The organism is Paraburkholderia sp. A3BS-1L (assembly GCF_051125215.1).
In the GTDB taxonomy this organism is placed as follows: domain Bacteria; phylum Pseudomonadota; class Gammaproteobacteria; order Burkholderiales; family Burkholderiaceae; genus Paraburkholderia.
The window spans coordinates 1,090,478-1,146,849 of record NZ_CP120444.1 but is presented as its reverse complement, the minus strand read 5'-3'; the positions used below and the strand labels follow the sequence as shown (position 1 = coordinate 1,146,849).

Below are 56,372 nucleotides of genomic sequence, written 5' to 3'. Positions count from 1 at the left end.
CGCCGGCGACCGTGGTGGGCGCCATGCCGTGCCCGCCGAAGGCGATCGCGTGCCAGACGCCGTCGCCGTCACGGCCGATTTGCGGCATCTTGTGCCGCGCATAGCTCATCAGCCCGCCCCATGCATACTCGACCTTCACGTCCGCCAGTTGCGGATACACGCGTATGAGGTCGCGCCTGAGCAGCCGCGCAATGGCCTCCGGACCGCGATCGAGCACGGAGATGCGGCCGCCCCACAAAATTCGGGCGTCCTTGAGCGGACGGTAGTAGTCGAATGCGAAGCGCGTGTCATAGACCGCATAGGGCGCGTCGATCGCTTCGGGAAGCCGCGCACCGAGCGGCTCGGTGGCGATCACGTAGGTCGCGATCGGCAGGACCGCACGCTCGATCCGCCGCACGACGCCGCGCGCATAGCCACCGCACGCGAAAACCACGTCCTTGGCCGACACCGTGCCTTTCGGTGTGCGCACAACGAACCCTGCACCGACTCGCTCGATCGAGCGTGCCGGCGATTGCTCGAAAATGCGCGCGCCGCCTTGCACCGCTGCATTCGCGACGCCGAGCACATACTTGAGCGGATGAAAATGAAAAGCGTTGGGCTCGAAGAGTCCACCGTGATAGCGCTCGGTCTTCAGCCGCGCACGCAATGCATCCTTCGCCACCGGTTCCCATTCGACGCCGAAATCGCGCTTCATCAGCGAGCGCAATGCGTCCAGCTTCGGCTGATCGTCGAACCAGTTCGCGAGCATGACGCCGCGATCCACGAGATCGCAATCGATGCCGTAACGCGCGATGCGCGCACGAATCAGGTCCACGGCGTCGATCGTGAGGCCGTACAGATGGCGCGCCTTGCCCGGGCCCAGCGTGCCGAGCAGGTCGCCATTGTCGAGACTGTAGCCGCCGAACACGAAGCCGCCGTTGCGGCCCGACGCGCCAAAACCGACACGCTCGCCATCGAGCACGACGATGTCGCGCACACCGCGCTCGACGAGCCCGAGCGCCGTGTTCAGGCCCGCGAGACCGCCGCCGATGATGCAGACCTGTGCATCGAGCTTGCCGCTCAGTTGCGGGTAAGGCTCGCGAGTGACAGTGGATTCGTAGAAGTTTTGCATGCGATTGGACTTCGAAATAACGGAAAAGCGGATGCGAGGCCGCGCCACAACGCAGCACGGCCTCGCATCGGTATAGCAACGCGCCGGCGCAGCGGCGCCAGATCACGCGTCCGGCGCGACCCTCGCGTGGACACGCTCGTAACCCGAATGGCGCTCGCGCGACGCGTTTTCAAGTTGACTCTTCGCGTAGCGCTCGACCCACGGTGCGATATCCATGTCTTCGTAGCGGACAAGGCGGCATTTGCGCACGATCGAGTAGCCGAACCATATCGCGAAGAAGAGCGGCAAGCCGATATAGGTTGCTGCCACCCCGGCCCAGTCGACCTTGTCGGCAAGCAACGCCTGATAGTCCTGACCGACCGTCACGACCGAGCACAGCACGGCGGCAAGGATCGGGCCGAATGGAAAGAGCTTGGCCCGGTAAGGCAGCTGCTCGAGGCGGTAGCCCTGCTTCAGGAAGCCCTTGCGAAACCGGTAGTGGCTGATCGCGATGCCGAGCCACGTGATGAAGCCCGCCATGCCGGACAGATTCAGCAGCCACAGATACATGGTCTGGTCGCCGTAGAGCGACGTGAGAAAGCAGAGCGCGCCCACGGCCGTCGTCGCATACAGCGCATTGAGCGGCACCCCGCCCTTCGAGACCTTTGCAAACAGCTTGGGTGCACGGCCTTCGACCGCAAGATTGTAGAGCATCCGGGTTGACGCATACATGCCGGAATTGCCCGCCGAGAGCACCGCGGTCAGGATGACCGCATTCATCACGCCCGCCGCGAACGCAAGGCCCGCGTGACGGAACACCAGCGTAAACGGACTCACGCCGATATCGGTCACATCGCTTTTCAGGAGGCTCGGATCGGTATAGGGAATGATCATGCCAATCACGAAAATCGCCAGCACGTAGAAAAGCAGAATGCGCCAGAAGATCTGTTTCACCGCGCGCGGAATCGTCTCGCCCGGATTTTCCGCCTCGCCCGCCGCCACGCCGATCATTTCGGTGCCCTGGAACGAGAATCCCGCGATCATCGCTACGCCGAGCATCGAAACCCAGCCGCCGACGAACGGAGCGTCCTTGATCGAGAAGTTTTCGAAGCCGTTGGTGGGGCCGCCCTTCATGATGCCGAAGATCATCAGGACGCCCACGGCGATGAAGCCAATCACCGTCACGACCTTGATCAACGCGAACCAGTATTCGGCCTCGCCGAAACCACGCACCGACAACGCGTTGAGCGCGAAGATCAGCGTGAGAAATAGCGCGCTCCACCAGACGCCCGGCACCTTGGGAAACCAGTAGTGCATCACGAGCTGCGCGGCCACCAGCTCGACGGCAATCGTCACCGCCCAGCTATACCAATAGTTCCAGCCGATCGCGAAGCCGAAGCCTTCGTCGACGAATTTCGCGCCGTACGCCGCGAACGATCCCGACACGGGCATGAAGGCAGCCATCTCGCCCAGGCTCGTCATCAGGAAATAAACCATCAAGCCGATCACCATGTACGCGAGCATCGCGCCCCCGGGACCCGCCTGCGAAATGGATGCGCCCGTGGCAACAAACAGGCCCGTGCCGATGGACCCGCCAATTGCGATCATGCGCAAATGGCGTGCTTGCAGCCCGCGATGAAGCACGGGTTGCTTTGATCGTGAACCGGATGGACTCGAGGAAGGTTTGTCGGGTTGTGAACGCATGACGGGCGCTGTCTCCTTTTTTGTCTCTGACGACAACGCAGGTCTGGTTCTGCTGCCACTTTCTCGCGACATGGACGCACTGAACCGGCCGACTTGCCTGTCGCCATCATCGTGGTGCCGGCCGCGCACGGAACACCCGCAGCCGGGAAAACGCCGGCTGTGGGTGCCACACATCTCGACGCCGGCAAAGTGTATTGATTAACGAGACAGAACGCCAAACGACATTTCCGAACTAATTAATGCATCTTTGTCATCAACTCATGCCGAGCCGATGAGTTCGACGCGCTGATCAGAACCGTGTGCGAATGCCGGCGCCCGCGGTATACCCGCTCGACAGCTTCGAAACATGGTCGTACAGATAGCCGACGGTAAACATCGGTCCGCTTGGAGAACGGGTAATCAAAGCTCAGCGTTGCGGTTTGTCTTGGCTGCGTCGTCTCCGGCCTGATTGCCGAGCGCGTACATCGCATGCGTGCTCAAGCCGCTGAAGTCCGGCGTTGCATACTGAATCGCATTGCTCCATGACGTGCCGCCCGGAATGCCCTGATTGATGCGATAACCCGGGTAAGTGCCCAAAGCGGAATAAAGCTGATTGACGGTGGGTGAAAAGATAAACGAGGCATAGAACGGATTGAATTGCGCGGACTGCAAATACAGCAAGCTGCCTTGCCGCCCGAGCGTCAACGCGCCGTAAGGCGACCCAATGCCCACGTACGCGTTGCGGGAGAACATAGGGTCGCCATTGAACGAGCCCGACTGGCCCGTTTGCGGACGGAAGAAGCCCTCGATGACGAACATGGCCTTGTAGCCGCCGCCCAGGTCCTCCTGGCCGCGAAAGCCCCAGAACGAAGTCCCATCCCAAGCGGCGAGGCCGATCTCGGGCTCGGCTTCAACCTGCCGCCATCGGCGCAACTCGAAAGCCTCTGGGAAATGGACACGAGCAGCATGGAGTCCATTCCGCTGGCTTACTGCACTTCGTATCCGCTGAAATTCGCCGACCGCTCGATGCAGATGCACGGCATCGTGGCCGATACGTTCTTGGAAGCGGGGCTCAGCGTCGAGCCGGCCTTCCGCACCAATTCGATCGAGACCATGAAGCGCTTCGCCGCCGCGAGCGAGGGCATTGCCTTTCTCAGCAAGTTCGACATTGCCGACGAATACCGCCAGGACGTGCTCACGTACCGGCAGATTCGCGACCGCGCCTTCAGCCGCAACGTGCTCTCGCTCGTGCGCCGCGAAAAGCACGGGCGCGGCCTCGCAAGCTTGCTGCTCGCCGAGGAAATCATGAACGTGCTGGGCGCGGTGAGCGGCTGAAAGCGTTGCTGAAATGCCGCCGGTCGATTGAAGCACGGTGGCTAGCGCTTGTGTATCACCGAATCGAGCACGAAACAGGTCGTCATGTTCTGCACGCCGTCCATGGCGCTAATCGTCGCCCAGATTTCGGTGACGCGGTCGTGGCTGGTGGCCTCGATTTGCACGAGCAAATCGACCTCCCCGCTGAGTACCGCGCAATCTCGCACCTCGGAGATTCGCTCGAGCGCCGCGAGCACATTCGCGCCGCGCATCCGGTCTTTTCGATAGACGAGCATCACGGCGCGTACCGGCGCCACGTCATCCGGCAACGCGAGCCGCACCGTATATCCCGCGATAATTTTCAAAGCCTCCAACCGGTCAACGCGGTGTCGAACAGCCTGTCTCGACAGGCCTATTCGGTCGGCGAGTACAGCGAGTGGAATCCGGGCATCTGCGCACAACGCATCGATGATCTTCTGGTCGATGCCGTCAATTTTCATTGCCCGCCCCGATGTCCCCGGCTTTGCGCGCCTCTACCGCATCACGCAGCGCCATGATGTGGCCGGGCCCGATCCCGCAACATCCGCCAACGATCTGCGCGCCGAGCGCAATCCACTGCTCCGCCCATTTCAGATAGCCGGGAGGGTCGAGATCGCCACGCAATTCGTCAAGCTCAGCGTTGGCCTGTGCATCGTCGCGCTGCGGCGGAAACGCGTTGGCGTAGATGCCGATCGGCAAACACGCGCCCGCGCGTTCGAGTAACGAATGGACAGCGGCCACGGCTGCCCCCATCACTTCGGGTTGGCTGCAGTTGAACAGCACTGCGGCCGCCCGCGCCGACAACGCCGCATCGACTGCCTCGTCTAACGTTTGTCCGGACCGCAGCACAGGCTGCGCGCTTTCATCGATTTGATCACGCAACGTGAACGACACCCACAGCGGCTTCGAATGCTCGCCGAGCGCACGCCGCACCGCACCAATCTCGCTGGTCAGGCTTTGGGTCTCAGCAAGCCACAGGTCGACGTAGGGTTCGAGTCCGCGAACCAGTGTCGCGAGGATCGTATCGGCACGTCGAGCGTCGAACAGGTCCGGCCTGTATGAGCCGCCGGTCGGCGGTAGCGACCCGGCTACGCGCACGGGCCGAGAGGCTCGCCCGGCAGACTGTCGTGCGAGTCGCCCGGCGAGCGCCGCGAGCGTGGCGCCATCGCGGCGAAACCGGTCTGCCCCAATATGAAACGGGACGATCGCATAGCTGTTCGCGGTGATGACGTCGGCGCCCGCCGCAATAAATGCGTCATGGGCAAGCCCAACGTAGTGCGGCGCTTCCATCAATGCGAGCGCCGACCATTCCGGCTGCCTGAATGGCGCGCCCATCCGGGCGAGTTCGCGCCCCATACCGCCGTCAAGTATCGTGATACGGTTCACTGTCCAAGTCCCCTTTTCCCCGGCGCTTGCGCCGGCTGGAAGTTCAGATGCGTTCAAGGGCTTGCGCGACGTCCGCCTTCAGGTCGTCGATGTGCTCGATGCCTACCGCGTAGCGAATGAAGTTCATCGGTATATCCGCCGTACGCATCTGCTCCGCGGACATCGTGCCGGCCCACATCGCCGCCGTATGGATCGCGAGCGAATCGACGCCGCCGAGATTGCCCGCGTTCAGTGGCACACGCAGCGCCTCGATAAAGCGTTGCGCGTCGTCGTAGCCTCCCCGCACGCCGAACGCGACTACGCCGCCAAAGCCGCGCATCTGCCGGCGTGCGAGCGCATGTTGCGGATGGCTGGGCAAGCCCGGGTAGAACACGCGTTCGATCTTCGGATGGGCCTCGAGAAATTCGGCGAGCGCCAGTGCGTTCGCGTTGATCCGCTCGATGCGCAAGGGCAATGTGCGCAGGCCACGCAGCAGCAACCACGCGTCCATTGGCGATAGAACCGAACCGAGCGTGATGTGCGTATGCCAGATCTGCTCGGCAAGCACGCGGCTTGTGCAGATTACCCCGCCGGTAAGATCGTGATGTCCGCCCAGATACTTGGTCGCGCTGTGCACAACGATGTCGACGCCGAGCCGGTGGGGCTGCTGGTTGACCGGCGATGCGAACGTGTTGTCAGCGAGCGTGAGAATGCCGCGCGCCCGCGCAATCTCGGTCACCGCGGAGATGTCGGTCACGAGCAGCAACGGATTGACCGGGGACTCGATAACGATCAGCCGCGTGTTCGGACGGATAGCCCGGTCAAACGCCGCAGCATCCGTCTGGTCGACAAACGTCACTTCGACGCCGAATTTGCGCAACATGTCGTCGAGCATCTTGGTTGTGCTCATGTAGTGACGGATCTGACCGATAACGTGGTCGCCCGCCTTCACGACGCTGAGGATCGCCGTCGCAATCGCGCCCATCCCTGAGGCCGTGACAAGCGCGGTCTCGGTGCCCTCGAGTTCGGCCATGACTGCCTTGACGCGCTCGTGAACTGGATTGCCGTAGCGGGTGTAATTGCGCGGATGCTGAGGAATGCTCGACATCTCGGTGAACTCCTCACCCCCCGCCGCCTTGAATACCGCGGAATAGTGGATGGCCGGCGCAACGGTCTTTTCGTCGGTCACGTCGCGGTCAGCCGCGAGCGCCAACGTTTCAAGCTTGTATCCCATGTTTTCCTCGGAATGATCGTTATGCTTTGTCGATTCGTCGCTACGCTAGACGCGCACGTTTGAAAGATGCCGGTTCAAGATGCCTTCCGCCCGCTTCAATACACTCGCCAGAATCGCGGTTATGCCGACGTACACGACGCCAGCGAGCATCAGTGCATCGGTGGTGTAGGTTTCGACCGAGATGCGCCGTGCCACACCGGTGAGATCGAGCACGGTAATCGTGCTCGCGAGCGCGGTCGACTTGAGTTGCAGCACGATCTCGTTGCCGAGCGTCGGCGCGACAATGCCGATCGCCCGTGGCACGACAACGCACCACGTCAACATGAAGCGGCTCATCCCGAACGCAAGCGCCGCTTCCTTCTCGCCGGCCGGGACGCCCGCGATCCCGCCACGAATGTCTTCGGCCATGTACGCGGAAAGATTCAACGTCAGCGCGCACAATGCACAAGAAAACGAGCCTCCAAAAAAGAGCCACAACGGCGAGGCGCGGACAAACGCAAATTGCGCGAGGCCGTAATACATCACGAAGATTTGCACGAGCAGCGGCGTGCCCCGGAACACCGACAGGAAAAGACGGCTGGGCGTGGACAGCCAGCGGCTCTCAGACGTGCGCGCGACCGCAAGCGGCACGGCAAGCACAAACGCAAGTGCGCACGACAGGATCAGTAGCTGAACCGTCACCCACACACCGCGCACGATGTCCGGGCCCGATTGTGTCATCAGGGAAAGAACTTCATTCATGGCTGAACCTGTTCAGGTGCGTTTCGCATAGCCCCGGCCCGCGATGCGTTCGAGCCACGCAAATGCGGGATTGGAGACGGCGAGAAAGCCGAAATAGATAACACCCACCGTCAAGTAAAAGATAAACGGCTGTTTGGTGAACTGCGCCGCGATGTTGGCCTTTCTAAGCATGTCTTCGAGTCCGACGATTGAGACGAGCGACGTGTCCTTGAGGAGGTTCTGCCACATGTTGTTCAGGCTGGGCAAACAGATCCGCCACGCCTGTGGCAACCGCACGAACCACAGCGTTTGCAGCGGCGTCATCCCATACGCGCGCGCCGCCTCGATCTGCCCGGCCGGCACCGCCAGAAAAGCACCCCGAAACATCTCCGACGAATACGCGCCAAAGACCACCGCGAGCGCAAGCACGCCCGCGGAGAACGGGCTTATGACAATCGCGCCGTCGAACTGCGTATTGAGCACATGCGACAACCCGAAGTAGCAGATCAGCAGAATCAGAAACTCAGGGATACCACGCAGGAAGTTGGTGACTGCATAGCTCGCGCTGCGCAGCCAGCGCACGCTCGACAGCTTCGCCGACGCGCCGGCGATGCCAAGCAGCATGCCGAGCCCCAGCGCGGCGACCGCGAGTTCCAGCGTGACGAGCGCGCCCGCCGCAAGCTGGGCGCCGTAATTGAGCAATATGTCCATCGTGGTCGGTTCCGTGAAATACGCGCTGTGTGCGCGCGCCGCTACTCTGCGGCCGCGCGCGCCGGATGCGAGCCTATTGCGGTGCGATGCTGAAAGGGAAATAGCGTTTGTTTACTGTCGAGAATGTCCCGTCGGCCTGTACCTGCGCGATGCCCTTGTCGAACTGGGCCTTCAGCGGCGCGTCACCCTTGCGCACGGCGATAGCCGTGCCATCGCCGAAAATTTCCGCATCGGTTACCGGCTTGCCGACGAAATCGAAGCCCTCTTTTCTACCGGTTTTCGTGAGCCAGTCGTAAGCTACCGTGTTGTCTGCGAGCACCGCGTCAATGCGCCCGGCTTCCAGATCGAGCCAGGCTTCGTCGAGCGTCTGATAGACCTTGGCGTTGACGCCGGACTGAACCGGAGGCAAACGGCGGCGCAGCCAGGATTCGTGCGTCGAGGCGGTCTGCACGCCGATCGTCTTTCCCCTGAGCGTGGCCGGGCTGTCCGTGATACCCGAACCTTGCCTGGCGACGAATTGCACCGGCGCCGTCGTGAAGATACGGGTGAAGTCGACCGACTGCTCGCGCTCCGGAGTCTTCGACATCTGGGCAAGCACCGCGTCGATCTGCTTCGCCTTGAGTGCCGGTATCAGCGCATCGAAATCCATCGTTATCCACTGGCACTTGACCTTCATGTCCTCGCACATCTTCTTGCCGATGTCGATCTCCATGCCCTGCAACTTGCCGGACGCGTCCTTGTATTCAAACGGTGCGTAGTCAGCGAGCGTGCCAACGCGCACCACCTGCTCGGCATGCGCGACGGACCCCAGCAATGCCGCGCCCACGCACAGCGATTGAAGCAGTTTCTTCATGATTTCCCCTCCGGTTGGCGATGGTTTTGCATCAGATGATGCTGGACAGAAACTTCTGGAATCGCGGCGACTTCTGCATTGCGAAGACTTCGTCTGGACTACCATCTTCTTCGATGCGTCCCTGATGGACGAATACGACGCGATTGGCCACTTCGCGCGCAAAGCCCATTTCGTGCGTGACGACCAGCATGGTGCGGCCCTCATCAGCAAGCGAGCGCATGACCTTCAGCACTTCACCGACCAGCTCCGGATCGAGCGCAGACGTTGGCTCGTCGAAGAGCATGACCTCCGGGTCCGTGGCGAGCGCGCGCGCAATCGCGACACGTTGTTGCTGGCCGCCTGACAGCTGGTTAGGGTAGTGCTCGCACTTGCCCGCGAGACCCACGCGTTCGAGCATCGCTATGGCTTTGTCGCGCGCGTCGCGCTTTGGCACACCCAGCACGCGCACCGGCACGAACATCACGTTTTGCAGAACCGTCATGTGTGCCCACAAGTTGAACTGCTGGAAAACCATCGCGAGCTTGCGACGTACACGCATGACCTGCCTGGGATCGGCAGCGGCAAGCGCGCCGCTCTTGCCTGCCGGCTTCAGGGTGAGCGCCTCGCCATTCACGGAGATCCGGCCGCGGTCGGGCGTCTCCAGCAGGTTGATACACCGGAGGAAGGTGCTCTTGCCTGATCCGCTGCTGCCAAGAATCGACACGACCTCGTGGTTTCGGGCGGTCAACGAGATGCCCTTCAACACCTCAACGCCATCAAACGACTTATGAATATCCTCGACAACCAGCACGTCGGCCGCTGGTTTGCATGCAGGCATTGCTGCTGGCATTCCCGACTCCCTCTTTGATACGTTGCACATTGCCCAGGGCGTGCGGCGCCGGCGCGTCGAGCGCCGGCGCCTCGCGTCAACTCGACAGCACGCGGTTGCGCCTGAAGCAGACCACCTTTGGCTGCGTCATTTCCTTCATTGCAAAACGCACGCCCTCGCGTCCCAGCGACCCGTACTTGAAGCCGCCGAACGGCATGCCGTCGAAGCGATAGTCCGAGGAATCGTTGATCATCACGCCGCCCGCCTGCAGCCGCTCGGCCACGCCAAGCGCGATCTCGAGCCGGCTTGTGAACACGCCCGCGTGGAGACTGCTTTCAGTCGCGTTCGCAGCATCTAGCGCCTGCTCCAAGTCGGAGAATTTCGCGATCGATACAACGGGTGCAAACACTTCGTCGGCCCACACGCGGGCATCACACGGGACGTCGACCAGCACAGTGGGCTCGTACATCGCGCCGCAACGTCGATGGCCAGTCAATACCTTTGCGCCGTTGGAGATGGCGTCGTCAACCCAGCGTTCGATCCTGGCCGCCTGATCCTCGGCGATCATCGGGCCCATATCCGTCGCCTCGTCGAGCGGATCGCCGACCACCATCTTGCGGGTCAATTCAACGACGTAACGAACGAAAGGCTCATACGCCGCTTCAGCCACGAAGATGCGCTGGGTGCCGACGCAATTCTGTCCCGCGGCCCAGAACGCACCGGACACACACGACTCGGCGGCGTGCTTCAGGTCGCAGTCGGCCATGACGATCACCGGAGCGTTGCCGCCGAGGTCCATCGCGATTTTCTTGAGGCCAGCCTCACGCGTGATGGCCTCACCGGTCGTCGGGCCACCCGTGAACGTCACCATGCGAATCCGCTTGTCCCGCACCAACGTAGACGCGACCTCCGCGCCACCGTGCACGATCTGTAGCGCATCCCGCGACGCTCCCGCCTCCCACAGAATCTCGACGAGCGCCTGCGCAGACAACGGCGCCAGCAACGACGGTTTCAGGATCACGCTATTTCCGGTAGCGATTGCCGGCCCGAGCTTGTGCGCGACCAGGTTCAGCGGGTCGTTGAACGGCGTAATAGCCAGAATCACGCCAAGCGGCTCCAGCGTGTAATAGCCGCTGCGATCCTCCGATCCCGGCCAGGAGTCGAACGGAATCGTTTCGCCCACCAGCCGCTTCGCTTCTTCACCGGAAAGGCGCAGCGTGTTCGCACAACGTGCGACCTCCTTGCGGGCCTGCCGGAGCGGTTTGCCCGCTTCAAGCGAAATCGTGCGGGCAAGCCCTTCTGCACGCGCTTCGACAAGCGCGGCCGCGCGGGACAAGATCTCGAACCGTTGGCTTCTCGCCAGAGCACCCGCCACGCTCGCGCCCAGCAGCGCGCGCTCCACAATGGCCGGTACCGACTCGACCGGTGACAGACGGACTGTCCCTACGACGGTTCCGTCGTAGGGCGACAGGACGTTGCTCACGCCACGCGGCTCCAGATCCGTGGTCACTGCATCGCGCGCGCTCATGCAATCACCTCTTGCGCGGTTGCGTTGATGTGGTCGCGCAGTTCGATGAGGTCCGACAGGATCGCGAACGCGGTCTCCTCGCGGCCCGCTCCGGGACCGCTGATCGTCACACTGCCGAGCACGTCGGTGTCGAAAGTGATGGCGTTCGTCACACCACTCGCGGCACGCAGCGGATGACCTGCTGGCAGCTTGCGCGGCTCGACGGTTGCAGTCACAGTACCGTCCGGCTGCCGGGCCGCCGAACCGATCAACCGCCAGGACAGGCCTTCAGCCGCCGCGGCACGCACCGCATCCGCGGTCAATTCAACGATGCCGCGACAGCTCACGTCGGCTCGCGTCAAGCCCGCGTTCCACAGCGTGTTCGCGAGGATCACGACCTTCAACTGCACGTCCGAGCCGCTCAGGTCTGCCGCCGGATTCGCCTCCGCATAACCGCGGTGCTGTGCCTCCTTGATCGCCGTATCGAAGCTCGCGCCGGCCTCGACCTCCCCGAGCACGAAGTTCGACGTGCCGTTCAGAATGCCCGTGAAGCCACGCACATCGCAGCCACGAAGCGTCGTCGAGAGCTGGCGCAACACCGGAGTACCGCTCATTACCGTACCTTCGTATTTAAGGCATGCGCCCGACTTGGCGGCGATCCGCGCCAGATCTATTTGCGCGAGTGCGATCGGCCCCTTGTTGGTCGTGATGACGTGCTTGCCGCATTCGAGCGCGGTGCGGCAGTGTGTCAGCGCGGGCTCGCCCGTATTGGGATCGGTGCAGGTTGCCTCGACGACGACATCGACGTGCTCCGACGCAATGGCCTTGAGAACGGCATTGAGATTGACCTCGCGCGACACCAGCGTGCCGGGGTCGCGGCGCAGCGCTTCAGCATCGACGCCGCGCCGCGCAGTTTCGTCGAGCACGTCCAGAGCGATGCCTCGCGGATTCGTTGCAATGCCGAGCCGCAGGTCTGCGATCATCGTCACGGAAAGATCGAGCCCCTCGGCCAACAGCATCGCACGCTTTTTCTTCAGCAAATCGACGAGTCCCTGACTGACTCCGCCGAAGCCGACCAGTGCCAATTTGAGTTCCATTTCTTTCATCTCCTGTCGGTGAAATCAGGAACTAGTTTAGTTATACGAAGTGTTGATCAAATTAGGCGTTTTGGCCTGAATCGAACATGCTCGTTTGCGGTTCGTTATGCGCGACGGCCGGACCGGCCGTCTCTCATGACACGCCGTGATTAGCCCGTGGGTGAGTCCTCGTCGGACTCCCTGTCAACCGGGACAAACAGCCCCACCTTGATCGAACTCAGCACGACATTGGTATTGATACGGCGGATCATGGGATTGCCTTGCATGATCCTCGCGGTCAGTCGGTCGTATGCCTCGACGTCGGACGCCGTAATAATTGCGATCAAATCGACGGCGCCCGTCACGTAGTAAATCTGCTGGACCTCATCCTGCGACTTTGCCCATTCGCGGAACTTCGCAACCGTCTCGTAGTTTTCCCGTTCGATTTCCATCGCCGCGATAAAGGTCATCGGGCGGCCGACAGCCGCTCGATCGACTACCGCGATTTCCGCGGAAATGATCCTTTCGGTACGCATCCGCTTCAGGCGTTTTTGCACAGCGGACGTGGACAAGCCGATACGGTCTGCGATGGCGTCAGCTGTCGCAGAGCAGTCCCGCTGGACGATGTTCAGGATCTTGCGGTCAAAAGCGTCGAGTGCGTCGGTCATAGCGTGGCCTGGCAGGCGAAATGCGTAAAATTCAGAGGTAGAACGGGCGCGTCGACTTGAGTCCGACAAGATGCCGGATGCGATCGAACGCGTTGATGAGCACCGCTCGCCACAGCACCGCCGGCCCGCCAATCCGGACCGGGACGAAATGGATCGTATCCACTCCCCCTGGAATGCGAAATGGGCGTTCAATGCCGTCGTCCGATTCGGTCACGAGTGCGGTGCCGTCGATCGCGGTGAGGCTCATCAGCAGATACGCCGATCCATTCTTGTCGCCCAGCCCGAGCAGCGGCGCCACAATCGTGGGGAGTTGCTCGAGCAGCGGCAACTCGTATGCGCCGGGCCACCACGTGTCGCGCTCGTCCAGCCACGGGCCCACGCCTGGCATCCCCACCATCTCGAGCGTCCGGTCCACCCCGAGATGGGCGTAGGCGCGGCACCGCCCTGTCTCATCGTCCGGTGAGGCGGCGAGCCAGTTGCCTTCGTGCTCCACGCAATTCGTCAAACTGACGTTCGCGGGCTTCAGCGTGCCGAACGCTGCCTCTACCCGCGCAGACGATATTTCCCCAACATCTTTCTGCGCCTCGCTGGGCACGATCTGGCACACCCACTTCGGTCCATCCTGCAACAAGGCAGGCGCATTGCCAAACCGAACCTGTGCGGCTCGCCAGCGGGCGCGTTCTACGATAACGAATGGCGTATCCGGCATACAACTCTCTCAATGCTTGTGCAATCGCGCCGCAACCTTGCCCGCGCGCTTCGCGGTTCTACAGAAGGACCGCGGCTGGGAGAAATCATATCGCCCGGCAGCGTTGAAAAAAATCTCAGTTTCGCTGAATCCATATGAAAACCGGACATAATTTATGCAACGGCGACGAATTTCATCGACATACGGGAGGCCTAAAGCGCTACCAAAATGGTGGTATTGCTAACTCCTTACAGTAGCGGTTTAAATCGGGCTTACCGATTTGGTCCGTTTCGAGAGCCAACGGACTCTCGCTGCCGAACATCCCTTCCTGAGTTACAGCAACGGAATTTCCCCTATGCAAGCCGTAGCACTCGAACAAGCGCTCAAGCGGCACTATGCGCGCAATCAGCGCTGGGGATTCATCTGGGCCATCTGGATGGCCGTGCTATGGGGCGCGTGGTATGTGCCCGGCACAGCGCTCTGGTTCGAGCACCCGTATGTCGACATTCCAGCCAACGCCACCGCATTGCGCCTGACGGCTACCGCTGTCATGACCTGGGTGCACGCAATCGGCGTATTCGTGTGGTTGCTGCTCTGGAATGGCACGCTCGGCAAGATCAGGGATTACGGGCGCACCATGGTCCGTTTCCGGCGCATTTCGAAATGGTATGCACTCGCTTCGCTATGCGGCGGGCCGATGGCCATTTTCGGCTCATACATGGCGATGACTTATGCCGGTCCCGTCTTCGCCGCCATCAGTTCGCTGCTTTTTCCCGTCGTCGGGACCGTGATCGCGGCGCTCTGGTTCAAGGAGCGCATTACGAGGCGAGCCGCGCTCGGCATGAGCATCGTCATTCTCGGCGGTCTGGCCGTGTATGGCCCCGGCCTGTTCGGGCAATTGCAATCGACGCAATCGGATGCATGGCTGGGCTACGCCGGCGGCATCATGTCGGCGCTCGGCTGGGGCGCCGAGGGGGCCGTGGCCGCGCGTGCCATGGACGTGAGCGACCCCGATGTCGGCATTCAGTGCCGGTTCTCGTTCGAGGTTTTCTTCTGGGGCCTGCTGATTCTCCCGGCGCTCACGTTCTTCACCGATATTCCCGTCGCCAGACTGCTGGTCGACACGCTCGCGAACGGCCGCGCGTTGCTGTGGATTTTCCTCGCGGCTTCGACGCATGCCTATTGCTACACGAGCTGGTACAAGGCGACGTCGCTGATCGGGGTGAGCCGCACGGGCGGAATCGGCAATCTCTATGCGATGCTCGCACTCATTTTCATTGCGTGCTTCACCTTGCAATTGCCGGCCTGGTATTTCCTGATCGGTCTGGCGTTGTCGATTACCGGCAGCTTCGTGATGTTCGGCGAATCCGCCGAATCGGTTGCTTCGTTGCGCGATGTGACGAGCGGCAATCAGGCAATGGTCGAAGCGGAGTGATGCACATGAGACTTCATCAAAAGGGCTTCCTGCTCGATCAGATCAGCCGCATGACGCACGCCTGGGACTATGAACTCGTCGAGAAGGCACTGAGCGAGTACGGCGCATCGGGCCGCTACGCAATCAACGCGGTTCGTGTCGCGCTTGACGAACTGGCGGCGGGCGGCCTGCTCCAACGTCTCGAAGAGAAGCTCGACGACGGCACGCATCTGGGTGCCGGCAAGGTGCTGTTCCGCTATCGGCTCACCGATTTCGGCCGTGCGCGCATGCGCGATACAGGTCTATTGACGCAATGAGGGCGCGAGGCGATGAATGAATTTTGGGGTTATGCGCACGCGGATACGTTGGCCGTGGCGATTATCGCCGGCCTCAGTCTGCTGAGTCTCATTTGCGCGCTTCGCTTCGTGAAGCATTATTGAGCGATCCATGCTCAGAAGTCTGAGCCGGCCGTGTGCCCATACATGATGATGGTGATGAAACGAATCGGCAGCTTGATCAGGCGCTCGGGTCCATGCGGCACCGATCCGCGAAACGTGAAGGCGTCGCCCGGCTGCAGCAGGTAGCTGCGATTGCCGTGCCGGTACTCCATCTTGCCCTGCAGCATGTAGATGAACTCCGTGCCCGGATGCTCGAACGTCGGGAAGATCTCGGACTCGTCGTCCATCGTAATGAGGAACGGCTCGAACAGCTTGGCCGGCCCCTGGTCGTACGCCAGCAGGTGATAGGTGTGCCCTTTGGTCGTGCCGCGCCGGACCACCTCCATGCCCTTGCCCGCCTTCACGTGCTGCGCGGTGCCCTCCTGGCCTTCGAAATTACGGAACAGCGTGGACATCGAGATACCCAGCGCGCGCGCGAGGCTCACCATCGACTCGAGGCTCGTGGATACCTGGCCGTTCTCGATCTTCGACACCATGCTGCGTGAGAGCCCGCTCTGTTCGGCGAGCTCGGCAATCGTGAGCCCCTGATTCGTGCGGTTTTCGCGCACGACCTTGCCGATGAAATGTTCGATCGACATCGAGTGATCGGGCGCCTCCCCTGCGGCCGTTGGCGCGTCTGCCTCGGCCCGCTCAACCTGCTCAACCCGCTTCGTCATTTGCCTGTCCCTGTTGGTTTGGCATATCCAGATTGCCTGACGCGCCCGGCGTGTGGCCGTTGTCCGTGGCCTCACCCGCCGCGAGCGCCGTGTCGATCATATCGAGCGCGTTCGGGAATTCGCTCTGCGCGAGCGCCCAGCCCACCTGTGCCATGACACGGAATTCGTGTCCCTCGACGCGCAACGGCCGGCCCACCATCGCGCGCAAGCTTTCGGCGACAAGCTCCATGGCCGCCGTGCTGTTTTCCGCCGCGAGCGCCGCCACCTGAGCCGCGCACTCGCACCAGTCGAGCGCCGGCGTCGAGAAGTCGGTGAGCATGATCGAAAAATCCTGCTTGTCGAGCAATGTCGCGCCATTGAGGTCGCTCTGGATCGCCTGCAGGCGCCGGCCCAGCTGCACCAGCACGCGATCTGCGTACTCCGGGCCGAAACGTCCGGTCACCTCGTCGAAGTTGATCACGTGGATGGCAAACACCGCGCACGGCTGCGCGTTGCGGCGCGCACAAGCGAGGGCGAAATTCAGCCGGTCCATGAACATCGCCGAATTGGTGAGGCCCGTGGAACGGTCGAACACCAGGCGGCGGCGCGCGCTCTCTTCGGCGAGCTGGCGCCGCGTCACCTCGATGATGAAGCCTTCGAGACCGAGCAGCTCGTTGCGCGCGGAGAAAATACCGCGCCCCTGGTCCCATACCCACTTGGTCTGGCCCGCGCGGTCGACAATACGGTAAGTCATCTCATAGGGCTCGCCCACCGCCACGCGCGCCTGAATTTCATTCCAGACGAACTCGCGGTCCTCGGGATGAATGAGCGAAACGAACTTCATGAGCGATTCGTCGAGCAGCTCGTTGGCTTCATAGCCGGTCAGCTCGAAGCAGCCCTCGCTCACGAACTCCATCGACCACAGGCGATTGTTCTGTCCGCGATAGATCATCGCGCGCACGTTGGCGAGCAACATGCGCAGGCTGCGGCGGCTCGCGTGCAGCGCTTCCTCGTTGCGCCGGCTGTTCGACACGTCGAGCGCGAGACCCACCGCGCCGATCAGGTGTCCTTCCTGATCCGCCACCGCCTGGCAGCGAAGTTCGACATGAAACATGGTTTCGTCGGCGCGGATCATGCGCACGACCGTGATGAGCTCGCTGATATGGCCGTCGAGCAGCGTCGTGAGCCGCGCGGTCAGCATCGCGCGGTCTTCGGGATGCACGAAGCCGGCAAGCGGAGGAACATCGCCACCGCCGCCGACGATACGCAGCATGCTGCGCCATGCGGGATTCACGAAGATGAGGTTCTGCTCGCGGTCGATGCGAAAGAGCGCCTGCGGCAGCTGCGCGACCACGTCCTGGCAGTGCTGCTGGATCTGCGCCTCGCTGCGCTGCGACTCGGCGCTCGCGTAAGGCGCGGGAAACTGCAGGAGCGTCAGGCGCGAACCCCGGCCGCGCAGCACGGTGACGGGATGGCGCCGGAACGTGCCGTCACCATACGCGAGGCGCAACGAACCCGAAGTGCGCTCGTCATCGACGCCGGTTTGCGCGAGCAGCTTCGTCAACTCCAGCAGCGACTGCGGATGCACCAGATTGCCGAACGGCATGCCGACGATCTCGTCGACATGATGTTCCCAGCGCGCGTGCTTCAGAAAAGCGCCGTTGACGAACACCAGCGCGTCATTGTCGAGCAGTACCGCGGGCGTGGAGAGATTTTCCGCGAACGCAGTGAGCTCGGGCGCCGCGGAGCTGCGCATGCCGCGCTTGACTGCCCGCTTCGCGCCAAACGTGAAAGCGAGCCCGAGCAGCCCGCTTGCCAGCGCGAGCGCGAAGGCAATGGCGATATAAAGCAGCACGTCGGCGCCCTGGCCCGGACCGAGTCTTGGCAGCACCAGCCCCACGACAAGCACCAGCAGCGTGGTGGAAAACAGATACACTGTCATCATGCATTGGCCTCGCGAATCCGCAATTCGGGCGCCGCAATTGCGTAGCCGTTACGTTGCAAAAGAACGGCGCCCGTCAGTTCCTTCTTCGCTACTTGTCTCCAGATGAATGCCGCCGACCGCGCCTGGTTGCGCCGTTATCCGCTCTACGCGAAGACCTGTGTCGTCCTCGCGTGCCTCGTCGCGCTCATCGCGCTGCTGTTCGTCTGCACGCGCGTCCAGCTCGACAACAAGGCCCTCTACGAACAGGCCGCCGTTTCGCTCGCCGATGCTGCCAGGCTGCGCCGCATCGCAACGAGCATCGCGGCCTCCGCACCCGATGCCGCGCTCAAGCTCAATGCACACGCCACGTCGCTCGTACGCAACGATACTTTGTTGACGCACTGGCGGCAACGGGGCGCGCCCACGCCGCTCATCGCCACGCAATTGCAAACGCTCGCGGGCGAGCACGCAGCCCCGGACATGCTCGATGCCCTGCGTATCGAGATCGACCGCCAGGGCGATGCGCTCGAAGCCGTCATCACGCTGCTCGAAGCCTGCACCGCCGCACTGCTGTTCGCGGGCATCTTCGCGCTGGCATGGGGCGCGCGGCGCGCGCTCGTGCTGCGCCCTGCGCTGCCCCTGCACATGCTCAACCAGGTCGGCCACGAAGTGCCCGCGGGACGCGACGAGATCGATCGCCTGATCACGGTGCTCAACGGGCTGGTCGCGCGACTGCGTAGCGAGCAGGATGAATCGGCCCGGCTCAAGCGTATCGTCGAGGACCATATTGCCTTTGCGGACCAGTCGCTCGATCTGCTGCATTATATCTGCGCCCAGCTCGCCGAAGACGCTCCCACGGGGGGTACGCTCGAAGCGCTGCTGCAACGTCTCGTCGGCATCCTGCGCGTGCAGCGCATCGCGCTCGTGCTCTCCGAGCCTTCGGCGCAGCTGCTTGGCGTCGATACCATCGTGGCGCCCGCCGATCTTGCACCGCACATCGTGCGCGAGCGCGTCGTGAACGAGCTGATGTCGCTTTCCGGCGTGCGCTCGCTGCCGCACAGCCAGTCGGACGAATTGCTGACGATCCTCGCGGCGCCGGTACGCGTGCCATCGGGCACCTATGGCGTGCTGATCTGCGAAAGCGACACCGACACGCGCAGCGAGCAGCGCCATCTGCATCTGCTGGAGACCATCGCGAGCGTGCTTGCGCAGGCCATCTCCAACCTGAGCCGGGACGTGCGCGACCGGCGCATGACGCTGCTGGAAGAGCGCAACGCCATCGCGCGCGAACTCCACGACTCGCTCGCGCAATCGCTCTCGTACATGAAAATCCAGCTCGCGCGGCTGCAGGCCGTGCTGCCCGAGGAGCTGTCGCACAGCGACGTCGGCCAGATCGCGCGGGCGATCCGCGAAGGGATCGACAGCGCCTATCGGCAGTTGCGCGAGTTGCTCACCACGTTCCGCACCTCGGTGCACGCGCGCGGACTCGCGGCGACGCTCGAGGAAGTCGCTGAAGAGCTGTCCTCGCGCAGCGAGGTGCAGATCTCGGTCGACAACCGCATCCGCCGCGTGCGCCTCACGGTCAACGAGGAGCTGCATATCGGGCAGATCGTGCGCGAAGCGCTCACCAACGTCGTGCGCCACGCGCGCGCATCGAGCGCGCTCGTGACGCTCTCGTCGACCGAGCGCGAAGTTACCGTGTCCATCGAAGACGATGGCCGCGGCATCGTCACGGAATCGGGCGGCGAGCACCATTACGGGCTCTCGATCATGCGCGAGCGCTCGCGCAGCCTCGGCGGCAAGCTTGAGATCCGCTCGAACGAGCCGGGCTCGCGCATCGTGGTGACCTTCGTGCCGGCCTCGTTCGCGCAGCAGGCACGCATCGGCACGGGCAGCACCACCCGCTAGCCAGCGCGGCCGGCGGGTTTCAGCCGCCTGCGCGCTCAGCTGCCTGAAACGAAACGCCGCCCGACGTGCTCACGGTGCCACACGACCGCCTCGAGCCGTGAATGCAGGTCGAGCTTGTGCAGCACATGTTTGACATGCACCTTGACCGTGCCGACGCTGATGTCGAGCTTGCGCGCAATCGCCTTGTTGCAGAGCCCCTCGACGAGGTAGTCGAGCACTTCCTGCTCGCGCGCCGAGAGCAGCGTCTCGCTCGCGCGGAACGACTGGCTGCCCGAGAGCGCCTGGACCAGGTTGCCGGTTGCGGCCTCGCTGAGCACGGCGGTGCCTTTCAACACCTTCTGCAAATTCACGCACAGCTCCTCGGGCTCCATGTCCTTGAGCAGATAGCCGTGCGCTCCGGCACGCAGCGCGGCCACCACGTCCCGTTCGTTATCGGAGACGGTGAGCATGACAAGGCGTGCCTTCACACCCTGGTCGCGCAGCAAGGCAATGGTCTCGATGCCGCTCATCTCCGGCATGTTCAGATCGACCAGCATCACGTCCGGTTCAAGCTCCAGCGCCATCGCCACGCCTTCGCGCCCCGAGCCCGCCTCGCCAACGACGCGAAAGGCCGGGTTCATCTCGATGAGCTGCGCCACACCGCGCCGGAATAGCGCGTGGTCGTCGACGAGAAGCACTGTGGTAAGTGATTCCATACCCTTTCCTCCTGCATGACGGCACAAGGCCGAACGCCTCCAGTATGGCGCGCGCCTGCAATACGGCAATCTGCAAGAGGGGATTCCACTTTGGGGGTAGCGTGGAGAAAGGGACGGAGTACGAACTGGAATGAAAAAGGGCTCATGCGGTAGCGCGCATGAGCCCGGGCACACGCAATGTCGACGCTGCTACAAATAAGCGTGCTCGACAGCAGGAATCTCTCCAGGCACCTCGGCGTCGGCCTGCACGCCCATGAACGCCGCCAGCCGCCGCGAGAAGTGATCGCGCACGAACAGCTTCCGGCCGCATCCGCCGCACGGCGTCACGTTGGCTGTCACATCTTCGTTCATCGAGCGGCAGTGAATGCAATACACGCGTCGCCGGAGGCTGCCGCTATGCTCCGCCCTCACCGCCTCGGGCGCGATACCGGCGCGCTCCGCGATCTGCCGCACCGACCCGATGAAAGGCTCGGTGCCGAGCGCATAGAGCCGAATTCCCACCTGCGCACCGCGCAGCGCCTCACCCAGCGCGCCCAGCAACTCGCCCTCTTCATCGAAGCGCCGCGCCACCGCATGCGGCAACACGCAAACACTGCCAGCACCCGCGTGCGCCAGGTCCTCGTCGACGGACCAGACCTCGAGCGGTGCCGTGCCCAGCGTGCTCAAGGCCTTCAGCACGCGGACGCGATCCTCCGCGGTGGCGCCCGCAGTCAGGAGCCAGTGCTGCGTGCCCAGCGGATCGGCTTCGAGCGCCGCGTACACCGGGCGGCTCATGATCGGCGAAGTCATCATCGAAAGCTCCCTCCGTTGGTACGAGTGTCAGTAGACCGCGATCGCATGGGTGATCCAGATCACCGCGATGCCGGCCACAACGGTCACGTAAGGCAGAATCCCGGCGCGCTTGGCGACCTTGCCGTTGCCGAGCAGCTCCATGTCCTCTTTCATCGTGTCCGGGAAATGCCCCTTGTCGGTCACGTAGTGGCGGAACATGAACACCGGCAGGATCAGCGCGGCGAAGACCAGGCCCGACACCAGCGTGCCCGCGCCCCACGTATCCGCACCCATGCCGAGCAGCGCGAGATTGACGAACGAGAACAGCGTGCCCAGCACGATCAGCCAGTTGGGTGCGCGGAACGGCCGTACCCAGTCCTTGCGGTCGAGCCGGTGAATCCACGCGGAATTCAGGTTCAGGAAGTTGAAGATGATGTAGCCGACGTTGGCAATCGCGAGCACGAACACATAATCCGACATCAGCAGCAGGATCAGGTTGAAGCAGAGGTCGGTCCACATGGCGCGCGTGGGCGCGCCATGTTCGTTTACATGCGAGAGGTACTTCGGCAGCCAGCCGTCCACCGAGGCCTGATACAGCGTGCGCGAGGAGCCCGCCATCGAGGTCATGATCGCCAGCACGAGTGCGAGCACCAGCATCACCACGAGCACGCGCTCGACCAGCAAGCCGCCGTGGATCATCGGCGCCATGGCCTTGGCCACGCCCATGCCGCTGTAGATGTCCGGCGAGAGGATGCCGCTGTAGACCGCGGGCGTCACCACGTTGCCAGCGGCGTCCTTGACGTCGGGCGTCACCAGATGGCCGAGGCCGAGCACGCCCTGGAACGAAAGCGGCACCACGGTGAAAACGAAAATGCACAGGAGACCGGAATACAGGATGGCCTTGAAGGTGTCGCGCTTCGGATCGCGGAATTCACGCGTGTAGCAAACGGCCGTCTCGAACCCGTAGGTCGACCACGCCGCCACGAAAAGCCCGCCCGCCATCAGCGTGATGCCCGCCATGTTCCACGTGCCGTCGATGATCTGCCCGCCGGCGTCCTTTGCCAGCGGCACGAGTGGAAACAGGTTGTGCGCGGCCACGTCGCCGGTGAAGAGCGGCACCATGCCGACGAGAATCAGCGGCACCAGCGCCGCCACGCCCAGGATGGTCTGGATGCGCGCCGCGTTCATGATGCCGCGGTGCTGGATCGCGAACGTGATGAGCAGGATCGCCGCGCCCAGTATGAAGGTCGCGTTGATGCGCAGGCTCAGTCCCGAGCGCAGCCAGTCGAGGCTCACGAGCGTGATCTGCCAGGCGTTGATGGCGGAGTCCGCGGGAAAGAGGATCGACAGCACGTAGCCCGCCGCGAGCCCCGAGCCGATCGCAAGCACGGGCGACCACGCGAACCAGTTGCACCAGACCGAAAGCGGCGCGAACAGCTTCGAATAGCGTACCCATGCAATGGCGCCGTAGACCGACGCGCCCCCCGATTTGTGCGGAAAGAGCCCGGCAATCTCCGCATACGAAAACGACTGGATGAAGCCAAGGCCGATCGAGATGATCCAGACAGCCCATGAAAGCTTGCCCACGGTTGCCGCAATCGAGCCGATCGAGAACAGCACCAGCGCGGGCACTCCGCTAGCTACCCAGAATGCGCCGGTCCAACTGATCTTGCGTTGTAACGAACCCTCCGGTTCGACAACGAGTTCTTCGGAAATCGTATTCATATGTCTCTTCCTTTCTCTGATGAGGGACCGCTGGGCGGCGGCCGGAATACGGCTATGTGGAGATGCGACCGCCGCCGCGCCGCGCATCGAAAACCAGCGCCGCTTGAAGCTCGGCGCCGGACACGGCACGCGACACGACCACGAAGGACTCAGGATCCGGCGAAACTCGGCCGGGTGTGGGACTCGTCAAGGGGCGGACTAACGGGCGGGCTCAAGCGCTCGACCTCGGCTTGGGTGCCGGGCGTGGTTGGCGCCCCATCGTCGAACTGCGCGAGCCACTGCCGCGCCGTGTCGCGATAGCGCACGAGCCCCTTGTATTCGGACAACTCCTGCGGCAGCGTGGTCAACACGCGATGCAGGCGCTTGCCCCATTTGGGCACGCGAGCGAGTTCCTCGAGGCTGATCAGATAACAGCGCACGCAGAACAGGATCGCGTTGCTGCGCGGCAGCCTGAACAGCGTCTGAAGCTCCACGCGCAAATGCAGCTTGCCGCCGACGTTCTCGGGCGTGATGCTCGCACGGTCAGGGCCCCACTCGGGGTAATGCTCGGGCGAGGTGTCCAGACGCGGATTGACGGTCATCGTCCAGTTCAGGCGGCGCACCGGCGCACCTGATTGCAGGCGCAACAAGAATTTCAGCGCGCGCTCGAAAATGCCGGCCTGATGCGCGAGCGGCACGGGACCGTGCCACTCCATGAAGCTCATGCCGAGGTCGAAATCGAGCGACCAGTCCGCCTGGGTCGTCACCATGCCGCCGTCCATGAACAGGTTGTCGTCGCGATGATCGAGCAGGACGAAATCGCCCTGCGCCTGGCGCGTGATGTACTCGAGCGGCGGACACGGCAGCGTGTCGGCGTCACCGAACACGAACGACTGCGTGAGCCCGAGCGGACGGTTCGTCCACGTCCACCGCGCCCTGTCTTCCCCATCGCGCTCGAGCTGGAAATACTCGGGGTAATCGCGCGCAAGGCTTTCCATGATGAGTTCGAGCGTGTCCCACTGAGCGGTGTCCATGTGGTCCAGCACCTGGCAGCGCAAGGGGTCGGTTTCGAGCGTGAGCGCGCGGTCGCGGCATTCGGCAACGTAATGCTCGTCGATGTCGAACGCGGCCCGAAACACCGTGCCGGGCTCGCCGCTCGTATGCGGCTCGATGTTCACCGAATACATGTAGCGGTCTTCCGGGAACGGAAACGGAAAACGCAGGATCGCTGCTTCGCTGTTGCGATACGCGTAGGCGTCGCGAAACGACTCGTCGGGCTTGAAGGCGATGGACATGGCGTTGGGCTCTCTCGTTTTCGTCAGATGTTCAGCACGAGACGCGCGCTGCGCGCACGCGACACGCAAGGCAGCACGTTGCAGTTCGTGGCGCGTTCGGCGGCGCTCTGGAAGAAGTCGCGATGCTCCGGCTCGCCTTCCAGCACTTCGAGCGAGCAGGTGCCGCACGCGCCGCCCCGGCACATATAGGGGGCGTCGATGCCCGCCGCTTCCAGGGCTTCGAGCAGGCTCTGGTCGGCGCCTACCGCCACCTCGCGGCCGCTCTTTGCGAGCACCGCGACGAACGGCTCGCCGTGCGATGCACCGCCAAAGCTCTCCTGGTGAAAGTGGCTTTCGGGCCAGCCGCGCGCCCGCGCGACCTGTGCGAGCCCTTCCATCAAACCCACCGGTCCGCACGTATAGAGATGCGTGCCGGGCGGCTGCGCAGCCAACAAGGAACCAAAGCGCGTTTCGACATCCTGCAAGTCGGTGTAGATGGCGACACCGCCCACGATGCGCTCGGCAATCAGCGCCTCGAGCGCTTCGGCGTCCTCCGGGCGGCAGCACAGATGCATCTCCACGCGCGCGCCGCTTGCGGCCAGCTCTGGCAGCATCGAAAGAAACGGCGTGATGCCGATCCCGCCCGCAACGATCACATGCTTCGTCGCGCGCCGCGCGAGCGGAAAGAAGTTCGACGGCATCGAAATTTCAAGCTCGCTGCCTTCCTTCACCTGGGCATGCATGAATGCCGAGCCGCCGCGCGAGGCAGGCACGCGCCGCACCATGATCTGATATGCGTCGCGCGCGCCCGCCGCCCTCGTCAGCGAGTAAGCGTTGCGCCAGGTACGCGCTTCGCCTCGCATGGTCACGACGACATGGCTGCCGGCGGAATACGCCGGCAGGGAGCCGCCTTGCGCGGGCACGAGCGTGAAGCGCCGAATATCGGCCGTAATGCTCTCCACACGTTCGACGCGTACTGGTATCGCCTTGGGTCCGTTTAATCCGTTCATGCCGGTTGATCCCTCATCGTGGCTCCGAATCTGTACGAACAGAATCGACGAGCCAAAAAGGGAGGGCAATGATTCATTGGGGGTAGCCCCCGCGCTACGCCCAGGAGGGTGCATCCGGACGGGCGCCATGTGGCCGAATGTCCGTCAGGCGGGCTTCACAGCCCCATATGCCTATATGCGCGCTTACACGATAAGGCATGTTGCGGCGCATTTGAAAGCTTCGCGCGGCGCATCGAAGTAGCGCGCCTACCCACTCGGAGGTAGCGCCACGGGGCGATTGTGACGCCGATTTTAACGAAGGAGACTGATTGCCATCCAGCGGCCCTGGTCCATGCCTACCGGTCCGGACTCGTCGGCCTTTATTCACGCAAGGTTCAACCTCGGGAAAACGCTATGACAAGGCAATCAATTCTGAATATCCGCCATCGCGAACTGGGCTCGAAGCTGGACGGCGATATGTGGAACGACATGCCGCTGCCCTGGTACTACAACAGCGACCCGAACGACGAAGTGGTCGCGGTGCGCTCGACAGCGGGCCTCTACGATATCAGCGCGCTGAACATCCTGCGCGTGAGCGGCCCCGATGCCGGCGCCGTGATCGACAGCATCTGCGCCATCGACGTCACGAAGATGAAGCCCGGCACCGCGCGTCTGGCGGCGGAAGTCGACGAGCGCGGCGTCGTGTGCGACGACCTGATGGTGATCTACGACGCGCCGAATCAATACCGCATCTCGCACGGCGGCGGCACGACCCAGGAGCATCTGCGCCGCGCCGCGCAGGGCCGCAACGTCGAGTGGCATCAGGACTTCGACGTGCACATGCTGTCGCTGCAAGGCCCGCGCGCCGCGGCCATCCTCCAGCCGCATATCGGCATCGATCTCCCGAAGCTGCCGTATTTCGCGCACGTCGAAACTCAACTGTTCGACCGCAAGATCATCATCTCGCGCGGCGGCTACTCCGGCGAGCAGGGCTTCGAAGTCTCGTGCAGCGCGAGCGACGCCATTGCGCTATGGGACGCCATTCTCGAAGCGGGCAAGCCGCTCGGCATCGTGCCGGCCTCGTGGACCTCGCTCGAGCTTGCGCGCATCGAAGCCGCCCTGCTCTTCTACCCCTTCGACATGCCCGAGGGCGACGTCACCCCGTGGGAGCTGAACCTCGACTGGATGATCGACGTCGAGAAGCCCGGCGACTACATCGGCAAGGCGGCGCTGCTCAACGCGCGCGGCAAGGAGCGCTTCAAGCAGGCCGGCGTGCTCGTGAAGCACGACGGCGCGGTGAGCGCGGGCGCGAAGATCTTCATCGGCAAGGAGCAGGTTGGCGTTGTCACGAGCGCGACGTTCAGCCGGTATCTGATGCAGTCGCTCGCGATGGTGCACCTGAAGCCCTCGCATACGGCGCTCGGCACCAAGGTGGAGATTCACGACGCCGCGGGCACTTTCACCGGCACCGTCACCCGCACGCCGTTCTATGACCCGCAACGCGTGCGCACGCGCGTAGCGGCCTGATTTTCGACTCAAGTCGACGCAAGCAGCCCCACAAGCACACCAAACACATCAGGAGATACGTCCCCATGTCCCGCGATCCCCGCTATGACGTGCTGTTCGAGCCCATCCAGATCGGCCCGAAGACGTTGCGCAACCGCTTCTATCAAGTCCCGCACTGCATTGGCGCGGGCAGCAATCTGCCCGGCTTCCAGGCCGCACACCGCTCGATGAAGGCCGAAGGCGGGTGGGCTGCAATGAACACCGAATATTGCTCGATCCACCCGGAGTCGGACGACACGCACCGTCTCTCGGCACGCATCTGGGACGAAGGCGACGTGCGCAACCTGCGCGCGATGACCGAGGAAGTCCACAAGTACGGCGCGCTCGCGGGCATCGAAATGTGGTACGGCGGCGCGCACGCGCCCTGCATGGAAAGCCGCGCCACGCCGCGCGGTCCCAGCCAGTACGCTTCGGAGTTCGAAACGCTCACGTACTGCAAGGAGATGGATCTCGACGACATCCGCGATGTGCAGCAATACTATGTCAAAGCGGCCCTGCGCGCACGCGATGCCGGTTTCGACATCGTCTATGTGTACGGCGCGCACTCGTATCTGCCGCTGCAGTTCCTCTCGCCCTACTACAACAAGCGCACCGACGGCTACGGCGGCTCGCTCGAAAACCGCGCACGCTTCTGGCTCGAAACGCTCGAGAAAGTGCGCCGCGCCGTGGGCAGCGACTGTGCCATCGCCACGCGCTTTGCCGTGGACTCGCTCTATGGCGCCGGCGGCGTGGAAGTCGAAAAGGACGGCATGAAGTTCGTCGAAATGGCCGATTCGCTGGTCGACCTCTGGGACGTGGACGTGGGCGACATCGCCGAATGGGGCGAAGACGCGGGCCCCTCGCGCTTCTATCTGCAGGGCCACCAGGTCCCGTGGACCAAGTTCATCAAGCAGGTCTCGAAGAAGCCGGTGCTGGGCGTGGGCCGCTTCACCGATCCGGAGAAGATGACCGAGATCGTCACGAAAGGTTATGCGGACATCATCGGCGCGGCACGTCCTTCGATTGCCGACCCGTTCCTGCCGAAGAAAATCGAGGAAGGCCGCGTCGACGACGTGCGCGTGTGCATCGGCTGCAACGTCTGTATCTCGCGCTGGGAAATCGGCGGCCCGCCGATGATCTGCACGCAGAACGCCACGGCCGGCGAAGAGTATCGCCGCGGCTGGCACCCGGAAAAATTCGAAGAGTGCAAGTCGGAAGACTCGGTGCTCGTGGTGGGTGCGGGTCCGTCGGGCTCGGAGTGCGCGCGCGTGCTGATGCAGCGCGGCTACACGGTCCACCTCGTGGATAGCGCCGAGAAGATCGGCGGCCATCTGAACAGCGTGGTCACGCTGCCGGGCCTCGGCGAATGGGGCTATCACCGCGACTATCGCGAAACGCAGATCACCAAGCTCCTCAAGAAGAACAAGCAGAGCCAGCTCGCGCTCGGCGTGAAGCCGCTTACCGCCGACGACGTGCTCGAGTACGGCGCGGAAAAAGTTGTTATCGCAACCGGTTCGCATTGGGTGACCGACGGCACCAACTGCCTCACGCACGATCCGATCCCCGGCGCCGATGCTTCGCAACCCGATCAATTGACGCCCGAGCAGGTGCTGGGCGGCAAGAAGCCGATCGGCAAGCGTGTCGTGATTCTCAATGCAGACACCTACTTCATGGCGCCGAGCCTCGCCGAAAAGCTCGCGGCGGCTGGCCACGAAGTCACGATCGTGAGCGGCGTGCATCTGGCGAACTACATGCACTTCACGCTCGAGTATCCGAACATGATGCGCCGGCTCCATGAGCTGCATGTGACCGAACTGGGCGACCACTTCGCGAGCCGCATCGAGAAAGGCCGCATCGAGATCTACAACATCTGGGGTGACGGCTCGAAGCGCACCTACCGGGGCGCGGGCCAGCTGCCGCGCGATGCGAACAAGACGCACCGCTGGCTCGAGTTCGACTCGCTCGTGCTCGTCACCGGCCGCCGCTCGAACGACACGCTGTATCGCGAGATCAAGGCGAAGCAGGACCAGTGGGAGAGCAAGGGCATCAAGGGCGTGTACCTGATCGGCGACGCCGAAGCACCGCGCCTGATCGCCGATGCGACCTTCACGGGCCACCGCGTCGCACGCGAGATCGAGGAGTCCAACCCGCAGTTCCCGCTGCCGTACAAGCGCGAAGTGGCCGTCTGGGGCACGCCGCATCTGCCCGAAGGCACTTACCAGATCCACTACAAGAAGTAAGGCGGCACGGTCCCGGCGCACCCTGTGTGAGACCGGGACCCACCCTGCCACCGTAGCCGCCCGCATCGCCGGGCGCCACGGTGCACAGATCCTGCTCAGGCGCGCTCGACGGCCTGGCACGGGCGCGCTTTACCTGAAAAAAAGCGCTGAAAAAAGCGCCCTTCCCCATTCAATAAACGGACGAAACGGACGAGCCATGCAGACCCCAGCGACTTTCGACCCAGCGACCGTCACGCGCATCCTGTTCGAGGGCTTCCCGTCGTTTGCGATCGCGCTGTTCTATCTCATCGGCCTCACGGCGATTGGCGTATTCGCGTGGGGTGTCTATGTCCAGATCCGTAAATACCGGCGCGGGCAGCGCTTGTCGAAATCGTTCGGCAAGATCGACCTGCAGGCGCGCTTCAAGGACATGGTGCGCGTCGTGCTGAGCCACCGCACCGTCGCGCGCCGCGATCCCGCGGCGGGCCGCGCGCACCGGATGATTTTCTACGGCTTCGCGGTGCTGTTTCTCGGCACCGCCACCGTCACCGTCGATTACGACATCACGGCGCGCTTTCTCGGCATTCACTTCTGGAACGGTGACTTCTATCTGCTGTTCAAGCTTGCCATGAACGTGGCGGGCGTCTCCATGATCGCCGGGCTCATCTACATGATGGCGCGCCGCGGCTGGATCAAGCCGCCCAAGCTCGACTACAAGCGTCCCGACCGCCAGCCCGGCGACCCCGACTACGACCGCAGCGGCTACCGTCGCGAAGACTGGGCATTCCTCTGGACGCTCGTGCTGATCGGCGTTACCGGCTTCGTGCTGAGCGGGCTGCGCCTCGTCTGGCTGCAAGATCGCGCCGTGGTGTGGGACACGCGCTGGTGGTCGCCGGTGGCGGCCCTCCTCGCCGAGATCTTCAAGGGCGTGGGCGTGAGCGCTTCGGCCGCCTACGTGATCCGCACCGGCCTCTGGTGGTTCCACGGCCTGCTCGCGCTCACCTTCATCGCGCTGATTCCGTACACCAAGGTCAAGCACATCTTCACGGCCTCGGCCTCGCTGATGATGCGCGATCCGCTCGCCGCGCAGCGCCTGCCGCGCATCGAGGCCGCCGAGGTTGTGGAAGGCGCCGAGGGGGCCGCGGGAGCAAAAGGCGACGCTCAACCCGGCAGCGAGCGCGTGGGCTACAAGACCATCACCGACTTCACCTGGAAGCACCTGCTCAATCTCGACGCCTGCACGAAGTGCGGCCGCTGCCACGAGGCCTGCCCCGCCAACGCCGTGGGCGCGCCGCTCTCGCCGCGCGACGTGATCCTCTCGCTGCGCGAGTTCGCCAACGAGGCCCTGCAAAAGAACACGCTGCCCGACGAGGTGAAGCTCGACGTGCACGGCAAGGGCATCGGCCAGGTGTTCATGGAAACCGTCTGGTCGTGCCGCACTTGCATGGCCTGCGTGGAGATCTGCCCGGTGGCGGTCGAGCACGTGCCCATCATCGTGCAGATGCGCCGCAAGCTCGTCGAGGAAGGCGAGATGGAACCGCAAGTGCAAAAGACGCTGCAGGCGATCCACAAGAATGGCAATTCGTTTAACGAGTCGAAGCGCAAGCGCGCCGCATGGACCAAGCCGCTGCCCTTCCAGATCAAGGACGCGCGCAAGGAGAGCGTCGATCTGCTGTGGTTCGTGGGCGACTATGCCTCGTTCGATCCGCGCAACCAGCGCGTGACCCAGGCCTTCGCCACGCTGCTGCATAACGCCGGAGTGGATTTCGGTCTGCTCTACGAGGGCGAGTCGAACGCGGGCAACGACGTGCGCCGCGTGGGCGAGGAAGGGCTCTACGAACTGCTCGCCGAGAACAACATCGCGCTGCTCGGGCAGTCGAACTTCCGCAGCATCGTCACGACCGACCCGCACTCGTACAACACGATCCGCAACGAGTACCCCGACTTCGGCGGCAAGTTCGAGATCGAGCATTACACGAGCCTCGTCGCGCGCATGTTCAGCGAAGGCGTGTTGAAGCCGAAACGCAAGCTCGGCTACCGCGTGACCTTCCATGACCCGTGCCATCTCGGGCGCTTCAACAAGGGCTACGACGCGCCCCGCCAGATTCTCGCGGCGCTCGGCTGCGATCTCGTGGAGATGCCCCGCTCGCGCGACAACTCGTTTTGCTGCGGCGCCGGCGGCGGCCGGATCTGGATGAGCGATCCGGTCGGCAAGGAGAAGCCTTCGCAGAACCGCATGCACGAGGCGGCGCGCATCGATGGACTGGAGGTGTTCGTGGTGTGCTGCCCCAAGGATCTGACGATGTTCGAGGACGCGCTGAAGACGAGCGGCTACGAAGGCAAGTTCGTCGTGCGCGAGCTGATCGAGCTGATCGCCGAAAGCCTCGCGGAACCGGCCAGCGACGATGCGGGCCCGGCTGGCGATGTAGCCGCCATCGCCGCTGCATGAACGCGGCCTGAACGCAAACTGAACGCTAACCGAGCCCTGACTGAGCCCCGGCAAGGACTGCCCGAGATGACGCCCAGCTCCGCCACTCCGCAAGACCGCGCGCACGCGATGCACGGCAGGCACGCGCGGCACGGCACGCGCGAGATGCACGACACGCACGAACAGCGCGCGATGCCCGCAATGCCCGCAATGCCCGCAATGCCCGAGAAACGCGCGCGGCAGCGGCGAGCGCGCACGCCGACGATGCGCCGGCACTGGCGCGAGCTGGTCGAGCTCGCGCTGGCCGCCGACGACATCTACGCGGCCGCCGCGCTCTACCCGCACGCGGACGACGCGGACCGCGGGCGCCTCGGCGCGCGGCTCTTCGGGGCGCGGCGCGACTGCCTCGCCCTCGCGGCCTGCGCGTTCGCGCACGGCGCGGTGCTCGCCGAACTCGCGCGGCTCGCGGCGGCGAACCACGACGAGACGCTGAAAATGCGCCTCGCGAGAAACCCCGCCACGCCCGGCGACGCACTCGCGCTTTTCGTCGACGAACACGAAGCGCCGGCCCAGCGTCTCGCCTGCCTGCTCGCACGGCACGCGAAAGCGCCCCACGCGCTGCTTGCCATGCTCGCCGCGCAAAGCGAGGACATCGAGGTGCTGCGCGCGCTCTGCGAGAACGTCGGCGTGCCCTCGGAACTGCTGACGCTCGTCGAGCAGCGCGGCATCGCCGTGCTGCAGCGCCTGCTCGCGATCCATCTCGCGACCGATCCGCAAACGCTGCTGCAGCTCTGGCGGAGCACGCATACCGGCGCGGTACGCGCCCAGGTGCTGCGCCATCCGTGCTGCCCCGATGCGCTGCTTCACACACTGCCCTCATCGCCGGCCGAGCGGCGCAGCCTCGCGCTCCAGACTCGCACGCCCGCCGCGATCCTCGCGCAGCTCGCCCGCGACGAAGACCCCGGTGTGCGCCGCGCCGCCGCGCTCAATGCGAACACGTCCGCCGGCGCGCTGATCGGCCTGTGCTTCGATGCGCAAGCCATCGTGCGCCGCGTGGTGGCCACACGCCGCGACCTGCCGCTCAAGGTCGTCGAGTGGCTGATCGCAAACGACGATCCCTGGGTGCGCCGCACGCTCGCGCGCAATCCGGCCTGCCCGGCCGAGTGGCTCGAGCGCCTCGTGAACGACAGCGAAGCGGAAGTGCGCCGCGCGGTGGCGCGCCACCCGGACTGCCCCGCGCGCCTCGTCGCGCAGCTTGCCGCCGACCCGGTGGCATGGGTCCGCGCGGGCGTCGCGCTGCGCGAGGACTTGCCGGGCGCGCTGCTGCGGCGCCTCGCCGCCGACGAAGACGTCGACGTGCTCTCCGGCATCGCACGCCATCCCGCGACCCCGCAGGCGCAGCTCGCACGGCTCGCCGCCCACCCGGTGGCGGACGTGCGCCGCGGCGTGATCCTGAATCGCGAGGCCTCGCGGCGCGTGCTGCTGCAGCTGCGCCACGAACCCTACCCGCTGCACCGCGTGCTGGTGTTCGAACATCCGAACCTCACGGACGCCGACCGCTGGCGCATGCGGTTCGACCCCGACCGCGAGGTCCGGGCGCGCCTGTTCGGCCATTTCGGGCGCGCGCTCGGCCCGCTCGCGTCTACCGCTGCCGCGCCGCAGCCCGCTGCCGTTTCCCCCCATCCGCTGGATGACGATGCAATGCAGTACGAGCAACACGAAAGCGACGTGCAACACGATTCGCCCTGTCCGACGAACACCATGGAGTCAAGATGAAGATACTAGTCACAATCAAGCAGGTCGCTTCGCTCGATGAAGACTTCGAGCTGAACGACGACGGCCGCGACGTCAGCGCCGATTTTCACGTCTTCGACCTGAACGAGTGGGACCACTACGCACTGGAAGAAGCGATGCGCCTGAAGGAAGGCGCGAACGGCGACATCGAAATCGTGGTGGCCACGGTCGGCCCCGATAGCGCCGACGAAGAATTGCGCAAGTGCCTCGCAAAAGGCGCCGACCGCGCGGTGCGCATCTGGAGCGACGAGCTCGAAGACGCCGACCCGGTCGCCATCGCCCGGGTGCTGGCCGCGCTCGCACGCAAGGAAGCGCCGGACATGATCTTCGCGGGCGTGCAGGCTTCCGATCACGCCTATGGCGTCACCGGCATGGCGCTCGCGGGCCTGATCGACTGGCCGCACGCGGCGGTCGTGGCGGGGCTCGACTACGCGCCCGGCGCGAAAACGGCCACCGCGCGCCGCGAGCTGGAAGGCGGCGCGTACGCCACCGTCGAGGTGCAGTGCCCCGCCGTGCTGACCATCCAGCTCGGCATCAACACGCCGCGCTACGCCTCGCTGCGCGGCATCAAGCAGGCCGCGCAACGGCCCATCGAAACGCTCACGCCGGACGAACTCGGCCTCGCCGCCAGTGAAACCGGCGCGGCGGGATCGCTCTCGCGGATCCGGCGCGTCTACGTGCCGGCCACGGGCCGCGCGCAAATGATCGAAGGCACGCCCGCCGAGCAGGCAGCGCGCCTGGCGGGTCTGATCAAGGAATTCAGGGGAGAAGCGAAATGAGCGGCATTCTGGTTCTGGTGGAACACCGTCAAGGGCAACTGCGCCCGGTCAGTCTCGAAGTGCTCGGCGCGGCCGTGCAGGCGAAGGAAGCGAGCGGCGAAACCGTCACGGTCGCCGTGCTGGGCGCGCAGCCCGACGTCTACGTGGAAAGCCTCAAGCTCGCGGGCGTCGACGAGATCGTCACCGTGCAGACGAGCAGCGACGCCTTCGATCCGGAAATCTACGAAAACGTTGCGCGCGCAATTATCGAGGCGCGTAAGCCCTCGCTCGTGCTGCTCCCGCATACGATCGACACGCTAGGCTACGCGGCCCCGCTCGCGGCCAAGGGCAACTACGGATTCACGACCGACGCGTTCGGGCTCGCGCGCGACGGCTCGGACTGGCTCGCGACGCGCTCGGGCTATGGGCAGAAGGTCAACATGGAGATCGAGTTTCCGGGCAAGGAAACGGCGCTCGTGACCCTGCGCCCCGGCGCCTTCAAAGCGCCCGACGCCGCCGGCATGCCCAGCGTGAGCACGTTCGCGGCGCCGGCGCTCGCGCCGCGCAGCACGCACCTGGCGTTCGAGGAACCGGCCGCGAGCGGCGACGTCGACATTCCGGGCGCGGAATTCATCCTCTCGGTCGGCCGTGGCATCGGCGAGGAAACGCACGTCGAGCAATTCCGCGAGCTCGCGGAGACCGTGGGCGCCACGCTCGGCTGCTCGCGCCCGATCGCCGACTCGGGCTGGCTGCCCAAAGCGCACCAGGTGGGCCAATCCGGCAAGACCGCGGCGGCCTGCAAGATGTACATCGCGATGGGCATCTCGGGCTCGGTGCAGCACATGGCCGGCATGAAGCACGTGGACAACATCATTGCCGTGAACACCGATCCCGAAGCCTCGATCTTCACAATCGCACGCTACGGCATCGTGGGCGACATTTTCGACATCGCTGAGGAATTACGCAGTCACTTTTAGGCGTTTCTGAGTAGTGCGGGGTAGTGAGAAGAGATTTGGGCCGGTTCGCCATGACCGGCCCGTTTTTTTTCTTGCTGGTGAATATTGTCCATCGGGATTCCACCCGTAGACTTGATCCTCTAATCAAGAAAAAATCCGGTTGCTGCGCCGCTATGCCTGTGCAATGACGCGAGCAGCGTAGCAAGAGCGGATCACGCCGTTCCAGTAGAGACAGGCAGTCTGGTTAACGCGCCAAGGAAACGCCATGCCCCCCCATTCCGTTTTGCTTATCGACGACCATGCCCTCTTTCGCAAAGGCGTCGCGCAGCTCATCCAGATGAATCCGCTGTTCTCGATCGCAGGCGAAGCCGCCTCGGGCCGCGAAGGCGTAGAGATGGCCGCGCGCCTGAAGCCCGAGATCGTGCTGATCGACCTGAACATGCCGGAAGTCAGCGGCATCGAGACCCTTCAATTGATGCGTGATGCCGGCGTGAACGCGCGCTTCATCATGCTGACCGTCTCGGATCACGAACGCGACGTGGTCGCCGCGCTGCGTGCGGGCGCTCATGGCTATCTGCTCAAGGACATGGACCCCGAGGACCTCTGTGTCACGTTGCAGAAAGCATTGGCGGGCGCAGCCGTGCTCAGCGACGCGGTCACGGGCAGTCTCGTGCAGGCCCTCTCGGGCGGCCAGCGCATGGCGCCCGCGCAATCGGACCTCACCGCGCGCGAAGTCGAGGTACTCGACTACCTCGTCGAGGGCATGTGCAACAAGGTCATTGCGCGCAAACTCGGCATCAGCGTGGGTACCGTGAAGGTCCATGTGAAGCACGTGCTGCGCAAGCTCGACCTGCATTCGCGGCTCGAAGCCGTGGTGTGGCGCCACGAGCAGGGCTCGCGCGAACGCTGAAGCGGCAGCAGGCTCAGTCGCCCGACGAACTCCGGATCGGCCCGGCGATATGCCCCCTACCCACAAGGGGGTAGCCCCATAAGGCGAATTGTCACCGGAAATTTGAGTGCAAATAATTGGACCCAAGCTGGCAGCAGCGCCGCCATTCACGAGCGTTGCGCCAGCCGATGTGCCCACTATTGGCAGTCGGAGCCTCCGGAGACACGTGTCATGCAGTCAACCCAATATGCCGAGGAATGTATTGAGCGGCCGGCCCGCGCGAGCGGCGTCGACGGCGTATTGCGCCAGCGGCTCGGACATTACGAGCCGAGCGCTGCCATCGTGCGCTCATGGACGCGCTGCCTGAACGACTACGGGCTCGACCCCGACGCGTGCCGCCCGCCGCCCGTGCTCACGAGCGCCGAACTCGCGCAGCGCCGCGAGCGCCTCGCCGATCTGATCGGCTGCGCGAAGCTCGAGATGACAACGCTCTACCAGCAACTGGGCGACGCCGACCTCGCGGTCGTGCTGAGCGACGCGGACGGCGTGATCCTGCATCTGGTGTCCTCGGCGAGCTTCGCGGAGCAAGTGGAAGACTGGGGCTTTTGCGTGGGCGCGGTCTGGAGCGAGCGCGAAGCGGGCACCAACGGCATGGGCACCTGCCTGGCCGAAGGCGAAGCGCTCGCCGTACGCCAGCACGAGCATTTTTTCTCCCGCTATGCCGCCCTCACCTGCTCGGCCGCGCCGGTATTCGACGAGCGCGGCGCGCTCGCAGGCGTGCTCGACGTGACGAGCCGCTCCCAGTTGCAGCAACAACATTCACTCGTGCTCGTGGGCATGTCGCGGCAAATGATCGAAAACCGTCTACTCGATGCGCGCCACACCCAGGCGCATATGGTGCACTTTCATAGCCGCCCGGAATTCGTGAATACGCTGCATGCCGGCAAACTCACGATCGACGAGAGTGGCCTCGTGCTCGCCGCGAACCGCAGCGCGCTGTTCCAGCTTGGCTTCGGCACGCTGGCCGAGATTGCCGGCAAGCGCATCACCGACCTCTTTAGCGCCACACTCGCCGACCTCGTCGCGCGCAGTGTGCAGAGCTCGTTTCACCCCGTTGCGGTGTATCGCGCCCATGCGCCGAATCGCTTCTTCGCCGTCGCGCAAGCACCGCTCAAGCAAACCGCGGCGAGCATGGGCCGCACCATGGCGCAGCCCGTCGCCGCGCAAGATGCCCAAAAAACGCACGAGGGCGAAACGGCCACGCCGCGCCGCGCCACTGCGCGCCACCCCGGACGGGCATCGTGTGGCCCGCGTGTCGAGTTTGGCGACACGCATCTCGCGAGCCAGTTGCGCCTTGGCGAGCGCGTGTTCGATCGCGGCATCGCCGTGCTGGTGCGCGGCGAGACGGGCTCAGGCAAGGACGTCTTCGCCAACGCGCTGCATGCGGCCAGCGCACGCCGCGAGGGGCCGTTCGTCGCGATCAACTGCGCGTCGTTGCCCGAACACCTGATCGAAAGCGAATTGTTCGGCTATCGCGCGGGCGCGTTCACGGGCGCGCAGCGCGAGGGACGGCGCGGCAAGATTCTGCAGGCCAACGGCGGCACGCTCTTTCTCGACGAGATCGGCGACATGCCGCTCGCACTTCAGGCGCGGCTGCTGCGCGTGCTCGAAGAGCGCGAAGTGACGCCGCTTGGCTCGGAGTCCGCAATCAAGGTCGATTTCCAGCTCATCAGCGCGAGCCATCGCGACCTTGCTGCGCTTGTTGCGAACGGACAGTTTCGCGAAGACCTCTATTACCGGCTCAACGGTGTGGCAGTGAGCGTGCCGCCGCTGCGCGAGCGCGAAGACAAGCTCGAATTGATCCTTCATCTGCTCGAGCAGGATAACGAAGTCCCGCCGATGCTCGGCCGGGACGCCCGGCGGATCCTGCTTGCGAGCGCGTGGCCGGGCAACGTGCGCCAACTGCGCAATGTGCTGCGCACGGCCGCCGCGCTGTGCGACGGGCCTGAGCTGACCGCAGCGCATCTGCCCGCGGAGCTCGTGAGAGGGGCGGCGCTGCCCGCCATGCAGAGGGGCGATGCAAACGGTTATGCAAGCGGTTATGCGCCGCTTGCCATGGCATCGGACGGCGATGGGAACATCGATCAGAGCGACGACGGCGATGACGACTGCGAGCCACTCAATGCCATCTTGCAGGCGGAACGCGAGGCGCTGATGGGATTGCTGGATACGCATCGCTGGAATGTCAGCGAGGTCGCTAATGCGCTGGGTGTCACGCGCAACACGCTGTACCGGAAAATGCGGCGTGTTCGTATCAAGCGATGATGCGGCGTTCCCTTGTATTCGTCTCGGCATACAAGGAAACGCGACGAAAACTCAGATATACAACCCAGCCCAATCATCATGCCGATAGCCGGCCTGCACCACGCGCCTGGTGCGTTTGGGCTGCTGCGGACTCCCAATCAACTCCAGCAACTCGCCAAGCGAATCGATCACTCGCAGGCACGGCAAATCCGCCTCCTCGCCACCACCGGAGCGAGCCGCGCCCTCTGCATAGCTCACCCGGATCATCTGCATCCCGGCGGCCTGCGCGGCCAGCGCATCGTTCGTGGAATCCCCCACATAAAGCGCATGAGCAGGCTGCACCGCCAGCGCCTCGCAGGCATGCAACAGCGGCGCCGGATGAGGTTTGCGCTGCGTGACAGCGCCGCCGTCCACAACAATATCGAACCACGTCGACAAACCGAATTGCTGCAATACAGGCTCGACAGCATCCATCGCCTTGTCGGTCACGACGCCAAGCTTCAACCCCATCCGCCGCAGTCCCTCCAGCGCGACCTCGACATCGGGAAATAGCTCGGCGAAGAGGCCGCCGATGCGCTTGCCGTGCAAGGTGCTGGCAAGATCGAAAAGGACAGCGTCGATGGGCAGTTTGCGCGACATGACTTGCATGAAAGTATCTCCTGTTGTTAGGCGCGCCCTCGGGCTCTCAGGCCGCGCGTTGTTGCCGGTCGATCATCTTGAGGATCATCGGCGTAAAGATCAGTTGCATCGCGAGCCCCATCTTGCCGCCCGGCACGACGATCACGTTGGGCCGGCTCATGAACGAGTCCTGCAGCATCGTCAGCAGATAGGGAAAATCGATCCCCCGCGGATTGGCGAAGCGGATCACCACAAAGCTTTCGTCGGCGCTCGGAATATCGCGCGCCGTGAACGGATTGGACGTATCCACGGTCGGCACACGCTGAAAATTCACATGCGTGCGGCTGAACTGCGGACAGATGTAATGTGCGTAGTCGGGCATGCGGCGCAGGATGGTGTCCATCACCGCCTCCTGCGAGTAGCCGCGCAACGTCTTGTCGCGATGCAGCTTCTGGATCCACTCGAGATTGATGATGGGCACCACGCCCACCAGCAGGTCCGCGTGCTGCGCAACGTCGATGCCGTGGCCGACGAAGCCGCCATGCAGCCCCTCGTAAAAGAGCAGGTCAGTGTCCGGCTCGACGTCGCTCCACGCGGTGAACTTGCCCGGCTCCACGTCGTATTCCAGCGCCTCGGCCTCGTCGTGGATGTATTTACGCACGCGCCCCCGGCCGGTTGCGCCGTACTGTCTGAACAGATCCTCCAGCCGGTCCAGCACGTTCGCATCGGGACCGAAGTGGCTGAACTGCTTGCGCTGCTCCTCCGCCTCCTTCATCGCGATGTGCATACCCTCACGGTCGTGACGGTGGAACGCATCGCCCTCCACGATCTGCGCTTTGAGCTTCTCGCGCCGGAAAATGTGCTGAAAGCTGTTCATCACCGTGGTCGTGCCCGCGCCGCTCGAACCAGTGACCGCCACGATCGGATGTTTGATCGACATGATTGCTCGCTCAGGCGCAGGCTTCGGGCCGGAACAGCGAGCGCTCGTTAAAGAGCGGCGAATCGAACGGCCGGTCCACGCCGCGCTCGTACTCGCCGTAGTAGCGCTCTATCCGCGCGACTTCGCGCGTCGTTCCCAACACCACACCCGTGCGCGCGTCGAGTGCGCCGGGCCGCAGATCGAGCACACGCTCGCGGCCCGTGCTGGCCGCGCCGCCCGCCTGCTCGACCAGCCACGCGAGCGGCTGTGCCGCGTGCACCAGGTCCAGGCCACTTGCATCCTGCAGGTCGCGGGACTCGCGCGGCACAATGCTCACTCCGCCTCGCATCAGGATGCGATGCAGATCGGCGACCGCGCAGCCGCCATGGCGCAGGCTGAAGTCGCGCTCGCGCACGCCCACGCTGCCCGCCCGGCATTCGCGCACATAGCGCAGCACCGGCGGCTCCCAGGCGTGCTCGCGCGCGCCGTCGATCGAGACTTCGACGCCCTCGTCCGGCACGCGCATCGCGTGGTGCGTAAGCACGAACGTGTCACTCGCGCGATCGAGCGTGAAGCCATGAGTGCCGCGTCCGAGTGTCAGAACGAGCAGTGTCGAAGGACCGTAGAGCGCGTGCGCCGCCGCGCGCATGGCATCGCCGCCGCGCCGCCATGCGCTCTCGCGTGCGTCCTTGTCCATCTCATTGGCCATCGATCCGCACGCCGCCTCGCGCACCGAAAAAATGCTGCCCGCCACGCCGTTCTCCGCAATTTGGGCAGCCCCGTCGAGCGCCTCGAAAGTCAGCAGATAGCCGCAGCGTGCGGTTGCCGCCGTGGCCGCCGTCACCGCCGCGGCCCGGGCGCCGTTCGATCCCGCCGCTGAATAGCCCGCGACACACGCGCTGCGCTCGCACAGCGCCATCATCAATTCACGCGCGGCCGCCTGGATATCCGCGCCTGCGCCCGCACTGCCATCGAGCATGACCCTCTCGATCATCGCCGCGATGGCGCGCACCGCAAGCGCGATCTCGCCGATTACGCTGCGCAGGCGGTATGCGCCGGCTTCGTCGTGTTCGCCGTCCAGTGCGCGTGCAAGGAAGTCATCGAGCGTCATGTATCGGGATGGCATGGTCGCCTCATTGCAGGAGTTTGCTTCGCGCCACGCGAAATACGCGGCGCGCACGATTACAGCCAGACCGAGCAAGATGCCTGCCAGGTTCCGCGAGCCTCCCCGGAACACGGCTCAACGATAAAGCGCTGATCGAATCAGCGAAATTCAGATATTCTTAGTCATCCTATAAGGGATCCCTTACCTGTTCCCGCGCGCCCTTCGGCATTCCGTTCTGGCGCTTCTTCGCGTGGTCTCCGTCATGCTCAACTTCATTCGCACGCTCACGCTGCGCCAGTTGCAGATCTTTGCCGCCGCTGCGAAGCACGTGAGCTTCGTGCGCGCGGCGCAGGAGCTGCACCTCACGCAGCCGGCCGTCTCCATGCAGATCAAGCAGCTCGAAGAAGCCGTTGGCCTGCCGCTTTTCGAGCGCATCGCGCGCCGCATCGTGCTGACCGAAGCCGGCGCCACGCTCGCGCATCATGCGCAGCGAATCCTGGGCGAAGTGAAGGACGCCCAGGACGCGCTGCAGTCGCTCTCGCTCGCAGACAGCGGCGCGATCTCGGTGGGCCTCGTGAGCACCGCGCGCTATTTCGTGCCGCAACTGATCGCGCGCTACTGCGCCCAGTTTCCGAAGGTGGAAGTGCGCTTCACGATCGCCCCGCGCGAGCCGCTGTTGCGCATGCTGCAGGACAACGCCATCGATCTCGCGGTAATGGGCCGCCCGCCGCGCGATCTCGACGCCGTCGCCGAGCCGCTCGCCTATAACCCGCAGGTGATCGTCGCGGCGCGCGATCACGCGTTCGCGGCGGTGCAGCGCATCGACGTGCAGGAACTGCGTCACGAGACCTTCCTCATGCGCGAGCCGGGCTCGGGCACGCGCACGGTCGTCGAGCAAATGTTCAAGCATCACCTCTTCACGCCCGCGAAGGTCGTCACGCTCGACAGCAACGAGACCATCAAACAGGCCGTCATGGCGGGCATGGGCATCAGCCTGCTTTCGCTGCACACGCTGCGGCTCGAATTGCGCACGCGCGAAATCGCGCTGCTCGACGTGTGCGGCACACCGATCGACCGCGCCTGGCAAATCGTGCATCTGAACGCGCGGCAACTCTCGCCCACCTGTCAATCGTTTCGCCGCTTCGTACTGGAAAACACCGAGACGTATCTGGCCGGCGAATACGTGGATCTGCCCACTCACCCCGTGCGCATCCGCCAAGGCGAGTGACACACTGTCACCGATACGGCGCACGCGCGTGTTCGCGCAGCGTGCCGCTTCCCATGCCTGCGCGCGAGGGCGTGCTCGATACACGCGATCTGCGATAGGCGCTTGAGTCGATCCGCACACACACGCGGACCCGCACGCGGTCCGTATGGCACGCCGCTTGCATGAGTCGGCGGACCAGGCCGTCCGCTCACCGAGGAAGCGCTCATGACGCAATACGCCACGACGCAATACCCCACGAAAGCCGCGAGTGCCATCACCGTGAATGCACCCGGTCGACTGCATCTCGGCTTTCTCGATCCGGGCGCGTCGCTCGGCCGGCGCTTCGGCAGCCTCGGCCTCGTGATCGACGGCATCAGCACGACGCTCGAGATGCGGCTCGCCGGCAGCCACCACGCTGTCAATAGCAGCGAAAGCAACGACGATCATTACGCCGCCCCGCCCTACGCGAGCGAGGAGCTGCCGCGCCTGCGCGCGCATATGGAGACGCTCAAGCGCCTGAGCGGCCGGCGCGAGCCGCTCGATGTGCGCTTGCGTCACGTACTGCCCGTTCATGCGGGCCTCGGTTCCGGCACGCAGCTCGCGCTGTGCGCCGGTCATGCGTTCGCGCGGCTGCATCGGCTCGAACTCGACGCCACGCAGCTTGCGCTCGCACTCGCGCGCGGCGCGCGCTCGGGCGTAGGCGTGGCGGGTTTCGAGCAAGGCGGGCTGATACTCGACGGCGGCCCGCGCTCGGCGACGGAGCTGCCGCCGGTGCTGTCGCGCCTGCCGTTTCCCGACGAATGGCGCGTGCTGCTGGTGCTGGACGACGCGCACACCGGCTTGTCCGGCCCCGCCGAACGCAAGGCGATGGCCGCGTTGCCGCCGTTTCCGCAAGAGCTGGCCGCGCACGCCTGCCACCTCGCGCTGATGCAGATCCTGCCGGCCGCTGCGGAACACGACTTCGCGCCGTTCGCGCGCGGCGTGAGCGAATTGCAGGACCGCATCGGCCGCTATTTCGCGCCGTCGCAAGGCGGCATCTACACGAGCGCGGCCGTCGCGCGCGTGCTCGACTGGATCGGCGCGCGGCATCGCGCCGGCATCGGACAAAGCTCATGGGGGCCCACGGGTTTCGCGATCCTGGCCTCGCATGACGAGGCCGCCCACGCCGTGGCGGCGGCGCGCGAGGCCGGTGTGGTCGGTCCCACGCTGCGGCTCGAAATCGTCAAGGGGCGCAACGCCGGCGCGACCGTCATTCATGCGCCGGGCAATGCCTGACGCCCTCTTTCAACCTCTCTTGCACATCCGACAAACGATGGAACGTCCCTTCATTCTCCACATGTTCACGCCGACCCGGCAGATGAGCCCATTCGACGTGAACATGGCCGTCGATGCGGGATACCAGGTCGTCGTGCCCTACGCCGACGTCGGCATCGACAACGTTGCGGCCCTCACGCAGGACGCAATCTTTTCGCGCGGCCCCAAGGGCGTGGCGCGCACCGGTCTCTTCATCGGCGGACGCGACGTCGTGCTGGCCGCCGACATGCTCAAGCGCGCGCGCGAAGCAATGGTGCCGCCGTTCGAGGTCTCGGTATTCGCCGACCCGAGCGGCGCCTACACGACAGCGGCCGCGCTGGTCGCCAGCGTCGAGTGGCATCTGCGGCGCACGCACGGTGAGGCGCTCGAAGGCAAGCGCGTCGTCGTGCTGGGCGGCACGGGCCCCGTGGGCGTGATCGCGGGCGTGCTGGCCGCGCGCGCGGGCGCGCACGTCTCGATTGCCAGCAGTCGAGGTCTCGAAGCCGCACAGGCCGCGAGCGGCCGCATCAACGCGCGCTTCGACGTTCAGACGCGCGGCGCCGATGCCCAGCTGACCGAAGCGCTCGACACCACGCTCGCGCGCGCCGAGCTGGTGTTCGCAACCGCAGCGGCAGGCGTGCAGGTGATGAACACGCGCCAGGTCGATCAGGCCTCCCAACTACTCGTGGCCGCCGACGTGAATGCGGTGCCGCCAGCGGGCATCGACGGCGTGGGCGTCGCCGACGACGGCAAGCCGTTCGGGATGCACCGTGCGCTCGGCATTGGCGCGCTGGCGATCGGCAACGTCAAATACCAGGTGCAGCGGCGCCTGTTCGAACGCATGCTTGCGACCACCAGGCCGGTCTACCTCGGTTTCGAGGAGGCCTTCGCGCTCGCCCGCGAGGTCGTGGCCGAGGGTGAAGTTCAGGCAGCGTGAGCCCATCAAGAACCGCGATGCGCCACGCGAAGCCCAACCATTACCGCTGCTGCCGCCAATATCGCCGCAGCGAGGCGCGATCATGACGCGGCCCGCCATCGTCGTGGCCGGACTCTCCGCGCGGATGCTCGCGGAGTCCGCGCATCGCGCGGGCTGGCGCGTCATCGCGCTCGACCTGTTCGGCGACAGCGACACGCGAGGCGTCGCGCAGCGCTGGCATCCGGTCGGTCATGCCGCGGCGCTCGCGCTCGATCCGATGCGCACGCGCGCGGCGCTCGAGCGCGCGAGCTTCGAGCCCGGCGTGATGGGGTGGATCGCGGGCAGCGGCTTCGAGGCCTGCCCGGCCCTGCTGAGCGCGCCCGTCGCGGGGTTGCCGCTCATCGGCAACGCGGCGCCGGCCTATGACGCCATGCGTACGCCCACGCGTTTTTTTGCCATGTTGAGCGAGCACGGCATTGCCTTCCCCGAAACGCGGATGGAGCCCCCGCTCGACGCGCGCGACTGGTTACGCAAAGAAGCCTCGGGTACGGGTGGCCGGCATATTCGCTTTGTGGATCCGGTCGACGGTCCGGGCCATGACCTTGGCCATGACGTGCGCGACGGCATCTATTACCAGCGGTTTTGCGAAGGCCGCCCGATGTCGGCGCTCTTTCTCGCCGATGGACGCCGCGCGAGCGTGCTCGGCATCAACGAGCAGCTCGTCGCGCGGCATGGAGAGCATTCGTTCGCCTGGCGCGGCGCGATCGGACCCGTGCAGGTGGGCCCTCGCCTCGCGGACGCAGTGCGCCACGCCGTGCAGGCGATCGTCGCGGCGAGCGGGCTCGTCGGCCTCAACAGCCTCGATTTCCTGAGCGACGGCGAACGTTGCATCGTCCTCGAAGTCAACGCGCGCCCGTCGGCCACGATGGCGCTCTACGACTGCGATCCCCATACTCCGCTGCTCGCGCGTCACGTGCGGGCCTGCCGGGGCGAAGCCCTCACGGCCTTCGAAGCCGAACAGGAACCCGGTGCCAACACGCGCGCGCTGCCCGTGCGCGGCCAACTGGTCGTGTTCGCGCAAGACCACCATACCGTCACCCCCGCATTCGAAGATCAGGCGCGGCGGCTTGGCTGGTGTCACGACATTCCCGTCGCCGGCAGCGCGATTGCCGCCGGTACGCCGCTTTGCACCGTCTCGGCGACCTGCGCGCCGGGCACATCCGCGGATGCGGTGCGCGCGGCCCTCGCCGCCCGCGCCGCCGCCATCGAACCCTTGCTGAAGGTGTCCCATGAACGCTCATTCGCCTGTCGTTGATTCAGTTGAATCGGTTGAAGCGGCTGAATCAGTTGCGTCCGCAACTAGAGCCGCATCGCTCAGCGTCAACGCACTCGCGCAGCCCTTGCTCGCCGCGCTCCTTGAACGGCAGACCGAACTGGGCATCGCCGCGCGACGCGACCCGCGCGGCGTGCTGATCGTCGATGCCGGCATCGATGCGCCCGGCAGCGTGGCCGCTGGCGCCGGGATCGCCGAAATCTGCATGGGCGGGCTTGGCACCGTGCGCGTGCGCGCGAACGGCGGCGCCGGCGCGCGCGACGAATGGCCCACCGTGGTCGAGATTGCGAGCGCACAGCCCGTGCTCGCCTGCCTCGCGAGCCAGTACGCGGGCTGGAGCCTTGCCGCCTCGAAGGAGGAGACCGGCGCCAAGAAGTTCTTCGCGCTCGGCTCGGGACCGGCGCGCTCGCTCGCCTGCAAGGAGCCGCTTTACGAGGAACTCGGTTATCGCGACGTCGCGAAGCGCGGCTGCCTCGTGCTGGAGGTGGACCGCGCCCCGCCCGAAGTCGTCATCGACAAGATCCTGCGCGATTGCGCGCTGGAGCCGCACGAACTCACGCTGATCCTCACGCCCACCGCCAGCCGCGCAGGCACGACGCAAGTGGTCGCGCGCGCGCTCGAAGTGGCGCTGCACAAGGCCCACGTGCTGGGCTTCGCGCTCGGGGACATCGTCGAGGGCAGCGCAAGCGCACCGCTGCCGCCCCCCGCGCGCGAAGCGATCGAAGCGATGGGCCGCACCAACGACGCGATCCTTTACGGCGGACGCGTCCACCTGAGCGTCAACGGCAACGACGACGACGCGCGCGATCTCGCGCAGCGCCTGCCTTCGTCGGCCTCGCGCGACTTCGGCCGCTCGTTCGCCGAGATCTTCACCGAGTACGACTACGACTTCTACAAGATCGACCCGGCCCTCTTCGCGCCCGCCGAGGTCTGGGTCAGCAGTCTCGCGACGGGCCGCACCTGGCACGCGGGCGCGACACGCTTCGACCTGCTTCATCCGCTGTGGCTCGGCGAGGCATGACATGAAAGCGAGCGCGATCGCAAGCGCGAACACGAGCGCGAACCCCGGCGGACCGCGCATCGCCATCATGACCGACGAGACCGGCTGGCATACCACGCGCCTGAAGCGCGCGCTGCGCGAGCGCGGCGCGCAGGGCCGCTGCGTGGATCTCGCCGACTGCCGCATCGACACCACCTGGGCCGCGCACGGCCTCGTGATTCCGGGCTATGGCCGCGGTCTGCCCGATGCCGTGATCGTGCGCGGCATCGCGGGCGGCACGTTCGAGCAGGTGACCGTGCGCCTTGGCATCCTCCATGCGCTGCGCGAGCTGGGCGTGCCGGTCTACAACGACGCGCGCGCGATCGAGCGCAGCGTCGACAAGTCGATGACGTCGTTCCTGCTCCATCGCGCCGGCATCCCCACGCCGCCCGCGTGGGCCGGCGAGTCGGTGCCGCACGCGCGCCGCATCGTGATGCGCGAGGCGGCGGCAGGCCGCGAGGTCGTGCTCAAGCCGCTGTTCGGCTCGCAGGGCAAGGGGCTCGTGCGCCTGGCATGCAGCGCTGAAGCCGGCTGCGCGGCGCTGCCTGCGTTGCGGGGCTATGGCGGGCTCGCGTATATGCAGCGCTTCGTACCGCCAGCCTCCACGCCCGGCTTCGACTGGCGCGTGCTGGTGGTGGGCGGCAAGGCGGTCACTGCCATGCGGCGCGTGAGCGAGCACTGGATCCACAACGTCGCGCAAGGCGGTCGCTGCGAAACTCAGCCGCTTACGCCCGAACTCGCGCAGCTCGCCGAGCGCGCGAGCGCCGCGCTCGGGCTCGACTATGCCGGCATCGACCTGGTGCCCTGCGGCGCCGCCGACGCCGGCGCCCAGGTCATCGAAGTCAACGGCGTGGCCGCGTGGCGCGGTTTGCAGTCCGTGACATCGTTCGATATCGCGGGCTGTATCGTCGACGACTTGCTCACGCGCAGGCTCGGGTACGGCTGCACGCCGCGCGAGGCGGTCGCATGAACGCGCGGCCGGCTCACAAGCTCATCCCCGCAGCCAATGCGGCCACAGCAGTCACGAAAGCGGCGGCGATCGAGGCCGCGTTTCTCTGGGCCTGCGAGCAGGATGTCGCGTGCGCGAAGCCCGGCAATGTCAGCGTCGCCTCCGCCGGGCACGGCATGACCGCGGACCATTTTCTCGCCAGCGCGCGAGCGGCCTGCGCGCCGCTCGCGCGCGCGGGCACGTCGGTGGGCGCACGCATCGAGGCGGCCATCGCCAGCACGCGTGCCGTGGCCGCGTGCAACACCAATCTCGGCATCGTGCTGCTCTGCGCGCCGCTTGCTGCCGCATTCGAAGGCATATTCGAAGGCACATTCGAAGCCAACCCGCCGCCGGCCTCGTTGCCCGCCTGCACCGCATCCTTGCAACAGGTCCTGCGAGCGTTGAACGTGGAGGACGCCTGCGCTGCCTATCGCGCGATCGCACTCGCGAATCCAGGCGGGCTCGGCGAGGCGGACAGCCAGAGTGTCGGCACGACACCCACGGTCGATCTGCGCGCGGCCATGACGCTTGCCGCCGATCGCGACAGCATCGCGCGCCAGTATGCCGAAGACTTCCGCGATGTGCTGAGCTTCGGCCTCGCCACATTTCGCGCGGCCCGCGCTGCGCGGTCCGCTTCGCCCACGCCGCTCGCCGACGCGGTGCTGCTCACCTGGTTCGCCTTCCTCGCGCGCTGGCCCGATTCGCACATCGCGCGCAAACATGGCAACGCCTGCGCGCAGCGAATTTCGGACGAAGCGGCGGCGTGGCTCGCGCAGAGCGAGGCGCGCCTGTGCGCACCCGGCACGCTCGACGACTGGGACGCCGCGCTCAAGGCCGGCGGGATCAATCCGGGCACGAGCGCGGACCTCACGGTCGCAACGCTCTTCGCGGCCGCCTGCCTTGACCCGTCGATGATTACGCCTTTAACCGACTTTTCACTGGAGTCACCGGAGACAACCCCATGGCAAAGATAGATCGCGTGCTAGTTGGCGAATCGCTCGTTGGCGAAGGCAACGAAGTCGCGCACATCGACCTGATCGTCGGCCCACGCGGCTCGGCGGCGGAAAGCGCCTTCTGCAACGCGCTCACCAACAATAAGGACGGCTTCACCTCGCTGCTCGCCGTGGTCGCGCCCAACCTGGTCGCCAAGCCCAACACGGTGCTGTTCAACAAGGTGACGATCAAGGGCGCGAAGCAGGCCGTGCAGATGTTCGGCCCGGCTCAGCGCGCGGTGGCACTCGCGGTCGCTGACAGTGTGGAAGACGGCACGATTCCCGCCGACGAAGCCGACGACGTCTTTATCAGCGTAGGCGTATTCATTCACTGGCAGGCCGAAGACGACCAGAAGATCCAGGACTACAACTATCGCGCCACACGCGAGGCGCTCAAGCGCGCCGTGAACCGCGAACCCCGCGCGGCCGAGGTGGTGCGCCGCAAGGGCGAAGCGAAGCATCCGTTTGCCGCCAGCTGAGCGGCACGCCCGGAACCAAAGCGCGGAACCAAGGCACACAACCCAAGCGCCCAACCAGGCGCTCAACGAACCGGACAGCACCTCATACAGGCGCGCCGGACGGGTCCTGGCAAGCCCCGTCCGGCCGCCCGTTCAAAAGGTCCCTTCCGGCGGAAACATGCCCGCGCCGAGCAACGCCAGCGCCACGCCCTCGCGCTTGTGCGCGGGTGCCACGCTCGCGCGGCGCCGCTCGATCGTCACGCCCACCGCCTTCACATTGGCGAATTTGTTCGGCTTCACGAGCGCGACCCGCACCCAGTGCGCGCCGAAATCGACCAGCAGCATTTGCGCAATCACCTCGGCCAGCGCCTCGAGCAGTTGCACGCCATGATTCGACAACAAGGCCTGCAGCGCACCGTGGACTTTTCCATAGTCGATGGTGTCGTGAATCGCGTCGGTATCGCACGCCCGGCTGCGCGGCAGACCGGCCCAAAGATCGATCTGCACCGGTTGCGCGTCGTGCAGTTCCTCCGGGTCGATGCCGATCACCGTCTCGCCGGTAAAACCCTCGATAAAAATGAGGTCCATCGGTTGCGCACCCTCGCCTTCAATCTGGCGCGCCGTGCTGACTGCCTGCCTCGCGGGCCGGTCGAACATGCTGGTGTCGATTGCGTTCATGCTTGCTCCTCTCGCTTGCCCTGAATGGGTCGGCACGAACTCATGCAAGAACCGTCCCAGGCACGAATGTCGCAAGCAAAACCCGCGTAGTGGTTCACGGCAGGTCCGCGGCAGCGCAACTGTGCGGCAAAAGCACTGCAAAAGCGCGCGGTCCCAGCGTGGCAAAGCGCATCTGGCACGTCGCGCGCCCGGTGACACTGTGTATCGCAAACTGCGCAAGCTGCCTGTCCATCAAAAAGCGCATGGAACGGCGCACGCGCACGGCAGCCACCCGACGACGAACCGAACACGAACCGATAGCAACAGCAGGCAGACAATGACCCGAGCCCATCCATCGAACCAGGCGCACCCAACCCACGAAGGCCGGGACGATAAGGCGCTCGCGAGGCCTCGCCTTGCGTGGGCCATCACCGGATCGGGGCATTGCCTCGAAGAATCGCTCGCGCTTGCCGCCGAGCAGCCGAACGTCGACCTGTTTCTCTCACGCGCCGCCGAGGAAGTGTTGCCGCTCTACAAGATCGGCATCGCGCAACTGAAGGCGCGCTTTCGCGTGTTCCGCGACAACAGTGCGAGCGCCGTGCCGGTGGGCATGTTCTACGAAGCCGGTCTCTATCACACGCTCGTGATCGCCCCGGCCACCAGCAACACGGTGGCGAAATGCGCCTTCGGCATCTCGGACACGCTGCCGACCAACCTGTTCGCGCAGGCTGGCAAGCTCGGCATTCCCGGCATCATCTTTGCATGTGACACAGAACCGGTCGTGGTCACGAAAAGCCCGCTGGACTGGGTCGAACTGAGGCCGCGCAACATCGAGCTGCAGAACGTCGAGCGCCTGCGCCAGATCGACCACTGCGTGGTGGCCAATTCGATCGACGCGCTACGTGCGGCGCTGGAGACGCGTTACAGAACGCTCGGCCTGCTTGCGGCCGTGCCTGATCAAGCCAGTTGATCGACGATCAAGAGAGACGCTCAAGAGCGACAAACCCAGGCGACAACCCCAGCGACGATTCAAAGCGAGCCCGACTCACACACCATGGAACACATCGTCTTTCTCACTGGACGCCTCGCCCAGCCCGGGCTCGAACGGGTGCTGCGCAGCCTCGAGCCCGCGCCGTTCACCTGGGAGATCCGCGAGATCGGCCTGCAAGTCGCCGCGCTCATGACGGCCGACATGATCCGCCGCCGCGTGAGCGCGCCCATCGCGGCCGACCGCGTGATCGTGCCTGGCCGCTGCCGGGGCGACCTCGATGCGCTCTCGGCTCACTACGGCATCCCCTTCGCGCGCGGCCCCGAGGAGCTCAAGGATCTGCCGGCCTACTTCAACCGCGCAGCGCGGCCGGTCGACCTCTCGAAGTACGACATCGCCATCTTCGCGGAGATCGTGGACGCGCCCCGCCTCGACGTCGAGGCCATCTGCCAGCGCGCCGCACAACTCCAGGCCGACGGCGCCAACGTGATCGATCTCGGCTGCCTGCCCTCCACGCCATTCCCGCATCTGGCCGACGCGGTGCGCGCGCTCAAGGCGCGCGGCTTCACGGTCAGCGTCGACTCGATGGACGCGAAGGAGCTCGTGCGCGGCGGCCGCGCCGGCGCCGACTATCTGCTCAGTCTCTCGACCGAGACGCTGTGGATTCTCAACGAGGTCGAATCGACGCCCATCCTGGTGGCGCGCGAGCCCGCCGACGAATCGTCACTCTTCACCGCGATCGAAACCGTGAGCGCGATGGGACGGCCGTTTCTTGCCGATCCGATTCTCGACCCGATTCCATTCGGCCTCCTGAAGTCGCTGGTGCGCTACCAGCGCGTGCGCGACGCGTTCCCCGATGCGCCCATCATGATGGGCGTGGGCAACGTCACCGAGCTCACCGAGGCCGATACGTGCGGCATCAACGCCGTGCTGCTCGGCATGGGCGCGGAGCTGGGCATTGCCGCCATCCTGACGACCCAGGTCAGCCAGCACGCCCGCCGCGCGATTCGCGAAGCGGACGTCGCGCGGCGCGTGATGTACGCTGCGCGCGAGCAGCGCACGCTGCCCAAGGGCATCTCGGACGCGCTGATGACCGTTCATGCGAAACGGCCCTTCCCCGACTCGCCCGAGGAAATTGCCGACACCGCGCGCGCGATCCGCGATCCGAACTTTCGGGTGCAGGTTTCGAGCGCAGGCGTGCACGTCTACAACCGCGACGGCCATCATGTGGCTGTCGACCCGTTCGCGCTCTGGCCGCGCCTAAAGCTCGAAAGCGACGGTGCGCATGCGTTCTACATGGGCGTGGAACTGGCGCGCGCCGAAGTGGCGTGGCGCCTCGGCAAGCGCTACGCGCAGGATCAGTCGCTCGACTGGGGCTGCGCCGCCGAGCGCGATGCGGAAAACCTGCTCGAACAATGCGCGCCAGGCACGACGCTGCGCAAGGAGGCCTGAATGATCCACGAGACCGTAGTCACCACCTGCTCCGCCGACGGCACGCCGCATATCGCGCCAATGGGCGCGCGCCTCGAGCGCGAGAGCGTCGTGCTGATGCCGTTCACGCCGTCCACCACCTACGACAACATCATGGCGAGCGGCTGCGCGGTGATGAATTTCACCACCGACGTGCGCGTGTTCGCCGGCTGCGTGACGGGCCGTCGAAGCTGGCCGACGCTGCCCTGCGGCACGGTGCCGGGCGTGCGTCTCGCGGGGGCGCTCGCGCATACCGAGTTGCGCCTCGTCGACGCGAGCGGCGACCCGGCCCGCCCGGTGCTGACGCTACGCCGCGTGGCCGAGGCCACGCACGCGCCTTTCACGGGCTTTAACCGCGCGCAGGCCGCCGTGGTCGAAGCCGCCGTGCTGGTGAGCCGCCTGCATCTGCTGCCGCGCGAAAAGATCGAAGCGGAAATGGCGTGGCTCACGATCGCCATCGATAAAACGGCAGGCCCCGCCGAGCGCGAAGCCTGGCGGTGGCTGAGCGAAGCCACGGCCGCTTTCTATTCAAACCACGATTCCCTCCACGATTCACACAACGAGCGCGCGTGCATGCGCGAACCGACATGATCCGACTCCTCACCAGTGTGCGCGACCTCGCCGAGGCGCGTGAAGCAGCCGCCGCAGGGGCGGATTTCATCGACCTCAAGGAACCGCGCGCGGGCGCGCTGGGCGCTTTGCCAGCGACGCGCGTCGCGAGCATCGTCAACGCGTTGCGCGAGAGCAATCCGGGCCTGCCCGTGAGCGCGACGATTGGCGACCTGCGCCCCGGCGACCACGCGGCCGTGGCGCATCATGCGAACCGTATCGGCCGCTGCGGCGTGGATTACGTGAAGGCGGGCGTGGCCCCGGGGCCCGCGGCGCGCGAGACGCTCGAACGCATGCGTGCGCTGCGCTGGAGCATGGTACCGGTGCTGCTGTGCGACGACGGGCTCGATCTCAGGCTGGTTGAATATGCATGCGAGTTGGGGTTCGCCGGTGTGATGGCCGATACGCAGCGCAAGGAAGCCGGCAGCCTCTTTCACTGCGTGCCGCTCGCCGTGCTCGATAGCATGGTGCAGATCGCGCGTGCGCATGAAGTGATGGTGGGGCTCGCGGGCGCGCTGCGTGTCGAGCATGTGCCACGCGTGCGGGCGCTGTTGCCGGATTTTGCCGGGTTTCGGAGCGCGTTGTGCGATGGGGCCCGGACGGGCAGGCTCGAGGGCGCGCGGGTGCGGATGCTGCGCGGCGCGTTAAAAGGTGAAATGCAGGCGGCACGGTATGAGCCCCTGCAGGCCGCGTGATTCACACTGAATTCTGATTGCAGTCTTTGTGTGGGTTGCGCTTTGCGGGGTTACTTGAATTCGTGCAGGTCTACCAGGTCTGCCCCTGTGCGGGGAAATCTGCTTGTTTACCTCGTGTTCTGACGTATCATCAAACACACAAACCCATTGAAAATCAAATGCTTAGTGTTCATGATGCGTCGCCTAGTGCTTGTGTGTTCACAAGCGCACTTTGTCCTGCAATTGTCCAAAGGGAACACGCAATGTCAAACCACGAAAAATTCAAGATTGACCGCGCGTTCATGCGCGCACTCGATCGGACCCTTCCTCGTGAATACACCTGCGATCAGTTGCGCGGCTTCGGCGTGCGCGTCGCGGCGAAAGGCACGACGACCTACTTCTACCGGTTCCTCGACGGAACCGGTAGACCCAAGCGCGTCACGCTCGGGAAATGGCCTGATGTCGAACCCGCCGCCGCCCGCGAGGCGGCGAAGGCTCACGGTGCCCTACACGACAAAAAAGGTGACTCGCTTGCGATCAAGGTGGCGAAGCACGAAGCCCGCATTGTCGTACAGCGCAAGCTCGGCAAGCTGACACTGCGTCAATTCCTGACGCAGCGCTATGACGATCATCTTCGTACCCATGGGCGCAGCGGCACGAAGAACAGTGACTTGATCCGTTCGAAGGGAGGCTTCGCGTGTCTGCTGGATCGCGACATGGCGCTAATCTCCGGGCTCGACATTGAGCGCTGGCGCGCCGAACGCCTGAAGGCGGGAATCAAGCCCGCGACGACGAACAGGTATTTGAACGCACTTCGCGGCGCGTTCAGCCGTGCGTGTGAATGGGGCTTGCTCGAAACGCATCCGATGAAGCTCGTGAGGAAGCAGGACGAACCAGGCCTTGAAGGTGATCGCTTTCTGTTGCCCGACGAAGAAGCCCGTTTACGCGCTGCGCTGGACCAGTACGACGACGCCGTTCGGGCAGAACGCGCGAAAGTAATGCGCCGACTGCGCCGTGTCAGACCCGCTCAGTCGGTCGCCGATGCCACGAGACCCGCCGTGCTGATCGCGCTGAACACGGGTGCACGTCGCGGCGAAATCCTGAAGCTCGAATGGCGTCACGTTGACCTGAATCATGCTCTCGTGACCTTTCCGGCCTCGGCAACAAAAAGCGGGAAGAGTCGCGTCTTGGCGCTGAACCGCGAAGCCCTCGCCGTGCTGACCGAGTGGCGCGCGCAGTGTCCGCCTGATGCCGTGTTCGTGTTCCCGAATGAAACCGGCAAGGCACCGCTGCGCGAATTGAAGAACTGGCCGAAGGTCCGCGACGCGGCGAACATCACGCGATTGAGGTTCCGACTTCACGACGCGCGACATCACGCAGCATCGCGCCTAGTCATGGCGGGCGTTGACCTGTTCAGCGTCAGCCGTGTTTTAGGCCATGCTGACGGGCGACAATCCGGGCGATACGCTCACTTAAGCCCCGCACACCTGAGAGACACAATGGCCGTTCTCGACTCGCCGAACACCATCGGTCAAACCGTGGCCGCGTCAGTCGCCGCCTAATAGGGAAAAGCGCGGCCCAAATGCGCTCCGCATCGAAGACCGCCTCAGGATTACCCTAGTCGTACGCATACCAGTTAGACGCCAGTCTGCTCGCTCCGATATCGCCAAATGTGGTTATCGGGGCGTTTTGTTTTGCTTGCGGCATTCGTCTGTCTCCATTCCCGTTTTGGGCAGTTATCGTGCGGTATCAACAATTGACGATATCGCTAGTAGTGCGCAAGAGCATCCCGAAAAAACGCGCATAAGTGCCATTTGCATGGGGCAAATATCCAGGCTTTAATGACCTTCACGCGCCATGTGCGCAGTTCAGTAAACTTGACAGTGAGGTAGAAATGGCGAGCCTGAATAAGCGACAACGTGAGGATGACGAACAAAATGAACAAGATGGAATTCCGGTTCTCTACACGGTTGCGCAACTGGCAAAGGCAAATCACTGTTCGCGCGGATTGATCTACAAAATATTGAAGGATCCGAACGGTCCTGTGTGCGTGAAGCTTGGCGACAAGACGCTTGTCGAAGCCAGTGAATGGCGTCGTTACCTGGAGCGCAAGACCGTTCGCCGCGACGCTGCCGAAGAAGAAGCCGAAGTGGCGTGAAGGACGGGCCATGAATTCCCCTGAAACCAGCGAACGCATAGCCGAAACCGGTGGAAAATCACACCCGCGCGACAAGGCAGCAAACCGCGAAGCTATCCGACGCGCCATTGAAGCCGAGCCGCAGGCGACCAACACCGCCATTGCGAAGCTCGTGGGCACCTCGCGCGATACCGTGATCGCGGTGCGCCGCCAGCTTGGTGAAGCCAGTGCACTCGCCGCGCTCGATGCCACACGCAGCGCGCTTGTGACCGCAGACAACGTCGCGGATGTGAAAACCATTCGCGACAAGGCGAAAGGCATTCAGGCATGGGCGCGTGAAGCGCAGGATACGGCTATGTTCGAAAAGGCGACGCGGCTCTTCATGGAAGCCGAGCGCCGCGCTGGCGAACTATTGATGACCATGGTCGAGCGTGGTGAGCGTGACGCAGGCCATGGGGGCGATAGAAAATCACGGTCCCGCAATGGAACCGTGAACAAACTCAGTGATCTCGGCATCACGAAAAAGCAGTCGATGAAGTGGCAGCAGC

At 64.7% G+C, this 56,372-nt stretch carries 52 protein-coding genes (2 of these 52 running past the window's edge); 27 read left to right on the top strand and 25 right to left on the bottom strand.

All coding sequences use genetic code 11. The features are described 5' to 3' along the window. The 3 genes from P5W99_RS30345 to P5W99_RS30335 all read right to left on the bottom strand — a co-directional run. A protein-coding gene (locus P5W99_RS30345; protein WP_421027508.1) for an NAD(P)/FAD-dependent oxidoreductase crosses the window boundary here: on the bottom strand, positions 1-1,111 show its 5' portion. It extends 158 nt beyond the left edge of the window; the window shows 1,111 of its 1,269 coding nt (coding positions 1-1,111); it begins with the start codon at positions 1,109-1,111; its stop codon lies beyond the left edge, outside the window. 102 nt (positions 1,112-1,213) lie between these two features. Continuing rightward, entirely contained in the window at positions 1,214-2,794 is a 1,581-nt protein-coding gene (locus P5W99_RS30340; RefSeq protein WP_421027507.1) for an amino acid permease, read from the bottom strand. 399 nt (positions 2,795-3,193) lie between these two features. Continuing rightward, positions 3,194-3,706, bottom strand: coding sequence for a porin (locus P5W99_RS30335; protein WP_421027506.1), 513 nt, complete (start codon positions 3,704-3,706; stop codon positions 3,194-3,196). Between the two features lie 33 nt (positions 3,707-3,739). Here P5W99_RS30335 and P5W99_RS30330 point away from each other — a divergent pair, with 33 nt between their 5' ends. Next, complete coding sequence (locus P5W99_RS30330; protein WP_421027505.1) at positions 3,740-4,108, top strand: LysR substrate-binding domain-containing protein; 369 nt, start codon at positions 3,740-3,742, stop codon at positions 4,106-4,108. A 41-nt stretch (positions 4,109-4,149) separates the two neighbouring features. Here the strand turns inward: P5W99_RS30330 and P5W99_RS30325 are convergent, their stop codons facing one another. The 11 genes from P5W99_RS30325 to P5W99_RS30275 all read right to left on the bottom strand — a co-directional run bounded on the left by P5W99_RS30325 (position 4,150) and on the right by P5W99_RS30275 (position 13,777). After that, positions 4,150-4,587: an Lrp/AsnC family transcriptional regulator gene (locus P5W99_RS30325; protein WP_421027504.1), complete on the bottom strand. Its 438-nt coding sequence runs from the start codon at positions 4,585-4,587 to the stop codon at positions 4,150-4,152. Then, positions 4,577-5,512, bottom strand: a complete 936-nt coding sequence (locus P5W99_RS30320) for a homocysteine S-methyltransferase family protein (protein ID WP_421027503.1) — start codon at positions 5,510-5,512, stop codon at positions 4,577-4,579. Before P5W99_RS30320 ends, P5W99_RS30325 begins: the two co-directional genes overlap by 11 nt. A gap of 43 nt (positions 5,513-5,555) precedes the next feature. Continuing rightward, positions 5,556-6,725 (bottom strand): trans-sulfuration enzyme family protein, encoded by a 1,170-nt coding sequence (locus P5W99_RS30315; protein ID WP_434664797.1) that lies wholly within the window; start codon positions 6,723-6,725, stop codon positions 5,556-5,558. Between the two features lie 45 nt (positions 6,726-6,770). Next, on the bottom strand, positions 6,771-7,466 hold the full coding sequence (locus P5W99_RS30310) for an ABC transporter permease (RefSeq protein ID WP_421027501.1): 696 nt from the start codon (positions 7,464-7,466) through the stop codon (positions 6,771-6,773). A 12-nt stretch (positions 7,467-7,478) separates the two neighbouring features. Continuing rightward, positions 7,479-8,156, bottom strand: a complete 678-nt coding sequence (locus P5W99_RS30305) for an ABC transporter permease (protein WP_421027500.1) — start codon at positions 8,154-8,156, stop codon at positions 7,479-7,481. A gap of 73 nt (positions 8,157-8,229) precedes the next feature. Then, entirely contained in the window at positions 8,230-9,009 is a 780-nt protein-coding gene (locus P5W99_RS30300) for a transporter substrate-binding domain-containing protein (protein ID WP_421027499.1), read from the bottom strand. 31 nt (positions 9,010-9,040) lie between these two features. Continuing rightward, a complete protein-coding gene (locus P5W99_RS30295) occupies positions 9,041-9,838 on the bottom strand; it encodes an ABC transporter ATP-binding protein (protein ID WP_421028015.1) in 798 nt (265 codons plus the stop codon). 76 nt (positions 9,839-9,914) lie between these two features. Further along, the gene (locus P5W99_RS30290; protein WP_434664795.1) at positions 9,915-11,345 is read right to left on the bottom strand and encodes an aldehyde dehydrogenase family protein; all 1,431 of its coding nucleotides are present in this window, start codon (positions 11,343-11,345) and stop codon (positions 9,915-9,917) included. Next, positions 11,342-12,421: a homoserine dehydrogenase gene (locus P5W99_RS30285; RefSeq protein ID WP_421027497.1), complete on the bottom strand. Its 1,080-nt coding sequence runs from the start codon at positions 12,419-12,421 to the stop codon at positions 11,342-11,344. Before P5W99_RS30285 ends, P5W99_RS30290 begins: the two co-directional genes overlap by 4 nt. 149 nt (positions 12,422-12,570) lie before the next feature. Next, entirely contained in the window at positions 12,571-13,068 is a 498-nt protein-coding gene (locus P5W99_RS30280; RefSeq protein WP_421027496.1) for an Lrp/AsnC family transcriptional regulator, read from the bottom strand. Between the two features lie 31 nt (positions 13,069-13,099). Beyond that, complete coding sequence (locus P5W99_RS30275; protein WP_434664792.1) at positions 13,100-13,777, bottom strand: hypothetical protein; 678 nt, start codon at positions 13,775-13,777, stop codon at positions 13,100-13,102. Positions 13,778-14,111: 334 nt separating this feature from the next. Between P5W99_RS30275 and P5W99_RS30270 the strand changes: the two genes are divergently transcribed. Together P5W99_RS30270 and P5W99_RS30265 are read left to right on the top strand one after the other, a co-directional pair. Next, complete coding sequence (locus P5W99_RS30270; RefSeq protein WP_421027494.1) at positions 14,112-15,191, top strand: DMT family transporter; 1,080 nt, start codon at positions 14,112-14,114, stop codon at positions 15,189-15,191. A 5-nt stretch (positions 15,192-15,196) separates the two neighbouring features. Continuing rightward, positions 15,197-15,487 (top strand): hypothetical protein, encoded by a 291-nt coding sequence (locus P5W99_RS30265; protein WP_421027493.1) that lies wholly within the window; start codon positions 15,197-15,199, stop codon positions 15,485-15,487. 134 nt (positions 15,488-15,621) lie between these two features. On the opposite strand, the gene P5W99_RS30260 is transcribed toward P5W99_RS30265, so the two are convergent. Both P5W99_RS30260 and P5W99_RS30255 read right to left on the bottom strand, forming a co-directional pair. Beyond that, positions 15,622-16,206: a helix-turn-helix domain-containing protein gene (locus P5W99_RS30260; RefSeq protein WP_421028014.1), complete on the bottom strand. Its 585-nt coding sequence runs from the start codon at positions 16,204-16,206 to the stop codon at positions 15,622-15,624. A gap of 61 nt (positions 16,207-16,267) precedes the next feature. Next, positions 16,268-18,208, bottom strand: coding sequence for a PAS domain-containing protein (locus tag P5W99_RS30255; protein ID WP_434664790.1), 1,941 nt, complete (start codon positions 18,206-18,208; stop codon positions 16,268-16,270). 102 nt (positions 18,209-18,310) lie between these two features. On the opposite strand from P5W99_RS30255, the gene P5W99_RS30250 reads away from it, so the two are divergent. Beyond that, complete coding sequence (locus tag P5W99_RS30250; RefSeq protein ID WP_421027491.1) at positions 18,311-20,095, top strand: histidine kinase; 1,785 nt, start codon at positions 18,311-18,313, stop codon at positions 20,093-20,095. A 35-nt stretch (positions 20,096-20,130) separates the two neighbouring features. Here the strand turns inward: P5W99_RS30250 and narL (P5W99_RS30245) are convergent, their stop codons facing one another. The 5 genes from narL (P5W99_RS30245) to P5W99_RS30225 form a co-directional block, all read right to left on the bottom strand. Then, positions 20,131-20,790: a two-component system response regulator NarL gene (gene narL, locus P5W99_RS30245; protein ID WP_421027490.1), complete on the bottom strand. Its 660-nt coding sequence runs from the start codon at positions 20,788-20,790 to the stop codon at positions 20,131-20,133. 189 nt (positions 20,791-20,979) lie between these two features. Beyond that, on the bottom strand, positions 20,980-21,582 hold the full coding sequence (locus tag P5W99_RS30240) for a dimethylamine monooxygenase subunit DmmA family protein (RefSeq protein WP_421027489.1): 603 nt from the start codon (positions 21,580-21,582) through the stop codon (positions 20,980-20,982). Positions 21,583-21,609: 27 nt separating this feature from the next. Continuing rightward, positions 21,610-23,286, bottom strand: a complete 1,677-nt coding sequence (locus P5W99_RS30235) for an APC family permease (RefSeq protein WP_434664788.1) — start codon at positions 23,284-23,286, stop codon at positions 21,610-21,612. Positions 23,287-23,435: 149 nt separating this feature from the next. Continuing rightward, positions 23,436-24,560, bottom strand: a complete 1,125-nt coding sequence (locus tag P5W99_RS30230) for a heme-dependent oxidative N-demethylase family protein (RefSeq protein ID WP_421027487.1) — start codon at positions 24,558-24,560, stop codon at positions 23,436-23,438. A gap of 23 nt (positions 24,561-24,583) precedes the next feature. After that, positions 24,584-25,549, bottom strand: a complete 966-nt coding sequence (locus tag P5W99_RS30225; protein WP_421027486.1) for a PDR/VanB family oxidoreductase — start codon at positions 25,547-25,549, stop codon at positions 24,584-24,586. A gap of 393 nt (positions 25,550-25,942) precedes the next feature. Here P5W99_RS30225 and P5W99_RS30220 point away from each other — a divergent pair, with 393 nt between their 5' ends. From P5W99_RS30220 to P5W99_RS30185, 8 genes are all read left to right on the top strand, one after another. Then, the gene (locus P5W99_RS30220; protein ID WP_434664786.1) at positions 25,943-27,055 is read left to right on the top strand and encodes an aminomethyltransferase family protein; all 1,113 of its coding nucleotides are present in this window, start codon (positions 25,943-25,945) and stop codon (positions 27,053-27,055) included. 65 nt (positions 27,056-27,120) lie between these two features. After that, on the top strand, positions 27,121-29,313 hold the full coding sequence (locus tag P5W99_RS30215; RefSeq protein WP_434664784.1) for an FAD-dependent oxidoreductase: 2,193 nt from the start codon (positions 27,121-27,123) through the stop codon (positions 29,311-29,313). A 196-nt stretch (positions 29,314-29,509) separates the two neighbouring features. Continuing rightward, entirely contained in the window at positions 29,510-31,741 is a 2,232-nt protein-coding gene (locus P5W99_RS30210; protein ID WP_434664782.1) for a heterodisulfide reductase-related iron-sulfur binding cluster, read from the top strand. A 66-nt stretch (positions 31,742-31,807) separates the two neighbouring features. After that, positions 31,808-33,496, top strand: coding sequence for a hypothetical protein (locus tag P5W99_RS30205; protein ID WP_434664780.1), 1,689 nt, complete (start codon positions 31,808-31,810; stop codon positions 33,494-33,496). After that, complete coding sequence (locus P5W99_RS30200) at positions 33,493-34,293, top strand: electron transfer flavoprotein subunit beta/FixA family protein (protein WP_421027481.1); 801 nt, start codon at positions 33,493-33,495, stop codon at positions 34,291-34,293. The genes P5W99_RS30205 and P5W99_RS30200 overlap by 4 nt, the downstream gene beginning before the upstream one ends. Further along, on the top strand, positions 34,290-35,249 hold the full coding sequence (locus tag P5W99_RS30195; protein ID WP_421027480.1) for an electron transfer flavoprotein subunit alpha/FixB family protein: 960 nt from the start codon (positions 34,290-34,292) through the stop codon (positions 35,247-35,249). The genes P5W99_RS30200 and P5W99_RS30195 overlap by 4 nt, the downstream gene beginning before the upstream one ends. Positions 35,250-35,493: 244 nt before the next feature. Continuing rightward, entirely contained in the window at positions 35,494-36,138 is a 645-nt protein-coding gene (narL, locus tag P5W99_RS30190; RefSeq protein WP_213307637.1) for a two-component system response regulator NarL, read from the top strand. A 210-nt stretch (positions 36,139-36,348) separates the two neighbouring features. Next, positions 36,349-38,442, top strand: a complete 2,094-nt coding sequence (locus P5W99_RS30185; protein ID WP_434664777.1) for a sigma-54-dependent Fis family transcriptional regulator — start codon at positions 36,349-36,351, stop codon at positions 38,440-38,442. 51 nt (positions 38,443-38,493) lie between these two features. Here P5W99_RS30185 and P5W99_RS30180 read toward each other — a convergent pair whose 3' ends face one another. The 3 genes from P5W99_RS30180 to P5W99_RS30170 are packed head-to-tail and all read right to left on the bottom strand — an operon-like array spanning position 38,494 to position 41,084. Further along, the gene (locus P5W99_RS30180) at positions 38,494-39,069 is read right to left on the bottom strand and encodes an HAD-IA family hydrolase (protein WP_421027478.1); all 576 of its coding nucleotides are present in this window, start codon (positions 39,067-39,069) and stop codon (positions 38,494-38,496) included. 37 nt (positions 39,070-39,106) lie between these two features. Then, positions 39,107-39,979, bottom strand: a complete 873-nt coding sequence (locus P5W99_RS30175; protein ID WP_421027477.1) for a phosphoribulokinase — start codon at positions 39,977-39,979, stop codon at positions 39,107-39,109. Between the two features lie 10 nt (positions 39,980-39,989). Further along, positions 39,990-41,084: a class 1 fructose-bisphosphatase gene (locus tag P5W99_RS30170; RefSeq protein ID WP_434664776.1), complete on the bottom strand. Its 1,095-nt coding sequence runs from the start codon at positions 41,082-41,084 to the stop codon at positions 39,990-39,992. A gap of 241 nt (positions 41,085-41,325) precedes the next feature. On the opposite strand from P5W99_RS30170, the gene P5W99_RS30165 reads away from it, so the two are divergent. From P5W99_RS30165 to fae, 8 genes are all read left to right on the top strand, one after another. After that, positions 41,326-42,291 (top strand): LysR family transcriptional regulator, encoded by a 966-nt coding sequence (locus tag P5W99_RS30165; protein ID WP_421027475.1) that lies wholly within the window; start codon positions 41,326-41,328, stop codon positions 42,289-42,291. A gap of 204 nt (positions 42,292-42,495) precedes the next feature. After that, positions 42,496-43,545: a beta-ribofuranosylaminobenzene 5'-phosphate synthase family protein gene (locus tag P5W99_RS30160; protein WP_421027474.1), complete on the top strand. Its 1,050-nt coding sequence runs from the start codon at positions 42,496-42,498 to the stop codon at positions 43,543-43,545. Positions 43,546-43,582: 37 nt separating this feature from the next. Beyond that, entirely contained in the window at positions 43,583-44,500 is a 918-nt protein-coding gene (locus P5W99_RS30155) for an NAD(P)-dependent methylenetetrahydromethanopterin dehydrogenase (protein WP_421027473.1), read from the top strand. Between the two features lie 82 nt (positions 44,501-44,582). Beyond that, complete coding sequence (locus P5W99_RS30150) at positions 44,583-45,794, top strand: ATP-grasp domain-containing protein (RefSeq protein WP_434664773.1); 1,212 nt, start codon at positions 44,583-44,585, stop codon at positions 45,792-45,794. Further along, the gene (gene mch / locus P5W99_RS30145; protein WP_421027471.1) at positions 45,769-46,833 is read left to right on the top strand and encodes a methenyltetrahydromethanopterin cyclohydrolase; all 1,065 of its coding nucleotides are present in this window, start codon (positions 45,769-45,771) and stop codon (positions 46,831-46,833) included. Before P5W99_RS30150 ends, mch begins: the two co-directional genes overlap by 26 nt. A gap of 1 nt (position 46,834) precedes the next feature. Further along, on the top strand, positions 46,835-47,821 hold the full coding sequence (locus P5W99_RS30140; protein ID WP_434664771.1) for an ATP-grasp domain-containing protein: 987 nt from the start codon (positions 46,835-46,837) through the stop codon (positions 47,819-47,821). Next, the gene (locus tag P5W99_RS30135) at positions 47,818-48,813 is read left to right on the top strand and encodes a triphosphoribosyl-dephospho-CoA synthase (RefSeq protein WP_434664769.1); all 996 of its coding nucleotides are present in this window, start codon (positions 47,818-47,820) and stop codon (positions 48,811-48,813) included. The genes P5W99_RS30140 and P5W99_RS30135 overlap by 4 nt, the downstream gene beginning before the upstream one ends. Then, positions 48,801-49,310 carry a formaldehyde-activating enzyme gene (gene fae, locus P5W99_RS30130; RefSeq protein WP_421027468.1) on the top strand — a complete coding sequence of 170 codons (510 nt, stop codon included), beginning with the start codon at positions 48,801-48,803 and terminating at the stop codon, positions 49,308-49,310. The genes P5W99_RS30135 and fae overlap by 13 nt, the downstream gene beginning before the upstream one ends. Before the next feature lie 132 nt (positions 49,311-49,442). Here fae and P5W99_RS30125 read toward each other — a convergent pair whose 3' ends face one another. Continuing rightward, the gene (locus P5W99_RS30125; protein ID WP_421027467.1) at positions 49,443-49,967 is read right to left on the bottom strand and encodes a dihydroneopterin aldolase; all 525 of its coding nucleotides are present in this window, start codon (positions 49,965-49,967) and stop codon (positions 49,443-49,445) included. 316 nt (positions 49,968-50,283) lie between these two features. Between P5W99_RS30125 and P5W99_RS30120 the strand changes: the two genes are divergently transcribed. The 7 genes from P5W99_RS30120 to P5W99_RS30090 form a co-directional block, all read left to right on the top strand. Further along, positions 50,284-50,916 (top strand): flavoprotein, encoded by a 633-nt coding sequence (locus P5W99_RS30120; RefSeq protein WP_421027466.1) that lies wholly within the window; start codon positions 50,284-50,286, stop codon positions 50,914-50,916. Positions 50,917-51,000: 84 nt separating this feature from the next. Then, positions 51,001-52,386, top strand: a complete 1,386-nt coding sequence (locus P5W99_RS30115; RefSeq protein WP_434664766.1) for a DUF6513 domain-containing protein — start codon at positions 51,001-51,003, stop codon at positions 52,384-52,386. After that, on the top strand, positions 52,387-52,995 hold the full coding sequence (locus tag P5W99_RS30110; RefSeq protein ID WP_421027464.1) for a DUF447 domain-containing protein: 609 nt from the start codon (positions 52,387-52,389) through the stop codon (positions 52,993-52,995). Continuing rightward, on the top strand, positions 52,992-53,708 hold the full coding sequence (locus tag P5W99_RS30105; protein WP_421027463.1) for a (5-formylfuran-3-yl)methyl phosphate synthase: 717 nt from the start codon (positions 52,992-52,994) through the stop codon (positions 53,706-53,708). The genes P5W99_RS30110 and P5W99_RS30105 overlap by 4 nt, the downstream gene beginning before the upstream one ends. Before the next feature lie 242 nt (positions 53,709-53,950). Then, entirely contained in the window at positions 53,951-55,249 is a 1,299-nt protein-coding gene (locus tag P5W99_RS30100; RefSeq protein WP_434664764.1) for a tyrosine-type recombinase/integrase, read from the top strand. Between the two features lie 332 nt (positions 55,250-55,581). Next, positions 55,582-55,845: a hypothetical protein gene (locus tag P5W99_RS30095; protein WP_434664762.1), complete on the top strand. Its 264-nt coding sequence runs from the start codon at positions 55,582-55,584 to the stop codon at positions 55,843-55,845. 10 nt (positions 55,846-55,855) lie between these two features. Beyond that, on the top strand, positions 55,856-56,372 hold the 5' portion of the coding sequence (locus P5W99_RS30090; RefSeq protein ID WP_434664761.1) for an MT-A70 family methyltransferase. Its footprint extends 683 nt past the window's final position; only the first 517 of its 1,200 coding nucleotides appear in the window; the start codon lies at positions 55,856-55,858; its stop codon lies beyond the right edge, outside the window.

What these genes read in the sequence shown, in the direction of transcription:
- P5W99_RS30110 (WP_421027464.1), top strand. Translation starts at nt 52,387, where the DNA reads ATGATCCACGAGACCGTAGTCACCACCTGCTCCGCCGACGGCACGCCG.
- P5W99_RS30235 (WP_434664788.1), bottom strand. Translation starts at nt 23,286, where the DNA reads ATGAATACGATTTCCGAAGAACTCGTTGTCGAACCGGAGGGTTCGTTA.
- P5W99_RS30100 (WP_434664764.1), top strand. Translation starts at nt 53,951, where the DNA reads ATGTCAAACCACGAAAAATTCAAGATTGACCGCGCGTTCATGCGCGCA.
- P5W99_RS30240 (WP_421027489.1), bottom strand. Translation starts at nt 21,582, where the DNA reads ATGATGACTTCGCCGATCATGAGCCGCCCGGTGTACGCGGCGCTCGAA.
- P5W99_RS30265 (WP_421027493.1), top strand. Translation starts at nt 15,197, where the DNA reads ATGAGACTTCATCAAAAGGGCTTCCTGCTCGATCAGATCAGCCGCATG.
- narL (WP_421027490.1), bottom strand. Translation starts at nt 20,790, where the DNA reads ATGGAATCACTTACCACAGTGCTTCTCGTCGACGACCACGCGCTATTC.
- mch (WP_421027471.1), top strand. Translation starts at nt 45,769, where the DNA reads ATGAACGCTCATTCGCCTGTCGTTGATTCAGTTGAATCGGTTGAAGCG.
- P5W99_RS30180 (WP_421027478.1), bottom strand. Translation starts at nt 39,069, where the DNA reads ATGCAAGTCATGTCGCGCAAACTGCCCATCGACGCTGTCCTTTTCGAT.
- P5W99_RS30280 (WP_421027496.1), bottom strand. Translation starts at nt 13,068, where the DNA reads ATGACCGACGCACTCGACGCTTTTGACCGCAAGATCCTGAACATCGTC.
- P5W99_RS30215 (WP_434664784.1), top strand. Translation starts at nt 27,121, where the DNA reads ATGTCCCGCGATCCCCGCTATGACGTGCTGTTCGAGCCCATCCAGATC.
- P5W99_RS30325 (WP_421027504.1), bottom strand. Translation starts at nt 4,587, where the DNA reads ATGAAAATTGACGGCATCGACCAGAAGATCATCGATGCGTTGTGCGCA.
- P5W99_RS30160 (WP_421027474.1), top strand. Translation starts at nt 42,496, where the DNA reads ATGACGCAATACGCCACGACGCAATACCCCACGAAAGCCGCGAGTGCC.
- P5W99_RS30285 (WP_421027497.1), bottom strand. Translation starts at nt 12,421, where the DNA reads ATGGAACTCAAATTGGCACTGGTCGGCTTCGGCGGAGTCAGTCAGGGA.
- P5W99_RS30310 (WP_421027501.1), bottom strand. Translation starts at nt 7,466, where the DNA reads ATGAATGAAGTTCTTTCCCTGATGACACAATCGGGCCCGGACATCGTG.
- P5W99_RS30290 (WP_434664795.1), bottom strand. Translation starts at nt 11,345, where the DNA reads ATGAGCGCGCGCGATGCAGTGACCACGGATCTGGAGCCGCGTGGCGTG.
- P5W99_RS30275 (WP_434664792.1), bottom strand. Translation starts at nt 13,777, where the DNA reads ATGCCGGATACGCCATTCGTTATCGTAGAACGCGCCCGCTGGCGAGCC.
- P5W99_RS30295 (WP_421028015.1), bottom strand. Translation starts at nt 9,838, where the DNA reads ATGCCAGCAGCAATGCCTGCATGCAAACCAGCGGCCGACGTGCTGGTT.
- P5W99_RS30315 (WP_434664797.1), bottom strand. Translation starts at nt 6,725, where the DNA reads ATGGGATACAAGCTTGAAACGTTGGCGCTCGCGGCTGACCGCGACGTG.
- P5W99_RS30195 (WP_421027480.1), top strand. Translation starts at nt 34,290, where the DNA reads ATGAGCGGCATTCTGGTTCTGGTGGAACACCGTCAAGGGCAACTGCGC.
- P5W99_RS30200 (WP_421027481.1), top strand. Translation starts at nt 33,493, where the DNA reads ATGAAGATACTAGTCACAATCAAGCAGGTCGCTTCGCTCGATGAAGAC.
- P5W99_RS30125 (WP_421027467.1), bottom strand. Translation starts at nt 49,967, where the DNA reads ATGAACGCAATCGACACCAGCATGTTCGACCGGCCCGCGAGGCAGGCA.
- P5W99_RS30115 (WP_434664766.1), top strand. Translation starts at nt 51,001, where the DNA reads ATGGAACACATCGTCTTTCTCACTGGACGCCTCGCCCAGCCCGGGCTC.
- P5W99_RS30135 (WP_434664769.1), top strand. Translation starts at nt 47,818, where the DNA reads ATGAACGCGCGGCCGGCTCACAAGCTCATCCCCGCAGCCAATGCGGCC.
- P5W99_RS30210 (WP_434664782.1), top strand. Translation starts at nt 29,510, where the DNA reads ATGCAGACCCCAGCGACTTTCGACCCAGCGACCGTCACGCGCATCCTG.
- P5W99_RS30140 (WP_434664771.1), top strand. Translation starts at nt 46,835, where the DNA reads ATGAAAGCGAGCGCGATCGCAAGCGCGAACACGAGCGCGAACCCCGGC.
- P5W99_RS30305 (WP_421027500.1), bottom strand. Translation starts at nt 8,156, where the DNA reads ATGGACATATTGCTCAATTACGGCGCCCAGCTTGCGGCGGGCGCGCTC.
- P5W99_RS30155 (WP_421027473.1), top strand. Translation starts at nt 43,583, where the DNA reads ATGGAACGTCCCTTCATTCTCCACATGTTCACGCCGACCCGGCAGATG.
- P5W99_RS30150 (WP_434664773.1), top strand. Translation starts at nt 44,583, where the DNA reads ATGACGCGGCCCGCCATCGTCGTGGCCGGACTCTCCGCGCGGATGCTC.
- P5W99_RS30225 (WP_421027486.1), bottom strand. Translation starts at nt 25,549, where the DNA reads ATGAACGGATTAAACGGACCCAAGGCGATACCAGTACGCGTCGAACGT.
- fae (WP_421027468.1), top strand. Translation starts at nt 48,801, where the DNA reads ATGGCAAAGATAGATCGCGTGCTAGTTGGCGAATCGCTCGTTGGCGAA.
- P5W99_RS30105 (WP_421027463.1), top strand. Translation starts at nt 52,992, where the DNA reads ATGATCCGACTCCTCACCAGTGTGCGCGACCTCGCCGAGGCGCGTGAA.
- P5W99_RS30340 (WP_421027507.1), bottom strand. Translation starts at nt 2,794, where the DNA reads ATGCGTTCACAACCCGACAAACCTTCCTCGAGTCCATCCGGTTCACGA.
- P5W99_RS30255 (WP_434664790.1), bottom strand. Translation starts at nt 18,208, where the DNA reads ATGATGACAGTGTATCTGTTTTCCACCACGCTGCTGGTGCTTGTCGTG.
- P5W99_RS30185 (WP_434664777.1), top strand. Translation starts at nt 36,349, where the DNA reads ATGCAGTCAACCCAATATGCCGAGGAATGTATTGAGCGGCCGGCCCGC.
- P5W99_RS30270 (WP_421027494.1), top strand. Translation starts at nt 14,112, where the DNA reads ATGCAAGCCGTAGCACTCGAACAAGCGCTCAAGCGGCACTATGCGCGC.
- P5W99_RS30205 (WP_434664780.1), top strand. Translation starts at nt 31,808, where the DNA reads ATGACGCCCAGCTCCGCCACTCCGCAAGACCGCGCGCACGCGATGCAC.
- P5W99_RS30120 (WP_421027466.1), top strand. Translation starts at nt 50,284, where the DNA reads ATGACCCGAGCCCATCCATCGAACCAGGCGCACCCAACCCACGAAGGC.
- P5W99_RS30230 (WP_421027487.1), bottom strand. Translation starts at nt 24,560, where the DNA reads ATGTCCATCGCCTTCAAGCCCGACGAGTCGTTTCGCGACGCCTACGCG.
- P5W99_RS30165 (WP_421027475.1), top strand. Translation starts at nt 41,326, where the DNA reads ATGCTCAACTTCATTCGCACGCTCACGCTGCGCCAGTTGCAGATCTTT.
- P5W99_RS30095 (WP_434664762.1), top strand. Translation starts at nt 55,582, where the DNA reads ATGGCGAGCCTGAATAAGCGACAACGTGAGGATGACGAACAAAATGAA.
- P5W99_RS30300 (WP_421027499.1), bottom strand. Translation starts at nt 9,009, where the DNA reads ATGAAGAAACTGCTTCAATCGCTGTGCGTGGGCGCGGCATTGCTGGGG.
- P5W99_RS30260 (WP_421028014.1), bottom strand. Translation starts at nt 16,206, where the DNA reads ATGTCGATCGAACATTTCATCGGCAAGGTCGTGCGCGAAAACCGCACG.
- P5W99_RS30220 (WP_434664786.1), top strand. Translation starts at nt 25,943, where the DNA reads ATGACAAGGCAATCAATTCTGAATATCCGCCATCGCGAACTGGGCTCG.
- P5W99_RS30250 (WP_421027491.1), top strand. Translation starts at nt 18,311, where the DNA reads ATGAATGCCGCCGACCGCGCCTGGTTGCGCCGTTATCCGCTCTACGCG.
- P5W99_RS30330 (WP_421027505.1), top strand. Translation starts at nt 3,740, where the DNA reads ATGGAGTCCATTCCGCTGGCTTACTGCACTTCGTATCCGCTGAAATTC.
- narL (WP_213307637.1), top strand. Translation starts at nt 35,494, where the DNA reads ATGCCCCCCCATTCCGTTTTGCTTATCGACGACCATGCCCTCTTTCGC.
- P5W99_RS30170 (WP_434664776.1), bottom strand. Translation starts at nt 41,084, where the DNA reads ATGCCATCCCGATACATGACGCTCGATGACTTCCTTGCACGCGCACTG.
- P5W99_RS30175 (WP_421027477.1), bottom strand. Translation starts at nt 39,979, where the DNA reads ATGTCGATCAAACATCCGATCGTGGCGGTCACTGGTTCGAGCGGCGCG.